This is a genomic window from Kitasatospora sp. NPDC057595, assembly GCF_042800875.1.
Lineage (GTDB): Bacteria > Actinomycetota > Actinomycetes > Streptomycetales > Streptomycetaceae > Kitasatospora.
Map to the genome: position 1 here is coordinate 608,400 of NZ_JBHVGL010000001.1, position 55,894 is coordinate 664,293.

At 75.0% G+C, this 55,894-nt stretch carries 52 protein-coding genes (1 of these 52 running past the window's edge); 29 read left to right on the forward strand and 23 right to left on the reverse strand.

Annotation, left to right across the window (positions count from 1 at the left end; genetic code table 11):
• The first annotated feature begins 184 nt into the window (after positions 1-184).
• The 4 genes from ACFU9E_RS02625 to ACFU9E_RS02640 all read left to right on the forward strand — a co-directional run bounded on the left by ACFU9E_RS02625 (position 185) and on the right by ACFU9E_RS02640 (position 3,351).
• Entirely contained in the window at positions 185-1,162 is a 978-nt protein-coding gene (locus ACFU9E_RS02625; protein WP_380685331.1) for an ABC transporter ATP-binding protein, read from the forward strand.
• The gene (locus tag ACFU9E_RS02630) at positions 1,159-1,881 is read left to right on the forward strand and encodes an ABC transporter permease (RefSeq protein ID WP_380685333.1); all 723 of its coding nucleotides are present in this window, start codon (positions 1,159-1,161) and stop codon (positions 1,879-1,881) included. Before ACFU9E_RS02625 ends, ACFU9E_RS02630 begins: the two co-directional genes overlap by 4 nt.
• Positions 1,882-1,889: 8 nt before the next feature.
• The gene (locus tag ACFU9E_RS02635) at positions 1,890-3,131 is read left to right on the forward strand and encodes a sensor histidine kinase (protein WP_380685335.1); all 1,242 of its coding nucleotides are present in this window, start codon (positions 1,890-1,892) and stop codon (positions 3,129-3,131) included.
• Positions 3,132-3,210: 79 nt separating this feature from the next.
• Positions 3,211-3,351: a hypothetical protein gene (locus tag ACFU9E_RS02640; protein WP_380685338.1), complete on the forward strand. Its 141-nt coding sequence runs from the start codon at positions 3,211-3,213 to the stop codon at positions 3,349-3,351.
• Here ACFU9E_RS02640 and ACFU9E_RS02645 read toward each other — a convergent pair.
• A complete protein-coding gene (locus ACFU9E_RS02645; protein ID WP_380685341.1) occupies positions 3,311-4,171 on the reverse strand; it encodes a GNAT family N-acetyltransferase in 861 nt (286 codons plus the stop codon). The genes ACFU9E_RS02640 and ACFU9E_RS02645 overlap by 41 nt on opposite strands.
• 106 nt (positions 4,172-4,277) lie before the next feature.
• Positions 4,278-5,225, reverse strand: a complete 948-nt coding sequence (locus ACFU9E_RS02650) for a MerR family transcriptional regulator (protein ID WP_380685343.1) — start codon at positions 5,223-5,225, stop codon at positions 4,278-4,280.
• A 66-nt stretch (positions 5,226-5,291) separates the two neighbouring features.
• Here ACFU9E_RS02650 and ACFU9E_RS02655 point away from each other — a divergent pair, with 66 nt between their 5' ends.
• Together ACFU9E_RS02655 and ACFU9E_RS02660 are read left to right on the forward strand one after the other, a co-directional pair.
• Positions 5,292-5,921 carry a hypothetical protein gene (locus tag ACFU9E_RS02655; protein WP_380685344.1) on the forward strand — a complete coding sequence of 210 codons (630 nt, stop codon included), beginning with the start codon at positions 5,292-5,294 and terminating at the stop codon, positions 5,919-5,921.
• 11 nt (positions 5,922-5,932) lie between these two features.
• Complete coding sequence (locus tag ACFU9E_RS02660; RefSeq protein WP_380685346.1) at positions 5,933-6,565, forward strand: response regulator; 633 nt, start codon at positions 5,933-5,935, stop codon at positions 6,563-6,565.
• Between the two features lie 13 nt (positions 6,566-6,578).
• Here ACFU9E_RS02660 and ACFU9E_RS02665 read toward each other — a convergent pair whose 3' ends face one another.
• A complete protein-coding gene (locus ACFU9E_RS02665) occupies positions 6,579-7,460 on the reverse strand; it encodes a transglutaminase family protein (RefSeq protein WP_380685348.1) in 882 nt (293 codons plus the stop codon).
• A gap of 92 nt (positions 7,461-7,552) precedes the next feature.
• The gene (locus ACFU9E_RS02670; RefSeq protein WP_380685350.1) at positions 7,553-8,464 is read right to left on the reverse strand and encodes a GNAT family N-acetyltransferase; all 912 of its coding nucleotides are present in this window, start codon (positions 8,462-8,464) and stop codon (positions 7,553-7,555) included.
• A gap of 265 nt (positions 8,465-8,729) precedes the next feature.
• On the opposite strand from ACFU9E_RS02670, the gene fdxA reads away from it, so the two are divergent.
• Positions 8,730-9,056, forward strand: a complete 327-nt coding sequence (fdxA, locus tag ACFU9E_RS02675) for a ferredoxin (RefSeq protein ID WP_030061559.1) — start codon at positions 8,730-8,732, stop codon at positions 9,054-9,056.
• Between the two features lie 20 nt (positions 9,057-9,076).
• Positions 9,077-10,240: a succinyldiaminopimelate transaminase gene (gene dapC, locus ACFU9E_RS02680; RefSeq protein ID WP_380685352.1), complete on the forward strand. Its 1,164-nt coding sequence runs from the start codon at positions 9,077-9,079 to the stop codon at positions 10,238-10,240.
• 108 nt (positions 10,241-10,348) lie between these two features.
• On the opposite strand, the gene ACFU9E_RS02685 is transcribed toward dapC, so the two are convergent.
• Entirely contained in the window at positions 10,349-11,137 is a 789-nt protein-coding gene (locus ACFU9E_RS02685) for a hypothetical protein (RefSeq protein WP_380690284.1), read from the reverse strand.
• A 313-nt stretch (positions 11,138-11,450) separates the two neighbouring features.
• Positions 11,451-12,482 carry a hypothetical protein gene (locus ACFU9E_RS02690; RefSeq protein WP_380714713.1) on the reverse strand — a complete coding sequence of 344 codons (1,032 nt, stop codon included), beginning with the start codon at positions 12,480-12,482 and terminating at the stop codon, positions 11,451-11,453.
• Between the two features lie 136 nt (positions 12,483-12,618).
• Between ACFU9E_RS02690 and dapE the strand changes: the two genes are divergently transcribed.
• Together dapE and ACFU9E_RS02700 are read left to right on the forward strand one after the other, a co-directional pair.
• Positions 12,619-13,692 (forward strand): succinyl-diaminopimelate desuccinylase, encoded by a 1,074-nt coding sequence (dapE, locus tag ACFU9E_RS02695; protein ID WP_380686357.1) that lies wholly within the window; start codon positions 12,619-12,621, stop codon positions 13,690-13,692.
• Positions 13,693-13,791: 99 nt separating this feature from the next.
• Positions 13,792-14,601, forward strand: coding sequence for a TIGR00730 family Rossman fold protein (locus ACFU9E_RS02700; RefSeq protein WP_380686359.1), 810 nt, complete (start codon positions 13,792-13,794; stop codon positions 14,599-14,601).
• A 13-nt stretch (positions 14,602-14,614) separates the two neighbouring features.
• On the opposite strand, the gene folP is transcribed toward ACFU9E_RS02700, so the two are convergent.
• Positions 14,615-15,427, reverse strand: a complete 813-nt coding sequence (gene folP / locus ACFU9E_RS02705) for a dihydropteroate synthase (RefSeq protein WP_355364020.1) — start codon at positions 15,425-15,427, stop codon at positions 14,615-14,617.
• A gap of 156 nt (positions 15,428-15,583) precedes the next feature.
• On the opposite strand from folP, the gene ACFU9E_RS02710 reads away from it, so the two are divergent.
• Positions 15,584-16,036: a DivIVA domain-containing protein gene (locus ACFU9E_RS02710; RefSeq protein ID WP_380686361.1), complete on the forward strand. Its 453-nt coding sequence runs from the start codon at positions 15,584-15,586 to the stop codon at positions 16,034-16,036.
• Positions 16,033-16,626, forward strand: a complete 594-nt coding sequence (locus ACFU9E_RS02715; protein ID WP_380686363.1) for a DNA-3-methyladenine glycosylase I — start codon at positions 16,033-16,035, stop codon at positions 16,624-16,626. Before ACFU9E_RS02710 ends, ACFU9E_RS02715 begins: the two co-directional genes overlap by 4 nt.
• 3 nt (positions 16,627-16,629) lie before the next feature.
• Here the strand turns inward: ACFU9E_RS02715 and ACFU9E_RS02720 are convergent, their stop codons facing one another.
• On the reverse strand, positions 16,630-17,430 hold the full coding sequence (locus ACFU9E_RS02720) for an enoyl-CoA hydratase-related protein (RefSeq protein ID WP_380686365.1): 801 nt from the start codon (positions 17,428-17,430) through the stop codon (positions 16,630-16,632).
• Positions 17,431-17,728: 298 nt separating this feature from the next.
• On the opposite strand from ACFU9E_RS02720, the gene ACFU9E_RS02725 reads away from it, so the two are divergent.
• Positions 17,729-17,896 carry a DUF3117 domain-containing protein gene (locus tag ACFU9E_RS02725; protein WP_014137929.1) on the forward strand — a complete coding sequence of 56 codons (168 nt, stop codon included), beginning with the start codon at positions 17,729-17,731 and terminating at the stop codon, positions 17,894-17,896.
• Between the two features lie 142 nt (positions 17,897-18,038).
• Here ACFU9E_RS02725 and ACFU9E_RS02730 read toward each other — a convergent pair whose 3' ends face one another.
• Positions 18,039-18,671, reverse strand: a complete 633-nt coding sequence (locus ACFU9E_RS02730; protein ID WP_380686369.1) for an O-methyltransferase — start codon at positions 18,669-18,671, stop codon at positions 18,039-18,041.
• Between the two features lie 332 nt (positions 18,672-19,003).
• Between ACFU9E_RS02730 and sigE the strand changes: the two genes are divergently transcribed.
• The 4 genes from sigE (at position 19,004) to ACFU9E_RS02750 (ending at position 22,374) form a co-directional block, all read left to right on the forward strand.
• Positions 19,004-19,747, forward strand: coding sequence for an RNA polymerase sigma factor SigE (gene sigE / locus ACFU9E_RS02735; protein WP_380686370.1), 744 nt, complete (start codon positions 19,004-19,006; stop codon positions 19,745-19,747).
• Positions 19,744-20,754, forward strand: a complete 1,011-nt coding sequence (locus tag ACFU9E_RS02740) for a zf-HC2 domain-containing protein (protein WP_380714714.1) — start codon at positions 19,744-19,746, stop codon at positions 20,752-20,754. The genes sigE and ACFU9E_RS02740 overlap by 4 nt, the downstream gene beginning before the upstream one ends.
• 141 nt (positions 20,755-20,895) lie before the next feature.
• On the forward strand, positions 20,896-21,357 hold the full coding sequence (locus ACFU9E_RS02745; protein WP_380690148.1) for a sec-independent translocase: 462 nt from the start codon (positions 20,896-20,898) through the stop codon (positions 21,355-21,357).
• A gap of 342 nt (positions 21,358-21,699) precedes the next feature.
• A complete protein-coding gene (locus ACFU9E_RS02750; protein WP_380690146.1) occupies positions 21,700-22,374 on the forward strand; it encodes a hypothetical protein in 675 nt (224 codons plus the stop codon).
• Between the two features lie 79 nt (positions 22,375-22,453).
• On the opposite strand, the gene ACFU9E_RS02755 is transcribed toward ACFU9E_RS02750, so the two are convergent.
• From ACFU9E_RS02755 to ACFU9E_RS02770, 4 genes are all read right to left on the reverse strand, one after another.
• Positions 22,454-23,614 (reverse strand): Mrp/NBP35 family ATP-binding protein, encoded by a 1,161-nt coding sequence (locus ACFU9E_RS02755; protein ID WP_380680515.1) that lies wholly within the window; start codon positions 23,612-23,614, stop codon positions 22,454-22,456.
• Between the two features lie 56 nt (positions 23,615-23,670).
• The gene (locus ACFU9E_RS02760; RefSeq protein WP_380680596.1) at positions 23,671-24,225 is read right to left on the reverse strand and encodes a DUF1003 domain-containing protein; all 555 of its coding nucleotides are present in this window, start codon (positions 24,223-24,225) and stop codon (positions 23,671-23,673) included.
• Between the two features lie 76 nt (positions 24,226-24,301).
• Entirely contained in the window at positions 24,302-25,621 is a 1,320-nt protein-coding gene (locus ACFU9E_RS02765; protein WP_380680518.1) for a magnesium transporter MgtE N-terminal domain-containing protein, read from the reverse strand.
• Positions 25,622-25,807: 186 nt separating this feature from the next.
• Positions 25,808-26,368 carry a hypothetical protein gene (locus tag ACFU9E_RS02770; RefSeq protein WP_380680521.1) on the reverse strand — a complete coding sequence of 187 codons (561 nt, stop codon included), beginning with the start codon at positions 26,366-26,368 and terminating at the stop codon, positions 25,808-25,810.
• Positions 26,369-26,519: 151 nt separating this feature from the next.
• Here ACFU9E_RS02770 and ACFU9E_RS02775 point away from each other — a divergent pair, with 151 nt between their 5' ends.
• Entirely contained in the window at positions 26,520-27,464 is a 945-nt protein-coding gene (locus tag ACFU9E_RS02775) for a DMT family transporter (protein WP_380680524.1), read from the forward strand.
• A 52-nt stretch (positions 27,465-27,516) separates the two neighbouring features.
• Here ACFU9E_RS02775 and corA read toward each other — a convergent pair whose 3' ends face one another.
• Entirely contained in the window at positions 27,517-28,641 is a 1,125-nt protein-coding gene (gene corA / locus ACFU9E_RS02780) for a magnesium/cobalt transporter CorA (RefSeq protein ID WP_380680527.1), read from the reverse strand.
• Positions 28,642-29,132: 491 nt separating this feature from the next.
• Between corA and ACFU9E_RS02785 the strand changes: the two genes are divergently transcribed.
• The gene (locus ACFU9E_RS02785) at positions 29,133-29,774 is read left to right on the forward strand and encodes a suppressor of fused domain protein (protein WP_380680530.1); all 642 of its coding nucleotides are present in this window, start codon (positions 29,133-29,135) and stop codon (positions 29,772-29,774) included.
• A 33-nt stretch (positions 29,775-29,807) separates the two neighbouring features.
• Here ACFU9E_RS02785 and ACFU9E_RS02790 read toward each other — a convergent pair whose 3' ends face one another.
• The 5 genes from ACFU9E_RS02790 to ACFU9E_RS02810 form a co-directional block, all read right to left on the reverse strand.
• Entirely contained in the window at positions 29,808-30,668 is an 861-nt protein-coding gene (locus tag ACFU9E_RS02790) for a PHP domain-containing protein (RefSeq protein ID WP_380680533.1), read from the reverse strand.
• Positions 30,669-30,768: 100 nt separating this feature from the next.
• Positions 30,769-31,407, reverse strand: a complete 639-nt coding sequence (locus tag ACFU9E_RS02795; RefSeq protein ID WP_355363707.1) for a DUF6758 family protein — start codon at positions 31,405-31,407, stop codon at positions 30,769-30,771.
• 388 nt (positions 31,408-31,795) lie between these two features.
• A complete protein-coding gene (locus ACFU9E_RS02800; protein ID WP_350563393.1) occupies positions 31,796-31,942 on the reverse strand; it encodes a hypothetical protein in 147 nt (48 codons plus the stop codon).
• Between the two features lie 371 nt (positions 31,943-32,313).
• Positions 32,314-33,204: an alpha/beta fold hydrolase gene (locus tag ACFU9E_RS02805; RefSeq protein WP_380680537.1), complete on the reverse strand. Its 891-nt coding sequence runs from the start codon at positions 33,202-33,204 to the stop codon at positions 32,314-32,316.
• 171 nt (positions 33,205-33,375) lie between these two features.
• Complete coding sequence (locus tag ACFU9E_RS02810; protein ID WP_380680540.1) at positions 33,376-35,145, reverse strand: DEAD/DEAH box helicase; 1,770 nt, start codon at positions 35,143-35,145, stop codon at positions 33,376-33,378.
• Positions 35,146-35,799: 654 nt separating this feature from the next.
• Between ACFU9E_RS02810 and ACFU9E_RS02815 the strand changes: the two genes are divergently transcribed.
• The gene (locus ACFU9E_RS02815; RefSeq protein ID WP_380680543.1) at positions 35,800-36,531 is read left to right on the forward strand and encodes a ferritin-like fold-containing protein; all 732 of its coding nucleotides are present in this window, start codon (positions 35,800-35,802) and stop codon (positions 36,529-36,531) included.
• A 69-nt stretch (positions 36,532-36,600) separates the two neighbouring features.
• Here ACFU9E_RS02815 and ACFU9E_RS02820 read toward each other — a convergent pair whose 3' ends face one another.
• The 3 genes from ACFU9E_RS02820 to ACFU9E_RS02830 all read right to left on the reverse strand — a co-directional run bounded on the left by ACFU9E_RS02820 (position 36,601) and on the right by ACFU9E_RS02830 (position 38,110).
• Positions 36,601-36,930 carry a hypothetical protein gene (locus tag ACFU9E_RS02820; RefSeq protein WP_380680545.1) on the reverse strand — a complete coding sequence of 110 codons (330 nt, stop codon included), beginning with the start codon at positions 36,928-36,930 and terminating at the stop codon, positions 36,601-36,603.
• A 158-nt stretch (positions 36,931-37,088) separates the two neighbouring features.
• Positions 37,089-37,316, reverse strand: a complete 228-nt coding sequence (locus tag ACFU9E_RS02825; RefSeq protein WP_380680548.1) for a DUF3107 domain-containing protein — start codon at positions 37,314-37,316, stop codon at positions 37,089-37,091.
• Positions 37,317-37,447: 131 nt separating this feature from the next.
• Positions 37,448-38,110 (reverse strand): TetR/AcrR family transcriptional regulator, encoded by a 663-nt coding sequence (locus ACFU9E_RS02830; protein ID WP_380680551.1) that lies wholly within the window; start codon positions 38,108-38,110, stop codon positions 37,448-37,450.
• A gap of 233 nt (positions 38,111-38,343) precedes the next feature.
• On the opposite strand from ACFU9E_RS02830, the gene ACFU9E_RS02835 reads away from it, so the two are divergent.
• The 5 genes from ACFU9E_RS02835 to moeZ all read left to right on the forward strand — a co-directional run bounded on the left by ACFU9E_RS02835 (position 38,344) and on the right by moeZ (position 45,333).
• On the forward strand, positions 38,344-39,273 hold the full coding sequence (locus tag ACFU9E_RS02835; protein WP_380680554.1) for an alpha/beta fold hydrolase: 930 nt from the start codon (positions 38,344-38,346) through the stop codon (positions 39,271-39,273).
• 426 nt (positions 39,274-39,699) lie between these two features.
• On the forward strand, positions 39,700-41,730 hold the full coding sequence (locus ACFU9E_RS02840) for a DUF3492 domain-containing protein (RefSeq protein WP_380680557.1): 2,031 nt from the start codon (positions 39,700-39,702) through the stop codon (positions 41,728-41,730).
• The gene (locus tag ACFU9E_RS02845; protein ID WP_380680560.1) at positions 41,730-42,734 is read left to right on the forward strand and encodes a hypothetical protein; all 1,005 of its coding nucleotides are present in this window, start codon (positions 41,730-41,732) and stop codon (positions 42,732-42,734) included. Before ACFU9E_RS02840 ends, ACFU9E_RS02845 begins: the two co-directional genes overlap by 1 nt.
• 157 nt (positions 42,735-42,891) lie before the next feature.
• Complete coding sequence (locus ACFU9E_RS02850) at positions 42,892-43,890, forward strand: NAD-dependent epimerase/dehydratase family protein (protein ID WP_380680563.1); 999 nt, start codon at positions 42,892-42,894, stop codon at positions 43,888-43,890.
• Positions 43,891-44,154: 264 nt separating this feature from the next.
• A complete protein-coding gene (gene moeZ / locus ACFU9E_RS02855; protein ID WP_380680566.1) occupies positions 44,155-45,333 on the forward strand; it encodes an adenylyltransferase/sulfurtransferase MoeZ in 1,179 nt (392 codons plus the stop codon).
• An 86-nt stretch (positions 45,334-45,419) separates the two neighbouring features.
• Here moeZ and ACFU9E_RS02860 read toward each other — a convergent pair whose 3' ends face one another.
• Entirely contained in the window at positions 45,420-48,239 is a 2,820-nt protein-coding gene (locus ACFU9E_RS02860; RefSeq protein ID WP_380680569.1) for a flippase-like domain-containing protein, read from the reverse strand.
• Between the two features lie 134 nt (positions 48,240-48,373).
• On the opposite strand from ACFU9E_RS02860, the gene ACFU9E_RS02865 reads away from it, so the two are divergent.
• From ACFU9E_RS02865 to ACFU9E_RS02880, 4 genes are all read left to right on the forward strand, one after another.
• The gene (locus ACFU9E_RS02865) at positions 48,374-48,730 is read left to right on the forward strand and encodes an MGMT family protein (protein WP_380680572.1); all 357 of its coding nucleotides are present in this window, start codon (positions 48,374-48,376) and stop codon (positions 48,728-48,730) included.
• A gap of 125 nt (positions 48,731-48,855) precedes the next feature.
• A complete protein-coding gene (locus ACFU9E_RS02870; protein ID WP_380714715.1) occupies positions 48,856-52,317 on the forward strand; it encodes an ATP-dependent helicase in 3,462 nt (1,153 codons plus the stop codon).
• Between the two features lie 95 nt (positions 52,318-52,412).
• Positions 52,413-55,625, forward strand: coding sequence for a UvrD-helicase domain-containing protein (locus ACFU9E_RS02875; RefSeq protein WP_380680578.1), 3,213 nt, complete (start codon positions 52,413-52,415; stop codon positions 55,623-55,625).
• Positions 55,626-55,816: 191 nt separating this feature from the next.
• On the forward strand, positions 55,817-55,894 hold the 5' end (the start) of the coding sequence (locus ACFU9E_RS02880; RefSeq protein ID WP_380680581.1) for a PP2C family protein-serine/threonine phosphatase. It continues 1,191 nt past the right edge of the window; the window shows 78 of its 1,269 coding nt (coding positions 1-78); the start codon lies at positions 55,817-55,819; its stop codon lies off the right edge, out of view.

Sequence of the window (55,894 nt, forward strand, 5' to 3'; positions counted from 1 at the left end):
GTCCTCCCCGCTCCTTGTGACCGGGGTCTTGGTGTTCTGGTTGGCGTGGGGTGGGGGCGGGGGCCGGTTCTTTCTCCTATCCCCCCCACCCCCCCCCCCCCACGACGGCGGCCACTGCCGCCGCACCCCGGCCCGGCGGGACCCTGATGGGGCAAGCACGGGACCAGCAGGGAGGACCAGGGCCATGGGTGCGGGAGAAGTCGCCGCCTTCCGGGGCGTCAGCAAGAGTTACGGGCGGGTGCGGGCCGTGGACGGCCTCGACCTCGTCCTGCGGCCGGGCGAGACCGTCGCCCTGCTGGGCCCGAACGGGGCCGGCAAGTCCAGCAGCCTCGACCTGCTGCTCGGCCTGCGCGAGCCCGACCGCGGCAGCGTCACGCTGTTCGGCGGCACCCCGCGGGCCGCGATCACGGCCGGCCGGGTCGGCGCGATGCTGCAGAGCGGCGGCCTGATGGCCGACGTCAAGGTCCGCGAACTGGTGCGGCTCGCCTGCGACGTCCACCCGCGCGGCCGGGCCGTCGCCGAGGTGCTCGCCGACGCGGGCATCACCGACCTCGCCGAGCGCCGCGTCGACCGGCTCTCCGGCGGCCAGGAGCAGCGGGTCCGCTTCGCCCTCGCCGTCGCCGGCGCCAACGACCTCATCGTCCTGGACGAGCCCACCACCGGTATGGACGTCTCGGTCCGGCAGGCCTTCTGGGCGAGCATGCGGGCGCAGGCCGACGCCGGGCGCACCGTCCTGTTCGCCACCCACTACCTGGAGGAGGCGGACTCGATCGCCGACCGGGTGCTCGTCCTGCACCGTGGCCGGCTGATCGCCGACGGCAGCTCCGCCGAGATCAAGGCCCGGGCCGGCGTCCGCCGGATCGCCTTCGAGCTGCACGAGGCGGACGGCGCGTTCGACGACGCCGCGCTGCGCCTGCTGCCCGGCGTCCAGGGGCTGGAGACCACGGCCCGGGTGCCCGGCGTGCGGACGGTGCGGATCCGGGCCGCCGACGCGGACGCCGCCGTCGCCGCCCTCTACCGGGCGGGCCTGTACCCGCGTGGCCTGGAGGTCACCGGGCTGGGCCTGGAGCAGGCCTTCCTGACCATCACCGGCGAGCAGGACGCCGCCTCGTCCACCGAGTCCGCCGAGTCCGCCGAGACCGCCCTGGAGAGTGCGCGATGACCACCCTGATCCGCCTGGAGATCCTGCGGACCTTCCGCAACCGCCGCTACCTGCTCTTCACCGTCGCCTACCCGGCGCTGATGTACTTCTTCTTCATCCACGCCTACGGCACCACCGACCTCGCCGGCGGCCTGCCGGTGAAGACCTACTTCATGGTCTCGATGGCCACCTTCGGCGCGGTCGGCGCGGTGCTGACCGGCAGCGCCCAGCGGATCTCGCTGGAGCGCAAGAGCGGCTGGGTGCGCCAGCTGCGGCTGACCGCGCTGCCCGGCCGCGCGTACACCCTCGGCAAGATCGCGGCCAGTGCGGTGACCACGCTGCCCGCGATCCTGGTGGTCTTCGCGGTCGGCGCGAGCCAGGGCGTCTCGCTGGGCGCGGGGCAGTGGATCGGCCTGGCGCTCGCGCTCTGGCTGGGCAGCTTCGTGTTCGCCGCGCTTGGGGTGGCGCTCGGCTACGCGGCCGCGCCGGACTCGGTGCAGACGATCGTGATGATCACCTACATGGTGATGGCGCTGTTCGGCGGCACCTGGTTCCCGGTGAGCGGCTCGCTGGAGCGCTTCGCCCGGTTCAACCCGGTGTACCTCTACAACGAGCTGGCGGGCTTCACCCGGCCCGGGCACACCCTGGACATGGCCGCCGTCGCCGGGCTGGCCGCCTTCCTCGCCGTGTTCGCCGCCGCCGCGGCGGCGCTGTACCGCCGCGACACCCGGCAGGCATGATGATCGACATGAGCGATCCGCGTCCGACCCGCCCCGCCGACGAACAGCCGGAGGCGGGGGTGGCGCGGGTGTCGTTCATGAACGTCCCCGGTGCCCCGGTGGAGACCGGGCGGCAGCTGCTGGTCAAGGTCTCCTGGATGCTGCTGTGGATGATCTACCTGGCCTACCCGGTGGGCGACCTGCTGAACGGCGGCCACGGCACGGGCGCCACCGTGCTCGGCTGGGTCTGCCTGGTGGCCTTCGTCGTCGGCTACGTCCTGCTGGTGGTCCTCCGCTCGATGCCCGGGATGCGGCCGCGGACCTGCCGGGCGGTCGTCGCGGGGATGGTCGGGCTCGCCGTGACGTCCACCTTCGTCCTCGGCACCGCCTTCCTGTCCCTGTTCATCTACGCCTCGGTCTGCGTCGCGATCATCACACCGGCGCGGTACGTGCTGCGCGCGCTGCTCGCCATGGCGGCTCTCACCGCCGGGGTCGGCCTGCTGGCCCACGCCGACATGGACAGCGTGTGGACCTTCACGCTCAGCGCCTTCCTCGCGGGCGCCGCGATGAGCGGGCTGCAGCGCCTGGTCGCCACCATGAAGGAGCTGCGCGAGGCCCGCGCCGCCGTCGCCCACCTGGCCGCCTCCGAGGAGCGGCTGCGGCTCGCCCGCGACCTGCACGACCTGCTGGGGCACTCGCTGTCGCTGATCACCCTGAAGAGCGAGCTGGCCGGGCGCCTCATGGACGCGGGCAAGGACGAGGCGGCGCGGGCGCAGGTCGCCGACATCGAGACGGTCGCCCGGCAGTCGCTGATCGACGTCCGGGAGGCCGTCACCGGCTTCCGCCGGCCCACCCTGCCGGTCGAACTCGCCGCCGCCCGCACCGCGCTGGCGGCCGCCCAGGTCAGGCTGGACGCCGCGCCGGACCTGCCGGACGCCTGGCCGGGCCTGGCCGCCGAGGAGGCGGGCGCGCTCGCCTGGGCGCTGCGCGAGGCGGTCACCAACGTCGTCCGGCACGGCGAGGGCGCCACCGTCTGCACCGTCCGGGCCGACGAGGCCTGGGAAGGCGACGGAGAGCGCTACGCCGTGCTGGAGATCACCGACGACGGCCCCGGTCCGGGCAAGTCCCACCCGGGCAACGGGCTCTCCGGCCTGGCGGAGCGGCTCGCGCTGGTCGGCGGCCGGCTGGAGACCGGGCCGGGGGAGCGGGGCAGGGGCTTCCGGCTGCGGGCCGCGGTGCCGCTGCGCACGGCCTCCGTCCCGACGCCCTAGTGGTCCGCGCGGAGGAACTCTCCGCCCTCCCCGCACCGGCGTGGTGCCGCCGGTCCCGGTCGCGGGCAGCATGACGGGCATGCCGAAGCCCGCCGCACTGGTGCTCGTCGTCCTGCTCCTCTCGCTGATCCCCTGCGCCGCCTTCACCGAGGCCGGCGGCCCCGGTGCCGGAACGGCTCCTACCGGCGGCCGAACCGGGCCCGCCGACCGGCCCCGGTGAAGCCCAGCCCCCGGAACAGGGCCGCGGACGCGGGGTTGTCCACGTTCACGTCCAGGAACACGTCCACCTCCCCGGCCGCCCGCAGGCGATCCAGCGCCGCCGAGGCGAGCGCCCGTCCGAGCCCCCGGCGCCGCCACCCGGGCGCGGTCCCGAGCTGGACCAGGAACCCCTCGGCGCAGACCGCGAACCCGACCGGTGTGCCCGCCCCGTCCCGCGCCACCAGCGAGGCGTCGGGCCGGAAGTCGTCCTCGACCAGCCAGCCCACCCACTGCTCCAGCGTCAGGCCGGGGAAGCCCGGCCGGTCCGCGAACGACGCGCAGTACGCCGCGTAGAACGCCCCCCTGCTCGCCTCCCCCCACTCCTCCACCCGCACCCCGTCCGGCCACGGCACCGCCGGCAGCGGCACCCGGGAGCCGAGCCGGAGGACGTCCTCGGCGAACACCTGCCGCAGCCCCCGCGAGCGGAACAGCTGCTCGGCGGCGGGCGTCAGCGCCTCCGTCTCCACCTGGCCGACAGCCGGCGCCGCCGTCATCAGCCGGTCCAGCAGCTCCCCGCCGAGCCCGCGGCCGCGGAAGTCCGGATCCACCGCCCCCACCAGCGACCAGCGGCCGGCGTGGGGCCGCGCCGCCCCGCAGGCCACCAGCCTCCCGTCCTCGTAGGCCCCGATCCGGACGGCCCCCGGGCCGCCGTACCGCCCTTCGACGAAGGACGGCTCGCCCGCCACCGGCAGCCCCCCGTCCACCGCCAGGCACCGCCGCACCACCGCCAGGACCGCCGCCGCCTCGCTGTCCGGGAGCATCTCCCGCCACTCCACGCCCATCCCCGACCGCCTTCCTCTCGGATCCTCCCCGCATGCCACTCCGAAAGCGCGGCGGGCGCAACCGAGTTACGCCGGCGTGGAGCAGGAAGTCGGCCGGTCCGACTTCCTACTCCAGCGAGGCCCGCAGGGCGGTGGTGAACCAGGCGGAGACGTCATGGAGGCTCTCCTGGGCCGGCCAGCCGTTGATGATGGCGAGGAGCTGCCAGTAGCGCTCGGCGCGGGGGTCGTCGGCGGTCTCGACGCGGTCGAGGATCCAGGCACGCAGGGCGGCGTCGTCGGGGCGGCCGAAGGTGGCGGCGTAGGCGGCGGTCAGGGAGTCGAGGGCGGGGGCGGCGGCGGGGGAGTCGGGGGCGACGCCGGCGGCGAGGGCGGCGGCCACGGTGGTGCGGACGGTCTCGGAGAGGGCGCCGTGCAGACCGGTGTCGTCGCCGGCCGCCCGCTCGGCCGCCTGGTGGGCGGCCATCCGGCGGACCGCGGCGCGGAAGTCCTCGTCCTGCACGAGTTCGCCCAACTCGACCCAGGCGTCGATCTGTTCGGCCGACGGCTCGTCCGGCAGCCCGGGCATCGCGGAGCGCATCATCGCGACGAACTCCGGATTGGCGTCCAGGCCGCCGAAGGCGGCGTCGATGAAGTCGTTGACCAGGCGCCGGCGTTCGGCGTCGGACAGCTTCGCGAGCTGGTGCATGCGTCTCATCTCCTCGGTGGTGGAACCGCGTTCGGCGATCGCCCGCAGCACCGTCCGGCGCAGCCGGAGCGTGCGGATCTGCACGTCCAGCGCGTCGGCGTGCGCGGCGGCCACCTCGCGCAGCGGGGCGGAACGGTCCAGCACCCGCCGGATCGTGGCCAGGTCGAGACCCAGTTCCCGCAGGGTGCGGACCAGGTCGAGCCGGGCCGGCGCCCGCACGTCGAAGAGGCGGTAGCCGGCCGCGGTGCGGGCGGTGGGCGGGACGAGCCCGGAGTCGGCGTAGAACCGGACGGCCTTCACCGTCAGTCCGGTGCGCCGGGCCAACTCGCCGATGGAGTACAGGGTGTTGTCGAGTTCGTCGTCCCGCATGGCCCCCAGCTTGGCGTCTCCCCCCGGGGGAGACTCAAGGGGCCTCGGTGAGTAGGCTGCGGCGGCATGGGGGTGGACGAACGGACCCGGCGCGCCGGGCTGTCGGGGGTTCTGCTGGTGGCGGTGCTGACGGGGGCGGCGGGCTGCGGCTGGACGGGGCCGAAGGCCGCGCCACCGCCGCCGACCCCGGCCGCGGCGAGCGTCAGGACCACGCCCACGCCGACCCCGCACTGGGACGGGGAGGCGCTGCCGGGCCCGATCGCCGGGGAGCTGGCGGGGCTGCTGCGCACGCGGTGGGGCTTCGAGGTCCATTCGAGCGTGCGGCCGTCGCCCCCGCCGGCGACCGGTGTGCCGCCGCACACCAAGTACGAGGGGATGACGACGCGCCCCGGCGGGTACCAGCTGCTGTTCCTGATCCAGGCCGACCCGGCCGGCCGGTCGCGGCACGTGCTGTTCACCGTGCGGGGCGGCATGTCGGCGGCGGCGGCGAACGACCTCGCGGAGGCCGCGGACCTCGCCCTGGACGGGAAACTGCCGGCGCCGCAGCGGGCGTGGCTGGTGGCGCGGTTCACGGAGGAGCCGAAGCAGCCCCCGGCCCGGCCGACCGTGGTGGACGGGACCGAGATCCGGCTGACCGTCGTCGGCCCGGAGCCGGGGGTGCTCCTGGTCCGGCCGCTCCCGGCCGGGACGCCGTAGGGTCGGGCGCCATGAGTGAGATTCGGAAGGACCGGCCCTCGGTGCGGGTGCTGCTGGCGGAGGACCAGGGGATGGTCCGGGAGGCGCTGGCCGCGCTGCTCGGGCTGGAGGGGGACATCGACGTCGTCGCCCAGGTGGGCCGCGGCGACGAGGTGCTGGACGCGGCGGTCGCGCACGACGTGCAGGTGGCGGTGCTGGACATCGAGATGCCGGGGATGACCGGGATCGAGGCGGCGGCGCTGCTGCGCGCGCACCGGCCGCAGACCAGGGTGGTGATCGCGACCACCTTCGGCCGGCCCGGCTATCTGCGGCGGGCGATGGAGTCGGGCGCGGACGCCTTCCTGGTGAAGGACGCCCCGGCCGCCGAGCTGGCCGAGGCGATCCGCCGGGTGCTGCGCGGCGAGCGGGTGATCGACCCGGTGCTGGCCGCGGCCGCGCTGGCCGAGGGGGCGAACCCGCTGACCGCCCGCGAGCGGGACGTGCTGGCCGCCGCGGCGGACGGCGCGGTGAACGCGGACATCGCCGCGCGGCTGCACCTGTCGGAGGGCACGGTGCGCAACTACCTCTCGATGGCGATCCAGAAGACCGAGGCCCGCAACCGCGCCGAGGCGGTCCGGATCGCCCGGGAGAAGGGCTGGCTCTAGGGTCCGGGGAGGCTCAGTTCAGCCGGTGGCGGGCGGCCCGGGCCTCCTGGCGGACCTTGGCGGCGGCGTCCGGGTCGAAGGCGTCCAGGATTCCGGCGTACTCGTCCATCTCCTTCGCCCCGCCCAGGAAGTCGCCGGTGCGCACCAGCAGCTCGGCGCGTTCGAGCCGGAGCTGGGCCGGGTGGCGGGGGAGCAGCAGGGCGAGTTCGGTGGCCCACAGCTGGGTGCGGGCGTGCTCGGGGCGGTCGGCGGCCCAGGTGCGGATGTTGCCGAGCACCCGCAGGACGACGTCCAGCGGCTGCGCGGGCGTGAGCAGCTCGGGCGTGAACTCCTGCCCGGCGGCGCGCACCAGCCGGGCCACGTCGTCGAGGTCGAGCAGCCGGCCGCCGTGGAAGGGGTCGGCCAGGACGTACTCCTCGCCGCCGGCGGGCCCGCCGACCGCGACGATGAAATGGCCGGGCAGGGCGATGCCGTGCACGGTGAGTCCGGCCCGGCGGGCGACGGCGGACCAGACCAGCGCGAGCATGATCGGCAGTCCGCGCCGGCGCCGCAGCACGTCGGGCAGCAGCGAGGACTCCAGCCGCCGGTAGTCGGACATGCGCCCGTGGAAGCGCTCCCGCCCGCCGAGGACGGCGGCCAGCAGGGCGGCGGTCTCCTCCGGACCGGCCGGGGCCCGCTCGGCGACGGCGTGCCGGACGGCGGCCGCGTGCCGCTCCAGGGCCGCCGCGCAGGCGGCGAGCAGGGCGTCGACGGAGGGCTGGCCCTGGGGGTCGTCGGGGTCCGCGGGGTCGGGGCCGGGGGTGTGCTCGGCGGCGGCGAGCAGGCAGAGCAGCACCGGATCGGGCTGCTCGGCCCGGGCCTCGGTCCGGAAGCGTGCTCTGCTCTGCTCGGTCACGGCGGTGGCGGCGGCTTTCGTAGGGCGGGCGGACAGGCGGTCGCGGGTTCCGGGTACCAGCTCCCGGGGCCCCGGGTTCCGGCGGCGGCGCCCTACCCCTGGGGCAGGAGCGCGTAGTGGTAAGTGTGACTGGTCGTGAAGCCCAATCGGTCGTAGAGCGCGATCGCCCCGGCGTTCTCCGCCTCCACCTGCAGGTACGCGCCGCTCGCGCCCTCCTCGGCGGCCCGGGCGGCGAGCACCGCCATCACCGCCGTGGCGAGTCCCCGGCGGCGGGCCGCCGGTGCCACCTCGATGGCGCCGAAGCAGGCCCACGGTCCGTCGATGACGCAGCGTCCGACGGCGAGGACCGGCGGGGTGCCGCCCTCCCCGCTCCCGGTGCCGCGGGTGTCGTGCACGGTCGCGAACCAGACCGAGGGGCCGCCGTGGATCACCGTGCGGGCGGCCCGCTCCACCGCCGGGTCGTCGGTCACCCGCCGGTACAGCGACATCCAGTCGCGCGAGGCGGTCCGGGCCAGCCGCACCCGGTCCCGGCCGGCCGGGTCGCCGAGCCGGGTCAGCGGCGCCAGCCCGGCCGTCCGGACCAGGGTCGGCGCGTACCCGGCGCCCAGCCGGTCCAGCTCGGCGCGCAGCGCGTCCGGCGAGCCGGGGGTGCTGACCTCCACCCAGGCCGGCAGGCCGCGCGCCGCGTACCACCGGCGCGCGGTGGTGAGCGCCTCGTCCAGGGGCATGCCGGGGTCGCCGAGCGCCTGCACGGAGTTGGCGCGCCGGGTGAACCCGGCCGAGGCACGCAGCGTCCAGGCGCCCAGCGGTTCCTGCTCGACGGCGGGCCAGCCGCGGGCGGCGATCCGCTGGAGCTCGGCCGGACCGGTCGGCGGCAGCGGTGCGCGCCGGGCCGGGAAGAGCGGCACGGCCTTGCCCGCGACCAGCAGCTTCTCGTCGAAGGAGACCGGATCGCCGGACCGCGGCACCACCGTGAGCCCGTCGGCGTCCCAGGATGCGAGCACACCGATCACATCGCGGAACACTGGCCGGTTGTCGTCGGCGAACCCGGCGAGCCGTCGAACACTGACCCGGCGGCCCACGTCAGAGCGATCTATCCGGACCTCCGGACGGTCCTGAACCGGCCCTTCGGCGGCCATCTGGGCACCTCCTGTGCATTTGCGGTCTCCGACCCGCGATACTAGGGGCGGGCATCGACGACGCCGCGCTCACCCGCGCACGCGAGAAAACAGAATGGGCCGCCGAGCCCTTCCGAGGAGGAACGACAGCGTGACCTACGTCATCGCGCAGCCTTGTGTCGACGTCAAGGACAAGGCGTGCATCGAAGAGTGCCCGGTTGACTGCATCTACGAGGGCGAGCGATCGCTCTACATCCACCCGGATGAGTGTGTCGACTGTGGCGCTTGTGAGCCGGTCTGCCCGGTCGAGGCGATCTTCTACGAGGACGACACGCCGGAGGAGTGGAAGGACTACTACAAGGCGAACGTCGAGTTCTTCGACGACCTCGGTTCGCCCGGTGGTGCCTCGAAGCTCGGCCTGATCGAGCGCGACCACCCGTTCATCGCCGCTCTGCCGCCGCAGAACGCCGACCACTGACGACTGGTGGCAACTGAGCTGTGACTACCAAGAACAGCACGCACGCGCCGTTCCCGGGCCACCCGGGAGCGGCGCGCCGCGTTTCCGACCTGCTGCCGGTGTTCCCCTGGGACAAGCTGGAGCCGTACAAGGCGACCGCGCTGACCCACCCCGGCGGGCTCTGCGACTTCTCCGTCGGCACCCCGGTCGACCCGGTGCCCGAGGTGATCCAGAAGGCCCTCGCGGCCGCCACCGACACACCCGGCTACCCGACGGTCTGGGGGCCGACCGAGCTGCGCGAGGCGATCGCCGGCTGGCTGCACCGCCGGCTCGGCGCCGAGATCGGTCCGCAGGCCGTCCTGCCGACCGTCGGCTCCAAGGAGCTGGTCGCCTGGCTGCCGACCCAGCTGGGCCTCGGCCCCGGCGACCAGGTCGCCTACCCGCGGCTGGCCTACCCGACCTACGAGGTGGGCGCGCGGCTGTGCGGCGCCGAGCCGGTCGAGTACGACTCGGTGGACGAGCTGGACGGCTCCCGGGTGCGCCTGCTGTGGGTCAACTCGCCGTCCAACCCGACCGGGCGGGTGCTCGGTGCGCGGGAGCTGCGCCGCGCGGTGGAGTGGGCGCGCGAGCACCGGGTGCTGCTGGTCAGCGACGAGTGCTACCTGGAGCTCGGCTGGGAGGCCGAGCCGGTGTCCGTGCTGCACCCCGAGGTGTGCGGCGAGGGCGGCCACGAGGGCCTGCTCGCGGTGCACTCGCTGTCCAAGCGCTCCAACCTGGCCGGTTACCGCGCGTCCTTCGTGGCGGGCGACCCGGTGGTGGTCAGGGAGCTGCTGGAGGTGCGCAAGCACGGCGGCATGATCGTGCCGGCCCCGGTGCAGGCGGCCACGGCCGCCGCGCTCGGGGACGACGCGCACGTGGCCGAGCAGCGGGAGCGCTACGCGGCCCGGCGCGCGGCGCTGCGGGCGGCGCTGGAGGCGTACGGCTTCCGGATCGAGCACTCGGAGGCCAGCCTCTACCTGTGGGCGACCCAGGACCGGCCGTGCTGGGAGACCGTGGCCGAGCTGGCCGGGCTGGGCATCCTGGTGGCGCCCGGGGACTTCTACGGTCCGGCCGGCGGGCGGTTCGTGCGGGTCGCGTTCACCGCGACCGACGAGCGGGTCGCGGCGGCCGTCGAGCGGCTGCGCGCGGCGGCCGGGGCACGGTAGCCGGAGGCGCGCGTGCGAGGGGCCGGCGTCCGGGTTTCCGGACGCCGGCCCCTCGCCGCTGTGCGGGCGGGTCCGGCCGGTGTGCGCTCGGCCGGTGCCGGTGCGGGCTCAGCCGATCGGCAGGCCGCCCAGCGAACCGCCGTTGAGGCCGCCCAGCAGGCCGCTGAGCGGGCCGAGCGCGCTGGTCAGGCCGCCCAGGCCGTTCAGCGGGCTGTTCGCGCCGAGGTCGGCACCGCCGAGGCGGTTGGCCGACCCGTGCTCGGCGAGGCCCAGCACGTCGGCGCCGGGCAGGTCGGCGGGCAGCGCCCGGGTGACCGTGCCGAGCGGCAGCGCGTCGGTGACGGTGGTGGTGCTGGGGATCGCCTGGGCGACCCCGCTGCCGCCCGGCACGGCGCCGGTGACGGTGCCGGCGGCCGGGGCGAGCTCGCCGACCGGGCCGAGACCGGCGTGCGAGCTGCGCTGCGGGGTGGCGCTCTTGCCGGTGACGGCCTCGCCGAGCTTGCCGGCCAGCGCCTGGGCGACCTTCGGGGCGACGCGGGAGAGCTCGCCGGTGGTGGCGGCGGTCTGGTCGACCGGGGCGGTCAGCGAGCCGGCCTTCTCGTTCGCCTCGGGCAGCTGCTGGGCGACGATGTTGCCGGTCGCGTCGGCCGCGGCGGGCACGCCCGAGGCGACGGTGGCGGCGCCGGTGTTCCCGGCCGCCTGGCCCAGCTGGTGGGTGGTGTGCTGGAGGGTGGACCCGGCGTCGGTGTTGGTGAGCTGGCCCAGCGGCGCGGCCAGGTCGCCCTTCGGCAGCAGGGCGTCGACGGCGGACGCGGAGCCGGCCGCGACCAGCGGGGTCGCGCCGGCCGCCACGAGCAGCGCGGCCTGGGCGATCCGGCGCGTGAGGGGGTGAGACATGGGGCTCCTCGGAGGGGTCTGGGTCCGTCCCGTCCGCCGGGCGGACGACGTTGTTACCGCTTGAGAAGCCAGAAGGTTTCGGCCCGTGCAAGGAAAACGCCGGGTCGACGATCGGATGGTAGGACCGCTGGGAGGGGTGCGCCGGGTCCCGGACCGAAGGTGCGCGCCCGCGACGGGCCAAGGGGAGTGACGGTTCTGCGCCCCGTCCGCCCCGGCCGGCCCGCCGTCCACCGCGATTGACGCGAATCACCCGGTCGGCGGCAACCCGGACACCAGTGCGTCAACGCCCCGGGCCCGCCGCCTCCGGCGGCCGTCAGCCCTTCGCGGGGGCGGCCAGCGAGACCAGCACCAGCTTGGTCGAGGTGCCGGTCGGCTGCGGCTTCCAGCCGTCCTCGGACTTCGCCTTCCGCCAGATCTTCCCGTCGTACGCGACGGTCTCGATGCCCAGCTTCTGCGCCTGCGTCACCGCCCAGTGCGCCACCGCCCAGCCGTTCTGCCGCTCGGCGTCCGGGCCGGAGTCGGTGGACGCGGTCGGGTCCGGGGTCAGCGAGACGGCGTTCTCCGCGCCCTTGACGGTGGAGGAGTAGCCGGTGGCCGGGGTCACCGTGCGGCCGAACTCGCGGCGCACCCGGTCGCTCAGCACCTGGGCCCGGTCCGGGCCGGCCGGCGTCGCGGCACCGGAGGCGGGCGCGGCCCCGGCCGGCGCGGCCGGGGCCGCGCTCTCCTCGTCGGTGTCCGGCTCGGCGAAGTCGTGCACCACGCAGTTCAGCGAGGCCGCCTCGCGGCCGGTCAGCGCGGAGGCCAGCAGGGTGGCCTTGGTCTCGTGCTTGGCGTAGGCCTGCGGGTAGCCGCTCTTCTGCACCTGCTGGGCCGCGTCGGTCAGCGGCAGCCGGGTGTAACCGGGCACCTTGACCAGGCCGTCCAGGAACTTGTTGGTCGCGTAGACCGGGTCCATGATCTGCTGCACGGTGCCCCAGCCCTGCGAGGGCCGCTGCTGGAACAGGCCCACCGAGTCCCGGTCGCCGCCGGCCAGGTTGCGGATCTTGGACTCCTGCATCGCGGTGGCCAGCGAGATGGTCACCGCCCGGTCCGGCAGGCCGCGGGCGTGCGCCACGGCGGCGATGGTCGCCGCGTTGGCCGCCTGCGGGACCTCCAGCGTGCCCTCGCCGGCCGGCGTCTTCACCGAGCAGCCCTCGGGGGTCAGCAGCTTGTTGTCGCGCAGCCAGAACAGCGCCCCCGCGACCACGGCCAGCACCAGCAGACCGATCAGCACCACCCGCAGCGGCCTGCGGCGCCGCCGGGGTGCCGCGTCCTCGCCCCCGCCGCCGCCCTCTCGCCTCGCCACCGCCGCCCCTCTCCGCCGAGCACTCCGAACCGACACCGTACCCAGTCGGACGGGTGTGCGGTGACGGACGGTTGCCTCCGGCCCTGTCACAGCACTGCCACAGGGGGTGCCGGCGACCCGACTAGGCTGGGCAACCATGAGCAGCCCGAAGACGCCCCTGGACCTCACCCTCGACGGCGGCGCGCTGACCGCCCAGCTGGTCGACTTCCCCTCCGTCAGCGGCGACGAGCAGGCGCTCGCCGACGCGATCGAGGCCGCCCTGCGCGCCTACCCGCACCTGACCGTCGACCGGTACGGCAACAACGTGGTCGCCCGCACCGGCCTCGGCCGCGCCGAGCGCGTCGTGCTGGCCGGCCACATCGACACCGTGCCGATCGCCGACAACGTGCCCTCCTGGGTCGAGGGCGACCTGCTCCACGGCTGCGGCACCTCGGACATGAAGTCCGGCGTCGCCGTCCAGCTCCGGCTCGCCGCCACCCTGCCCGAGCCCAACCGGGACCTCACCTTCGTCTTCTACGACTGCGAGGAGGTGGAGGCCCACCGCAACGGCCTCGGCCACCTCGCCCGGGTCCACCCCGACTGGCTCGCCGCCGACTTCGCGGTGCTCATGGAGCCCAGCGGGGCGGTCGTCGAGGGCGGCTGCCAGGGCACGCTGCGCGCGCAGATCCGGCTCGGCGGCGTCCGCGCGCACTCGGCCCGCAGCTGGCTCGGCGACAACGCCATCCACAAGGCCGGCGAGGTGCTGCGCCGGCTCTCCGAGTACCGGGCGCGCCTGGTCGAGATCGACGGTCTCGAGTACCACGAGGGCCTCAACGCGGTGCGCATCGACGGCGGCGTGGCCGGCAACGTCATCCCCGACGAGTGCGTGGTGACGGTCAACTTCCGCTTCGCGCCGGACCGTGACGAGGCCGACGCCGAGAAGCACGTGCGCGAGGTCTTCGACGGCTTCGAGGTCACCGTCACCGACTTCGCCCCGGGGGCGCTGCCCGGCCTCAACCAGCCGGCCGCGCAGGCGTTCCTCGCCGCGACCGGCGGCACCGCCCGCGCCAAGTTCGGCTGGACGGACGTGGCCCGGTTCAGCGCGCTCGGCGTCCCGGCGGTCAACTACGGCCCGGGCGACCCCAACATGGCGCACAAGCGGGACGAGCACTGCTCGCTGAGCGCCATCGCGCGGACCGAGGAGCGGCTGCGCGCCTGGCTGACGGCCTGAGCCGGCCGTCCGGCCATCGGCGGCAGGCCATCTTCCGGTCGTCCAACCGACCTTCCACCGTTGCCTGAAAAAGGGGAGAGGCGGGCGTAGGGTTTCGTCATGACAGGCACTGGAGACGAGAAGCGCTACGGGCACGGCCCCGAGCAGGTGGGCGAGCCGCGCGTGAAGAAGGCGTGGCCCGAGAAGCAGAAGGGCCCGGTGCTGGTGCGCCGGGACCAGGTCGGCGAGAGCACCACGGACCAGCGCCTGCTGGACACCACCGGTCCCACCGACTGGCTGCACACGGACCCGTGGCGGGTGCTGCGGATCACCTCCGAGTTCGTCGAGGGCTTCGGCGCGCTGGCCGAACTCCCGCCCGCGGTCAGCGTCTTCGGCTCCGCCCGGACCGCGGTCGACTCGCCCGAGTACGCGGCGGGGGTGGCGATCGGCCGGGCGCTGGTCGAGGCCGGGTATGCGGTGATCACCGGCGGCGGTCCGGGCGCGATGGAGGCGGCCAACCGCGGCGCCTCGGACGCCGGCGGGCTCAGCGTCGGGCTCGGCATCGAGCTGCCCTTCGAGCAGGGGCTCAACGAGTTCGTCGACCTCGGGCTGAACTTCCGTTACTTCTTCGTCCGCAAGACGATGTTCGTGAAGTACGCCCAGGGCTTCGTCGTCCTGCCGGGCGGACTCGGCACGCTGGACGAGCTGTTCGAGGCGCTCACCCTGGTGCAGACGAAGAAGGTCACCCGCTTCCCGGTGATCCTCTTCGGCAGCGCCTACTGGGGCGGGCTGGTCGACTGGCTGCGCAACACCCTGGTCGCGCAGGGCAAGGCGGCCCCGCACGACCTGGAGCTGTTCCACGTCACCGACGAGATCGACGAGGTCATGAAGATCCTCGCCGACGCCCGCCGCCCGGCGGAGGAGATCTAGCTCCTTCTGCCCCTCAGGCCAGTCCCCGGCGGGCGACCGCCGGGGGGCGGGTGCCGCGGATCGAGGCGACCATGTCCAGCACCTGCCGCGTCTCCGCCACCTGGTGCACCCGGTACACCCGGGCGCCCAGCCAGGCGGAGACCGCCGTGGTGGCCAGCGTGCCGAGCAGCCGCTCGTCCACCGGCTTGTCGAGGGTCTCGCCGACGAAGTCCTTGTTGGACAGCGACACCAGCACCGGGAAGCCGGTCGCGGTCATCTCCGGCAGCCGCCGGGTCGCCTCCAGCGAGTGCCGGGTGTTCTTCCCGAAGTCGTGCCCCGGGTCGATGATCACCGCGTCCCGCCGCACGCCCAGCTCCACCGCCCGCTCGGCCAGCCCGACGGTCACCCGCAGGATGTCCGCCATCACGTCCTGGTAGCCGACCCGGTGCGGCCGGGTGCGCGGTTCGGCGCCGCCCGCGTGGGTGCAGACCAGCCCGGCGTCGTGGCGGGCGGCCACCTCGGCCAGCCGCGGGTCCACCCCGCCCCAGGCGTCGTTCAGCAGGTCCGCGCCCACCTCGCAGACCGCCTCGCCGACCTCGTGCCGCCAGGTGTCGACGCTGATCACGGCCTCCGGGTGGCGCTTGCGCAGCTCCGCGACGAACGGCACGGTGCGCCGCAGCTCCTCCTCGACGGTCACCTCGTCGCCGGGGCCGGCCTTCACCCCGCCGATGTCCAGGATCGCGGCGCCCTCGGCCATCGCGCGGTCGGCCGCGGCGAACGCGGCCTCGTCGGCGAAGGTCGCGCCCCTGTCGAAGAAGGAGTCGGGCGTCCGGTTGACGATCGCCATGATCACCAGCTCGTCGTCGCCGAATTCCCGTGGTCCCAGGCGCAGTGCCACCGATGTCTCCTCCACAGCTGCTGCGGGTGCGATGATGTCCCCCGGCCCATCGGGACCATGATCCCACTCCTGTCGGGGCCGGCCGGAAAATCGGGAGGACCGCTCGTGTTCTGGGTGATCGTGGCGGCGATGGCCGTGGTGGTCGGCGGTGCCGCGCTGGTGGCGCTGGGCGGCGGCGGTTCGCTGCCGGAGGCCGTGCAGGACCGTATCTCCGCCCGTCTGCCGCAGGACCGTCCGCTCGGCCAGGGCGACGTCGAGGCGCTGCGCCTGCCGATGGCCGTGCGCGGCTACCGGATGGACGAGGTGGACGACGTCCTCGACCGGCTGGGTGCCGAACTCGCCCACCGCGACGAGCGGATCGCCGAACTGGAGGCGCTGGCCGCGGTGCGCGGCGCCGTCGTGGCCGACGACCGCCCGGAGCCCGGGGCCGAGCCGCTGCCCGGCCTGGAGGAGTTCGCCCGGGTCGTCGAGCCCGCCGTCGCCCTCACCAAGGCCGCCGCGGCACCGGGCCCCGAGGGCGCGAGGCCCGCGGACGCCGAGCCCGAGGGCCGGGAGTGAGTGCCGAGCCCGGCGGCGCCGTCCTCGGCGCGGACGGGCTGCGCCGCTGCGGCTGGGGAGACTCGGCGGACGACTACCGGGTCTACCACGACACCGAGTGGGGCCGCCCGGTGCACGGCGACGACGCGCTGTTCGAGCGGGTCTGCCTGGAGGCCTTCCAGTCCGGTCTGTCCTGGATCACCATCCTGCGCCGCCGGGAGGGCTTCCGGGCCGCCTTCGCCGGCTTCCGGATCGCCGAGGTGGCGGAGTTCGGCGCGGCCGACGTCGAGCGGCTGCTCGCCGACACCGGCATCATCCGCAACCGGGCCAAGATCGAGGCGTCGATCGCCAACGCCGGGGTCGCCCGCGACCTCGACGGCGGACTGGACGCGCTGATCTGGCAGTTCGCCGGCGACCCGGACCGGCCGGCGCCCCGCACGCTCGGCGAGGTGCCGGCCGTCACGCCCGAGTCGACGGCGCTGGCCAAGGCCCTGAAGAAGGCCGGCTTCCGGTTCGTCGGCCCGACCACCGCGTACGCGCTGATGCAGGCCTGCGGACTGGTCGACGACCACCTCGCCGACTGCCACGTCCGGACCGCCCTCCGGGGGTAGCGCCTACCGCCCGAGGTACTTCGGCTTCTCCTTGGCGATGAAGGCGCGCACCGCGATCCGGTGGTCCTCGCTCTCGCCGGCCAGCGTCTGCAGCTCGTCCTCCTTGTCGAGCAGCTCGCTCAGCGAGTGCGCGGCGCCGTACGCCAGCGACTCCTTGATCGCGCCGTACGCCACCGTCGGGCCCTCGGCCAGCTCCTTGGCGAACACCCGGGCGGTGGCGGCCAGTTCGGCGGCCGGTACGACCTTGGTGGCCAGGCCCAGCTCCATCGCCTCGGCCGCCTTCACGGTGCGCGGCAGCATCAGCAGCTCGGTCGCCCTGGCGTGCCCGACCAGCCGCGGCAGCGTCCAGGACGCACCGGAGTCGGCGGTCAGCGCGATCCCGGCGAACGCCGTGTTGAAACCGGCGGTGTCCGCGAGGATCCGGAAGTCGCAGGCGAAGGCCAGCGAGGCGCCCGCGCCGGCCGCCACCCCGCCGACCGCCGCCACCGTCGGCTTGCGCATCCCGGCCAGCGCCCGCAGCAGCGGGTTGTAGTGCTCGGCGACGGTCCTCAGCGCGCCCTCGCCGGTCTCCTCGGCCCGCTTCAGCAGGCCCAGGTGCTCCTTGAGGTCCTGCCCGACGCAGAACGCCCGGTCGCCCGCGCCGGTCAGCAGCACCGCCCGCACCGCCGGGTCCTCGGCGGCGGCGGTCACGGTGTCGCGCAGCGCCACCTTGGTCGCCACGTCCAGCGCGTTCATCGCCTCGGGGCGGTTGAGGGTGATGACGGCCAGGCCGCCGTCCAGCTCGTACAGCACGGAATCGGACATGGGTGAGGGCTCCCCTGCTCGTGATCGGCTCTGATCGTCGCTGCCAGGATGCCGGAGTCCCCGGGCGCCTGGGGAGTGTGAGGTATCGCACCTTTCGGCGCCCCGCGGACCGGCGCCGCGCCGGGGCTTATGCCGGAAAATGTGCGGGATTGCGGTGGTCCGGACGTGGTTGCGCCGAGAGTGATGTTGGTCATCAGGCCGTGGCATGCGGGATAATGGCTTCCGATCAATGCGTTCGATACCGGCGGTGGACGGACTGCCGGTGCGTAGCTGAGCGGTTGCAGGAAGGGGAACGAGCATGGCGGCCATGAAGCCGCGGACGGGTGACGGCCCGCTCGAAGTCACCAAAGAGGGGCGGGGCATCATCATGCGCGTTCCGCTCGAAGGCGGCGGACGCCTCGTGGTGGAGCTCACGCCTGACGAGGCCGACGCCCTCGGCGAGGCCCTGAAGAAGGCCTGCGGCTGACCGCAGCAGGTGCTCGCCATCTCCTGGAGATGTGCTGCCGGGCCCGGGTACGACCATCGTGTCGGCCCGGGCCCCGTACTTTTCCGGACGCCGCCGGAAAGCCCTTCCGGCGCTTCCGGCCCTTCCGGCCCTTCCGGCGCTCCTAGCGCTTCACGGCGCAGAGCAGCCCGTCCGAGACCGGCAGCAGCGCGGGCAGCAGCGCGTCGCTCTCCCGGACGGCCTGGACCAGGTCCCGCACCGACTGGGTCTGCGGGTCCTGAAACTCCGGCTCGGCCAGCCGGCCCTCCTGGAACACACCCTCGAAGCAGACCATCCCGCCCGGCCGCAGCAGCCGCAGCGACTCGGACAGGTACTCCCGGGACTCCGCCGGGTCCCCGTCGCAGAACACCAGGTCGTACTGGCCGTCCGCGAGCCGGGGCAGCACCTCCAGGGCCCGGCCCGGTATGAACCGCGAGCGGTTGGCCGCGAACCCGGCCGCCTGGTAGGCCTCCTTCGCCAGCTGCTGGCGCACCGGCTCGGAGTCGACGGTGGTGAGCACCCCGTCCGGCCGCATCCCGCGCAGCAGGTACACCCCGGAGACGCCCGTCCCGGTGCCGATCTCGGCCACCGCCTTGGCGTCCAACGCCGCGGCCAGCAGGCGCAGGCAGGCCCCGCCGCTCGGCCCGATCGCCCGTATCCCGGTCCGCGCGGACTGTGCCCGGGCGTAGGTCAGCACCGCGTCCTCGCCGACGTAGGTGTCGGCGAGGGCCGCGCGCGCGGGCCCGAACTCGCTGATGGCTGCCTCTTTCGGAGCCCCGGGTGACGGCCCGGCGCGGAGCGGATGTCGATATTTCCTGCCACAGATTACTGGCCGGACGGGAACCGCGTACGGCGGCGGGCCGTTGGTCGAGCAGGGACCGGGGGAACGTGACCTCCCGGACACCCTCCGGACCGGGTCATCCGGGTCGGCCGGTCCCGGACGCTTCTTATCCGGGCTTGACGGGCGAGGTGGATATGGTGGTGGCCCTGCTGGGCAGAAGAGCCGACCGAGGAGGTGTGGCCGAGGGCGACGTCCCTGTGCGGCGGCACTCCCGCGGCACCGCGTCGACCCGTACGCCGAAGCCCGTGATGAACCAGCCTGCGCACTCCACCCTGGACCAGCCGGCCCCCGCGCACCAGGCGCCGGCCGCCGGTACCGCCGAGGCTCCCGCCCTCGCGACCTTCGCCGAGGGACCCGACGCGCAGACCTGGACTCCCCCCACGTGGGAGGAGATCGTCGAGGCCCACAGCGCCCGCGTCTACCGCCTCGCCTACCGCCTGACGGGCAACCAGCACGACGCCGAGGACCTCACCCAGGAGGTCTTCGTGCGGGTGTTCCGCTCGCTGTCGACCTACACCCCCGGCACGTTCGAGGGCTGGCTGCACCGGATCACCACCAACCTGTTCCTGGACATGGTCCGCCGCCGCCAGCGCATCCGCTTCGACGCGCTCGGCGAGGACGCGGCCGAGCGCCTCGCCTCCCGCGAGCCGAGCCCGGCCCAGCACTTCAGCGACACCCACTTCGACGCCGACGTCCAGCACGCGCTGGACACCCTGGCGCCCGAGTTCCGCGCCGCCGTCGTGCTCTGCGACATCGAGGGCCTCTCCTACGAGGAGATCGCGGCCACGCTCGGCGTCAAGCTCGGCACCGTCCGCAGCCGCATCCACCGCGGCCGCTCGCACCTGCGCGCCGCGCTCAAGCACCGTGCCCCCGGCTCGGCCCCCGGCCGTGAGCGCCGCGGCGGCAGTGCCGAGGAGCTGCCGGTGCCGGTCGGCGCCGCCGCCGGCGGGGCCGCGGTCGCACCGGGCGGGCGCGGACGGAGGCGATCGTGAGCGGAACCGGCCGATCGGGACCGGGCCACCCGGAGACGCCCGGCCGCACCACCACCCGCCGCGCGGGCTGGCCCGCCCTGGGCCGCCGGGGCCAGGACGGCACCGCGGCCGACCCCGCGCCGCAGCCGGCACCCCCGGGCGAGCCGGCGCTGCGCGCCGTGGCCGTACGGGCCGTCGAGCCCGCCGCCGAGGAGCACCACCTCGGGGACCGGCTGTCCGCCTTCGTCGACGGTGAACTCGGCCACGACTCGCGCGAGCGCGTCCAGGCCCACCTGGCGACCTGTCCGCAGTGCCTCGCCGAGGCCGACGAGGGCCGCAACGTCAAGCACCTGCTCACCCGCACCGGCACGCCCGGCCCGTCCGCCGGGCTGATGGCCCGGCTGCTGGCCGTCGGAGCGCTCCCGGAGGACGACTCCCAGCCGCGCGCCGAGTCGCGGCGCCGGGACGACGACGACCTGCCCGGCGGCGGTGTCCCGTCCGCCGGCACGCTCGGCGGCAGCCGGCTGGACGGCGGCTCGTTCGGCCGCGGTGCCGGCGCCTCCTTCGGCGCGGGCGCGCTCGGCGCCGATACGCCGGTGCCCGGCGTCGACCCCCGGGCGTTCGGCCGGGGTTCGGTGCTGCGCCCGCTGATCGGGCGGCGCTCGGCCCGTCCGGTCGACCCGGTCCAGCCGCTGGCGGCCGCCGCGGCCGCGGCCGCCCCGGTGGCCCGGCAGGTCCCGGCCCGCGGGCGGCGCTTCGTCTTCGCCGCGGCCGGCGCCTTCTCGGTCGCCGCGGTGACGCTCGGCGGCGTCGGCAGCGTCGCCGGCCCGGGCGACGAGCAGCACGGCACCACGGTCAGCCCGGCGGGCGGCGGCCGGGGCGGGATGGTCCCGATGAACGCCCAGGTGCCGGCGGTGGACCTGCCGCTGCGCCCGGTGGCGGTCACCCGGGGCGCGGTCCCGCCGTACGACTTGCCGGAACGGTCGCCGAGTTCCGGCGTCGCCGGTCTGCACCACGAGAACAGATAGCCGCAGCACAGGCCCCTCGCGGCAGAGATCATCGGCGGGTCTTCACCACGGCTTCATCACACCGGGGGTCATGGACCCGTCGATGGCCACTACCCTGTGAGGAGCGTCCGTCCGATCCGATCGCGAGCTTAGGGAGCTTTGGTGTTCAGCGACGTGGGCACACTGGAGATCCTGACCCTGGCCATCATGGCCATCGTGATCTTCGGTCCGGACAAGCTGCCGAAGCTGATCCAGGACACCATGGGCTTCATCCGGAAGATCCGGTCCTTCGCGGACACCGCGAAGGAGGACATCCGCAGCGAGCTCGGTCCGGAGTTCAAGGACTTCGAGTTCGAGGACCTCAACCCGAAGACCTTCGTGCGCAAGCAGCTGATGGGTGGCGAGGAGGACCCGCTGGGCCTCAAGGAGATGCGGGACACCCTGGACATCCGCTCGGTGCTGGACGACAAGCCGGCCGCCGTGGTCAACGGCACCGGCCGCACGGGCAGCGTCTCCTTCGACAAGTCCGCCGCCCCGGCCCCCGCCTCCGCCGCCCCGGCCGGCGCCTCCGCGGCCCCGCTCGCCCCCGGCGAGCGCCCCCCGTTCGACCCCGACGCGACGTAACTCGCCCGCTCGCCTCCGGGGCGCTTCGAGCCGGCGCCGACGCTCCTCGCTCCGGCACCCCCTCCTTCGTCAGTCGCTTGTCGCTCCTCCCTTTCGGTACCGGCGCGCCCCTTCGGCTAGGGGCGGTGGCCTGCGGCCCGTACCGAGGCGGGAGGAATCGGGGCGCCGACCCCGGGGTTGAGCGGGGCGGTGGCGTGTGCGCCGCTATTGTGCTGATTGTTCCCGCTGTGCCGTCTGTCACTTTCCGGCCCTTTCCGGGCCGAAGACGGTCGGCGGGGAGGCCGCGGTACGCCACGATGGGAGCGCGCCACGGCAGGCACACGTCGTTGAGGAGGCCCGGGGATGGACGCGACGAGTCAGGCGGCGGGGACGGCCACGGCCGGCGGACCCGTGGTCGGAGGACAGGCCGGCCCGGCGGACCCGCTGGTGCCGTACCTGTCCGCGGACTTCCCCTGGTACGGCCTGGACGAGGGCTGGACCGGCCGCCGCTTCCTGCTGCCGAGCGGCTTCGGCGGCCCGCGGGCGGGCGCCCACGGCACCGTCGACTACGGCAGCCTCGGCCACGGCGAGGAGCCGGCCCGCCAGTTCGAGCCGCGGGACGTGCGGAAGTTCGCCGTCGTCGTCACCGTCGCCCGCCGGGACAGCCGCCGCAGCGCCGACAACACCGGCACCCTGGAGGCGACCTCCGCCTCCTCCGCGGCCTGGCTGGCGAGCTCCGGCCTGCTGGCCGCCACCTGGCCGGGCCAGCTGGACCGCGCGCGGCGCCAGGACTGGCTGGACCAGCAGTCCACGCTCGCCTGGGACCTCGCCGACGACCTGGAGGGCCCCTGCTGGTCCACCCTCAGCCTCCCGGTGAACGGTCTGCCGCAGCCGTTCCGCTACCGCGAGTCCGAGTACGGCTGGGTGCTCGCGGGCGAGGCCCGCGGCGTCCTGCTCGGCGCCTACGGCCGCGGCGTCAGCGCCTACGGCGCCGGCTTCACCGCCGTCCCCGACCTGACCGCCTACACCCGCCCCTAGGCCCTGGCACGGCGCCGGACGTGCGCAGGGGCCCGCCGGATCGTCCGGCGGGCCCCTGCGCGTGTCCGTTGGCGGCGCGTCAGAACTTGTTCTTGGGGGTGAGCCCGAGGGACAGGCCCGACAGGCCGCGCTGGCGGCCGCCGAGCTTGCCGGCGATGGCGCGCAGGGCGGCGCCGGCCGGGGAGTCGGGGGCGGCCAGGACGACCGGGCGGCCGTCGTCGCCGCCCTCGCGCAGCCGGACGTCGATCGGGATCGAGCCGAGCACCGGGACGGTGGCGCCGACGGTGCGGGTGAGCGCCTCCGCGACGGTCTGGCCGCCGCCGGTGCCGAAGACGTCGATCATCTCGTCGCAGTGCGGGCAGGGCATGCCGGACATGTTCTCGATCACGCCGACGATCTTCTGGTGGGTCTGCACCGCGATGGTGCCGGCCCGCTCGGCGACCTCGGCGGCGGCCATCTGCGGGGTGGTGACGATCAGGATCTCCGCGTTGGGGACCAGCTGGGCCACCGAGATGGCGATGTCGCCGGTGCCGGGCGGCAGGTCCAGCAGCAGGACGTCCAGGTCGCCCCAGTACACGTCGGCGAGGAACTGCTGCAGGGCGCGGTGCAGCATCGGGCCGCGCCAGACCACCGGAGTGTTGCCCGGGGTGAACATGCCGATCGAGATGACCTTCACGCCGTTCGCCTGCGGCGGCATGATCATGTCCTGGACCTGGGTGGGCAGGCCCTCGACGCCCAGCATGCGCGGCACGCTGTGGCCGTAGATGTCGGCGTCCACCACGGCGACCTTCAGGCCGTCGGCGGCCATCGCGGTGGCCAGGTTGACGGTCACCGAGGACTTGCCGACACCGCCCTTGCCGGAGGCGACCGCGTAGACGCGGGTCAGCGTGCCGGGCTTGGCGAACGGGATCTCCCGCTCGGGGGCGCCGCCGCGCAGCAGCTGGGAGAGTTCCTTGCGCTGCTCGTCGCTCATCACGTCGAGCTCGACCTCGACGCCGGTCACGCCGGGGACGCGACCGACGGCCTCACGGACCCGGGTGACGATGGTGTCGCGCATCGGGCAGCCCGAGACGGTCAGGTAGACCGCGACCCGCACGGCGCCGCCCTCGCCGATCTCGACCGATTTCACCATGCCGATCTCGGTGATCGGACGGTTGATCTCCGGGTCGTTGACGGTCGCCAGCGCCTGGCGCACGGACTCCTCCGTGGCGCCGGCCGCGACCTCTGTCTCGTTGGCCATGCCTTGATGGTACGGCGCCGCGCGGGGTGCATAACCGGTCGGTAGCGTGCTGCGGGTCACAGCACCCCGGAAGCCTCCCGGCGCTCGTCGATCTCCCTGAGCAGCGACTGGAGTTCGGAGCGGACGAAGTCCCGGGTGGCGACCTCGCCGAGGCCCTGGCGCAGCGCCGCGACCTCGCGGGTCAGGTACTCGGTGTCGGCGATGTTGCGGTCGCTGCGGGCCCGGTCCTGCTCCATGTTGACCCGGTCCCGGTTGTCCTGCCGGTTCTGCGCCAGCAGGATCAGCGGCGCCGCGTAGGAGGCCTGCAGGGAGAGCACCAGGGTCAGGAAGATGAAGGGGTAGTCGTCGAAGCGGGCGGCGTCGGGCAGCAGGGTGTTCCAGGCGACCCAGATGATGATCACCACGGTCATCCAGACGATGAACCGTCCGGTTCCCAGGAAGCGGGCGATCCGCTCGGAGAGCTTGCCGAAGGCCTCCGGGTCGTAGGCCGGCAGGGTGATCAGCCCTGGGCGGGCGGTGCGCGGCTGGTCGAGCCGGCTGCGGGCGACCGGGCTGCTGCCGGTGGCGGGCTCGGTGCGGCGGTCCCGGGCGCCGCCCTCGCGGGCCCGCAGTTCGCGCAGCTGGCGCAGCTCCCGCAGCTCGCCCTGGAGCCGCTGGCGCGGGGACTCGTCCCGCCGGCCCTTGCGGTCAGCGTCCACCGGTCACCTCCTTCTCGTCGCGGCCGTCGGCCGGCCCTTCGGCGGGGCTCGCGGCGGGTTCGCCGTGCAGCGAGGCCTCCCGCCAGTCCTCCGGCAGCAGGTGGTCGAGCACGTCGTCCACGGTGACCGCGCCGACCAGGTGGTCCGCGTCGTCGACGACCGGCGCGGCGACCATGTTGTACGTCGCCAGGTAGCTGGTGATCAGCGAGAGCGGGGTGTCCGGCGGCAGCGGGTCGAGGTCGTCGTCGACCAGCGAGCCGACCAGGGTGTACGGGGGCTCGCGCAGCAGCCGCTGGAAGTGCACGGTGCCCAGGTACTTGCCGGTCGGGGTCTCGTTCGGCGGGCGGCAGACGAAGACCTGCGCGGCCAGCGCCGGCTTGTGGTCGGAGACCCGCACCCGGGCCAGCGCCTCGGCCACGGTGGCGTCCGGCTCCAGCACGATCGGTTCGGTGGTCATCAGACCACCGGCGGTGTTCTCCTCGTAGGTCAGCAGCCGGCGCACCGGCTCGGCCTCGTCCGGCTCCATCAGCTGAAGCAGCCGTTCGGCCTCCTCGCCGGGCAGCTCGGAGAGCAGGTCGGCGGCGTCGTCCGGGTCCATCGCCTCCAGGATGTCGGCGGCCCGTTCGTCCTTCAGCTTGCCGATGATCTCGACCTGGTCGTCCTCGGGCAGCTCCTCCAGGACGTCGGCGAGCCGTTCGTCGTCGAGCGCGGCGGCGACCTCGGCGCGGCGCTTGGCGGACAGGTGGTGCATGACGTTGGCGAGGTCGGCGGCGCGCAGCTGGTCGAAGGTGGCGAGCAGGTTGGCGGCGCCCTGGTTCTCCTCGGGCAGCGTGAAGCCGGTGACGTCCTGCCAGTCCAGGGTGAGCGTCTCGCCGCGCGCCTTGCGCAGCCGGCCGACCCGGCCGACCTGGACGAAGACCTTGCCGATCTCCCACTCGCGCAGCCGGGTCTGGGTCATCGCGACGTCCAGGACGGTGACGTCCTGGCCGGTCTTGGTCCAGGTGACGGTGCGGTCCAGCAGCTCGGCGAGGACGAGCGTCTCGGCGGGGCGCTGCTCGAAGCGCCGCATGTTGATCACACCGGTGGTGATCACCTGGCCGGACTCCAGGCTGGTCACCCTGGTCATCGGCAGGAAGATCCGGCGCCGGCCGACCACCTCCACCAGCAGGCCGAGCACCCGGGGCGGGCGTCCGCCGATCCGCAGGGCGACCACGACGTCCCGGACCCGGCCGACCTGGTCGCCGTTGGGGTCGAAGACCGCGATGCCGGAGAGGTGCGAGATGAAGACCCGGTTGCCTGGCCCTGCCATGGACTCCTGGACTCCCCTCGCTTCGCTCGACGCCTGGTCGGGCGCGCGGGCACGCCCCGCGGCCAAGCGTACTCGGGCATCTCCGCCCGGGCTCGGCGAAAGCCGGGCGAATCGGTCGGCGGGGGAGGGGCGAGGGGAGGGACGAGGGGGACGGGCGAGGCGGAGGGCGGGACGGGTGGCGGGGCGTCAGCCCTTGCGGCGGCCCAGCAGCAGCTTCGGCAGGCCGGCCGGGATCGGACGGCGGGTGGTGGCCGGGGTGGGCAGCGGGGCCGCGACGTGCGAGTCCTCCGGCATCGCGCCGGGCCGTTCGGCGAGTTCGGCGCCCGCCGTGCCGGCCGGCTCCAGCCGCAGCACCCGGCACTCGCGGGCCCAGCGGTCGGCGATGGCGTCGGTGTCCGGCGCGTTCAGCCGCTTGCCCTTCAGCTCCTCGACGGCGCCCAGCCAGGCCTCGCCGCCCGGGGTCAGCTCGACCACCCGCGCCGGCCAGCCGGTCAGCCGGCCGCCCTTGTCCTTGCTGCGGACGGTCACCGTCGCGCCCGCGCCGCCGGCCAGCCCGTGCAGCGGCTGCTCGGCGCCGTCGCCGACCACCACCACCGCGCCGTCGTGCCAGGCGTGCCAGAGCGCCCGCGCGTGCTCCTGGCCGTCCGCCCGGACCCAGAGCAGGCCGGACTTCTTCGCGGCCTCCTCCAGCAGGGCCCGGTCGAGGAAGTCGTCGGCGGTCGCGGCTGCGGCAGGCGTACGGTCCATGGCGCACAGCGTACGGCCTGTGCGGTGCGGCGATCGTCCACGGTTCGGGCGACAGTTCCGTGGACGGCGCACGGGCCTTACCGTAGGAGCCGCCCAGCCCGCCCAGCTCAGCTCGCCCGCCCAGCCCAGCCCCGCCGAACCGAGGAGCGCCGTGCCCGCCGCCCGGTCCGAGACCGCCGCCCCCGTCGCGGTCCCCGCACCCGCACCCGCCGCAGCCGCCGGCCCGATACGCCCGCTCCCCAGGACGGACCTGCTGCTGCTCGCCGTCTCCGTCACCGGCATCTCGCTCTCCGCCCCGCTGATCAGCGCCACCGCCGCGCCCGCCCTGGCCATCGCCTTCTGGCGCAACCTCATGTCGGTCGGCGTGCTCGGCCCCTACGCCGTGCTGCGCCACCGCGCCGAACTGCGCGCCGTCCCCCGCCGGGCGCTGCTGCTGGCCATGGCGGCCGGCGTGCTGCTCGCCGTCCACTTCGCGCTCTGGATGCCCAGCCTGCGGATGACCTCGGTGGCCTCCGCGACCGCCCTGGTCACCACCACCCCGCTGTGGACCATCGTGCTGATGCGGCTGCTCGGGGTGCGGGCGCCCCGGATGGTCTGGCTCGGCACGGCGGTGGCCTTCGCCGGCGTCCTGGTGCTCACCGGCGTGGACCTCTCGCTCTCACCGCGCGCCCTGGCCGGCGACGCCCTCGCGCTCGGCGCGGGCCTCGCCGCGGCCGGCTACCTGCTGCTCGGCGCCGAGGTCCGGCGCACCGTCAGCACCACCGCGTACACGCTCGTCTGCTACGCCACCACGGCGGTCGTGCTGCTGGCGGTCTGCCTGGCGGCCGGGACGCCGCTGTCCGGCTGGCCCGCCGGGGCCTGGTGGCAGATCGTGCTGCTGATGGTCACCGCCCAGCTGCTCGGCCACTCGCTCAGCAACCGGGTGGTGCGCACCCTCGGTCCCTCGGTCACCTCGACCGCGATCCTGCTGGAGACCCCGGGCGCCGCGCTGATCGCCGCGCTCTGGCTCGGCCAGTGGCCCCCGGCCGCCGCCTACCCGGCGGTGCTGCTGATCCTGGCCGGCCTGGTCCTGGTGGCCCGCGCCGGCCGGCGCTAGCGGGCCCCGGGGCCCGTCTTCGAACCCCCGCCTGCCGGGCGGCGCCTGGGCACTAGAGCCAGCCGTTGCGGCGGAAGCCCCGGTACATCCCGACGCAGATCAGCACCACGCTGCCGAGCACCATCGGATAGCCGTACTTGTACTGGAGCTCGGGCATGTACTCGAAGTTCATCCCGTACACACCGGTGATCATGGTCGGCACGGCGAAGATCGCCGCCCACGCGGTGATCTTGCGCATGTCCTCGTTCTGCGCCACCGACACCTGCGCAAGGTTGGCCTGGAGCAGCGAGTTCAGCAGCTCGTCGAAGCCGTGCACCTGCTCGGTGACCCGGGCCAGGTGGTCGGCGACGTCGCGGAAGTACTTCTGGATCTCCGGGTCGACCAGCCGCTGCAGCGGCTCCGACAGCTGCTGCATCGGCCGCAGCAGCGGCGCCACCGCCCGCTTGAACTCCAGGACCTCGCGCTTGAGCTGGTACACCCGCCCGACGTCGGCACCCCGGCCGCCGCGGTTGGAGAACACCTCGAACTCGATCTCGTCCACATCGGTCTGCAACTGGTCCGCGACCAGCAGGTAGTTGTCCACCACGTGGTCGGCGATCGCGTGCAGCACCGCCGACGGGCCCTTGCTGAGCAGCCCGGCGCCGTCGGCGTCGGTCTCCAGCCGGTGCCGCAGCTCCTGCAGCGAGCCGTGCCCGCCGTGCCGCACGGTGATCACGAAGTCCCGCCCGGCGAACACCATCAGCTCGCCGGTCTCGACCACCTCGCTGGTCGGGGTGAGCTGGTCGTGGTCGACGTACCGGATCGTCCGGAAGACGGCGAACAGCACGTCGTCGTAGCGCTCGACCTTCGGCCGCTGGTGCGCGTGCACCGCGTCCTCGACCGCCAGCGGGTGCAGTCCGAACCGCTGCGCGATGCCCGCGAACTCCGCCTCGGTCGGCTCGTGCAGCCCGATCCAGCTGAACGAGCCCTCCCCGTCGGGCAGTTGCTTCGAGGCCTTGACCAGCCGGGCCGCCTCGCGCGGGCTGCAGGTCTCGCCGTGGCGCTTCCCGTGCTGGTAGACCGCGCAGTCGACGACCGCCGACGGCGTCTGGCCCGGGTGGATGGAGTCGAACAGGGCCGCGGCGGAACGGCGGCGGTTGGTGCGGACGGCTGCGCGCAGGCTGCTGATCATCGACATGGCAGGCTCCCTTGGGCAGGGACCGACGCACGGTGACGCGGCAACGGGTGGCCGCGGTGCGACGGCGGAGGAACACCGATGGACTCCGGCGCCTGCGGCCGTCCCTGAGTGCCTTGCCGGGGCACGGGGAACGGAACGACCGGACGTCGGTGGGGTGCTCTCCCGGCCGGACCGGAGTTCCGCCGCGCGTCGGCACGGGGAGGCTGGGGTCCGCGGTGCTGGGGGGAGGCCCGGCGGCTGCCGGGGCTCTCAGGCCCGCTGTTTCAGCCCGCGTTCCGAGGGGTACGGGGAAGGCGATCGGGCCGGGTAGAGCTGCCGGTACTGCATGGTCGGCTGGTATCCACCGCAACCACCTCCTTCGCGCCGCTGCCCCGAGGACGGAATCCCCGGTAGCCAGTCGCTCACACTAACATCCGATCCGCCTTTACCGCGCCCGCGTTCACGTAAAGGCCGTGCCAACACCCCGCGGTCCGCGGGTTACGCTCACCGGCATGGCCCACGACTTCCCGCTCTTCGGCGACCCCTCCGGCGGCAGCCCGCACGGCCCCTCCCGCACCGCGGTGCTGGCCGCCGTCGAGGCCCGGCTGCTCACCGTCTTCGGCGAGCCGAACGGCCGTGCCGCCGTCACCTTCCTCGGTGCCGACCGCATCGAGGTGCTGCGCTTCGGCCCGGACGCCGAGGGCCTGGTGCGCTACGCGACGCTCGGGATGTCCGCCGCGCCGATGGCCGACCCGACCGCGACGGTCGTCGACCAGGTCCGCGGCCCGCGCGCCGAGCTGGTCCTGACGATCCGCGGCGGACGCGACGGCGTGCTCCGCGCGCTCGCCACCTTCGCCGCGACGCCCCAGGTGGAGGGCCTGGTGGTGGCCCCCGGCGGCTCGCTGGACCTCGGCGCCCCGCTCTGGGACGGCGCGCCGTTCACCTCCGTCCTGGCGGCCGAACCCGGCGGCCTGGTGGAGGACCTGGAGCTGGACGGGCCGGCCGACCCGGTGCGCTTCCTGCCGGTGCTGCCGATGACGCCCAACGAGGCGGGCTGGAAGCGGGTGCACGGCGCGGCGGCGCTGCAGGAGCGCTGGCTCCAGCACGGCACCGACCTGCGCGACCCGGAACGCCGGGGCGTGCGGCTGGACTGACCCGGCCTCACGGCGCCGCGAGGGCCGGGGCGTTCAGCCGCCGATCGGCTTGGCGCCGGTCGCCTGCTCCACGATCGCCTCGTAGGCGGCCGGGTCGGTGGTGAACTCGCCGAGGCGGACGGTCTTGCGGCTGCCGTGGTAGTCGCTGGACCCGGTGACCAAAAGCCCCAACTCGGCTGCCAGGCCGCGCAGATGATCCCGGGTCGGCTCGTCGTGGTCGATGTGGTCGACCTCCAGCGCGGCCAGCCCGGCCGCCGCGAGGTCGGCGATGACCTCGTCGGAGACGGTCCGCCCGCGCTTGACCGCTCCCGGGTGGGCGAAGACCGGCACCCCGCCGGCCGCCCGGACCAGCCGGACCGCCGTCACCGGGTCGGTCTCGTGCTTGCGGACGTCCGCCCGGCCGCCGTTGGCCAGCCAGTCCGCGGTGAACGCGTCCGACACCGTGGCCACCACGCCCGCCTCCACCAGCGCGCTGGCGATGTGCGGACGGCCCACCGACCCTTCCCCGGCGATCCGTTGCACCTGCTCCCAGCTGATGTCCGCGCCCAGCCTTCGGCACTGCTCGACGATCGCCCGCCCGCGCCGGAACCGGTCGGTGCGCACCAGCTCGCGCTCCGCCGCGAAGCCGGGCTCGGCCGGGTCGAAGAGGTAGGCGAGCAGGTGCATCGAGATGCCGTCCACCACGCAGGACAGCTCCGCGCCGGGCACCAGCGTCAGCCGGGTGCCGGTGGGCAGCGCGTGCACCGCGTCGGCCGCCTCGGTATGGCCCGCCACGGTGTCGTGATCGGTGAGCGCCACCACGTCCAGCCCGGCCCCGACGGCCGCCGCGACCAGCTCGGCCGGGCTGTCCGTGCCGTCGGAGGCGTTGCTGTGGGCGTGGAGGTCGATGCGCACGGGTGGTGGCTCCCTCGGGGTCGGCGCGGGCGGCGCTGTCGCCGGCACGGCCTGCCGGCGGGGTGACGCCCAGGATAGTGCGACCGTGGCGGGGAACCGCTCAGCCGAGCAGCTGGGGCGACAGGGCCCCGCAGGGCAGCAGGTCCAGCTCCGCGCCGGCATCCCGCAGATCGGTCAGCACCAGCTCGTCGTACATCACCAGGGCCGACTGCTCCGGCCAGGCCACCGCCCAGAGCCAGAGGCCGCGGGCCTCGCCGACGAACACCGCCCGGTCCGCCGGGGCGTCCGGCACGTGGAACATCGGCGTCGGCCGGCCGGCCGCCATCAGCTTGGCGTCGGCGGGCTTGTAGAGGCCGACGGAGTCGCCCGGGTCGGGGCCGGACAGCCCCGCGTACCGGGCGCCGAGCCCCACCCCCAGCTCCTCGGCGACCAGCACCAGTTCGCCGAAACCGCCCAGCGGGGCCGGTCCGGAACAGGCGACGGCGGTGGCCCGGGCCCCCGAGACGTCGTCGCCGACGTGCGCGATCCCGGTGTACAGCCAGCCGACCGGCAGCGGCCAGGGCAGCCAGACGGGGACCTGGGAGCGGGCGACGGCGACGCCGAGCGCCTCCACGCTCGGGGGCAGCACCGGCTGCATCGGGTGCACGGCGCCGTGCCGGTCGCACTGCCACGTGTCTGAGAACAGACCGGGGGCGCGGACCCGACCGGCGCACCTCGGGCAGCTTGGCTCGCCCCTCATAGCCGTCAACGCTCCTCCCTCCGGACCGCCGCGTCAAGGACGATCACCCGTACGGAGGGCGGCTCGGCGGCACCTGTCGGCGGCGGGTGCCCGCGCGGCGCGGGGTGGGCGCGTGCGGGCGGCTCCTGTTGGGAAATGTCCAGTGCGGAGCGGCGGCAAACGTCGGCCGCGTGCGCCGGGGTGCGCCCTCCGGACGGCGTACGGCGCGTCGTACCGCGTTGACGTGCGCGGGGGTGCGCGGCGCCGCCGCCGCGGCCCGGAAAGCACTGACGCCCCGTTGTCGCTGCTGCGATGACGGGGCGTCAGTCGGGTATCGGAACGTCCGGATCGGACGGGCCGGGCTCGTCGGCGGCCGGGGAGCGTTCGGGCTCCCGGGGGCCGCGCCCGGTCAGACGGTCGGGCACGGACGGATGAGCAGGCGTTCGCCGGTGCGGGCGGCGGCCTGGACGAGCTCGCGGACGGTCTCGGCGTCGGCGATGAGGCGGTCGGTGGCGGTGCCGTGGGCGTCGTCCAGTCGGAGGATCTCGAAGCGCATGGGCCTGTCCTTTTCTGACCCCGCCGGGCGGGGCGGTCGTGGCTGAGTCGGTATCAGCCTGTTCGGGGTCCGTCGGGTCGGTTCGTCGGCCGACCGCTGTCGCGACAAAGAGGGCTCCCCCCTGCTCGCCAAAGGCGTGTGGTCCCTCGTGAACCACGCTGCGGTGGCGCTGCTACCGGGTCGTTGCCCGTCCGTGAAGTCCTGGTTTCGGATGGATCGCGTCGACGGAACGCCGACGGCACTGTCGACGATGTTTCCAGGACCGAATCAAATATTACCGCAACTAACGAATTTTGTCGCCCCCCTTGTACCAGGAACCTCAGGGAACCGTCGAGGTGGGGCCCCGCGGTCGGCCCGAACGGGCCTGGGTGTCAGCCCCAGAGGGCCAGCAGGGCCTCGGCGGTGGCGGCCGGCCGCTCGGCGTTCGGAGAGTGCCCGGCGTCCGCCACCACGACCCGGCGGGCGCCCAGCCGCCGCGCCATCGCGGTCTGCTCCGGCACCGGCCAGGCGTAGTCCCGGACACCGGAGAGCACCAGGGCGGGCAGGCCGGCGGCGACCACGGCGGCCAGCTCCTCCACCCGGTCCGGTGCGGTGACCAGGTGGCCGCCGGTGGTGATCAGCGCCTGGGGCACGTTCGCCAGCCAGCGGCGGTGCAGGAAGGCGGCCACCTCGGGGGACGGGCGGCGGGCGCGGTCCCCGCCGCCCTCCTCGATCTCCTGCATCAGCTGCCAGATCTCCTCCAGGCCCATCGTGGGCAGGACGCCGATCAGCAGCCGGGTCCGCTCCGCCTCGGCCGGGTCGATCGCCCCGGGACCGGTGGACACCAGCGTCAGCGAGGCCCACGGCAGTGCCGCGCCGCCTGCCGCGGCCTGCGCCAGAACGGCCTCGCGGACCACCTGGCCGCCGAAGGAGTGGCCCAGCAGGTGCAGCGGCCCGGCACCGTCCTCGGCCAGCAGCGCGGCGGTGAGCGCCCGTACGTCCGCGCCCAGCGCGGCGGGCTCGTAGGCGGCCGGGTCGTCCGACCCGCCCGTCTCGTACTGCCCGCGCTGGTCGACGGCGGTCACCCGGTAGCCGGCCGCGGCGAGCGGCTCCAGCAGCGCGATGAAGTCCTCCTTGCTGCCGGTGAACCCGGGCACCAGCAGCGCCGAGCCGCGCACGGCCCCGGCGGGCTCGGCCCGCAGCGCCGCGAACTCCCCGCGCGCCGTCACCACCCGCAGCGCGCGCGCACAGGGCGGGAGGGCGAGGAACGGCGGCGTGCTCATGAACGGACCTCCGGCGACCGGGGCGAACTGGCGGGTAACCCCGAGCCTAGATCCTCTCCTCCGGGTCATGCCGGGCGGATGCGATCCGAAGGACAGGACCGGGATGTTCCCGGGAACGCCGAAGGGGCGGCCCGGGGGTCCGGGCCGCCCCTTTCGCGCGGGGGATGCGGGTCAGCTCTCCGGGGTCGCCTCGGGGGCGGCCGCCGGGCGGCGGGTCCGGGTGCGGGTGCGCTTCGGCTTCTCGGCGGCCGGAGCCTCGACGGCGGCCTCGGCGGCCTCGGCGGCCTCGGCGGCCACGGTCTCGGCCGGAGCCTCGGCCTTCGCCCGCGAGCGGGTGCGGGTGCGCTTCGGCTTCTCGGCGGCCGGGGCCTCGGTCGCGGCCTCGGCGGGGGCGGCCTCCACGACGGCGGCCTCCGCGACGGTGGCGGTGGCCTCGGCCGCCGCACCCTCGCCCGACGCCGAACCGCGCGAGCGGCGGCGACGGCGGCGCGGCGCCGCCCCCTCGCCCTCGGCGCCCTCGACGGCGGCCGGAGCCTGCGGCGCGCCGGGCGCGACAGGTGCGTCGGGCGCCCCGTCGACGACGGCCGCGACCCCGTCCACCGCGCTGCCCCGGCGGGTGCGCCGGCGCTCACGGGGCTGACGGGCAGGCTTCTCCTCGGCTGCGGCGGCCGGCTCGGTGGCGGCCGCAGCCCGGCCGGAGCCGCTCCGCCCGCCGCGTCCGCGCCCGCCGGAGCGCGAACCGCGCCCGCCGGTCTCGCCGAGGTCCTCGACCTCCTCCGCGCCGAGCCCGGCCCGGGTCCGCTCCGAGCGCGGCAGGATGCCCTTCGTGCCCGGCGCGATCTTCAGCAGCTCGTACAGGTGCGGCGAGGTGGAGTAGGTCTCCTCCGGCTCGTTGAACGGCAGGTCCAGCGCCTTGTTGATCAGCTGCCAGCGCGGGATGTCGTCCCAGTCGACCAGGGTGACGGCGGTGCCCGAGGCGCCGGCCCGGCCGGTGCGGCCGATCCGGTGCAGGTAGGTCTTCTCGTCGTCCGTGCACTGGTAGTTGATCACGTGCGTGACGCCCTCGACGTCGATGCCGCGGGCCGCGACGTCGGTGCAGACCAGCACGTCGACCTTGCCGTTGCGGAACGCCCGCAGCGCCTGCTCGCGGGCGCCCTGCCCGAGGTCGCCGTGCACGGCGCCGGCCGCGAAGCCGCGCTGGGTCAGCTGGTCGGCGACGTCGGCGGCGGTCCGCTTGGTGCGGCAGAAGATCATCGCCAGCCCGCGGCCGTCGGCCTGCAGGATGCGCGAGACCATCTCCACCTTGTCCAGCGAGTGCGCGCGGAAGATGTGCTGCTCGATGTTGGCGACGGTGGTGCCGGTGTCGTCCGGCGCGGCGGCGCGGATGTGCGTCGGCTGGCTCATGTACCGGCGGGCGAGGCTGATGACCTGGCCCGGCATGGTCGCCGAGAACAGCAGGGTCTGCCGCTTGGCGGGCAGCATGGTGATGATCTTCTCGACGTCCGGCAGGAAGCCGAGGTCGAGCATCTCGTCGGCCTCGTCCAGGACCAGCGCGCGGACCTTGGAGAGGTTCAGCTTCTTCTGGCCGGCCAGGTCGAGCAGACGGCCGGGGGTGCCGACGACGATGTCGACGCCCTTCTTCAGCGCCTCGACCTGCGGCTCGTAGGCGCGGCCGCCGTAGACGGCGAGCACGCGCACGTCACGGACCTTGCCGGCGGTCTGCAGGTCGTTGGTGACCTGGGTGCACAGCTCGCGGGTCGGGACGACGATCAGCGCCTGCGGGCAGTCGGAGAGCTGCTCCTCCTGCGCCCGGCCGGCGTCGACGTCGGCCCGCACGACGACCCGCTCGATCAGCGGGAGGCCGAAGCCGAGGGTCTTGCCGGTGCCGGTCTTGGCCTGGCCGATGACGTCGTGGCCGGTCAGCGCGACCGGCAGGGTCATCTCCTGGATCGGAAAGGGGTGGACGATGCCGACGGACTCGAGGGCCTCGGCGGTCTCCGGGAGGATTCCCAGGTCCCGGAAGGTGGTCTTCGTGGGTTCAGCGGTGGTGGACAGGGTGCTGCCTCTTCCGTGTGGAGGGGCCGAGAGCGAGCGGCGGGCGGGCAGCCGCGCGGCTGCGTACGGGCCTGGACGGCCCCGAATACAGCTGCGCGGACGCACAACCGCGCCGGTCCCTGCGGCCGGCCGGTGCGCGCGGCCCGGTCAAGGGGGCGCGTCGCCGGCGGCGTCGGGGAGGATTCCCGTGAGGGACCTGCGCGGGACCTGCGCCGACTGGCGCGGTCTCGGCGGCCCTCGCTCGGCCACATGCGGTGCCAAGGCTTGAGGTCCAAACCCTGGTCGGAGCCGATCGGCTCTCCGACCGGGCATCCGCGTACGTTGAGAACCCGGCTTCCGTGCGGCGCGTCCGAGGGGACGGAGCCGCTGCGGAGCGGGCTTGCCCGGGGCACCGAGACGGCGGTGACACCGTGCGAGCACGACGGGCCTCCGTACCACCATACAGTCACCCGACGACTCGAACACGTGACGCGGGCGACATCGCAGGTCGGAGCGGTGGAAGCGGTGCCCGGGGACGGAGCGGCACTAAGGTGGCGGGTCATGGAGAACCGTGGTGAGACGCAGGACGACGTGGCGGCCGGCTCGATCGGCGACTGGGCGGCCTGCTCGGCCGACCCCGGGTACCGGGCCGCCGTACTGGACCTGCTCGGCGCCCTCGCGTACGGCGAGCTGAGCGCCTTCGAGCGGCTCGCCGAGGACGCCAAGCTCGCGCCCGACCTGTCGGACAAGGCGGCGCTGGCCCGGATGGCCTCCGCCGAGTTCCAGCACTACCAGCGGCTGCACGACCGGCTCGCCGAGATCGGTGCCGACCCGCAGGAGGCGATGCGGCCGTTCGTCGAGCCGCTGGAGCTCTTCCACCGGATGACCGCGCCCTCGGACTGGCTGGAGGGCCTGGTCAAGGCCTACGTCGGCGACGCCATCGCGACCGACTTCTACCGCGAGGTGGCCGTCCGGCTCGACGACGACACCCGCGACCTGGTCCTCGGCGTCATGTCCGACACCGGGCACGCGCAGTTCGCCGTCGACAAGGTCCGCCAGGCCATCGAGGCCGACCCGCGGGCCGGCGGCCGGCTCGCCCTGTGGGGCCGGCGGCTGATGGGCGAGGCGCTCAGCCAGGCGCAGCGGGTGGTCGCCGAGCGCGACGCCCTCTCCAACCTGCTGGTCGGCGGCGTCCGGGTGCAGGGCTTCGACCTGGTCGAGGTCGGCAAGATGTTCAACCGGATCACCGAGGCGCACACGCGCCGGATGGCGGCGCTCGGCCTGGCGTCCTGACCCGGCGGCCGGGGCGGACGGGCGGCGCGCAGCGGGCGCGGACGGCGCGTGCGGCGTGAGCAGGGCGACTCAGGCGTGCCGGTGGCGCCGGTGCGCGCCCGCCCGGTGCGGGCGGTGCTGCGGACGGTGCCGGTGGGCCGGTGCCCGTCCGTCGGCCAGGTCGGGCCGGGCCAGCACCGAGGTGAGCAGCGCCGAGGCGAGGGCCGAGACCGCGATGCTCGCCGCCGGGTAGCGGCCGTCCAGGGTGAAGTGCGCGATCACCCCGGTGAGCAGCGCCGAACCCAGGGCCGTGCCCAGCGTCAGTGGCCGCCCGGCGCGGAAGTACGCGGGCCACGACAGCAGCGCGGCGGCGCCGACGACCACGCCGACGAGGGCGAAGGCGAACGTCTCGACCAACAAGGATGCCTCCCCGGGGGACGGGCGTCCGGCGCGCGGCCGGGCGTACTGTCGCCGTACCCCGGCCGCCCCACCCGTACACCCGGCCCGGCCGGTGCGGAAACGACGGTGCCCCGCTCCCTCACGGCGGAGGGAACGGGGCACCGGCCGAGGCCCGTGGCTCAGAGCGTGCCGAAGCCGACCTTGCGCGCGGCCGACTCACCGATCTCCACGTACGCCAGGCGGTCGGCCGGGACGATGATGCGGCGGCCGTGCTCGTCACTCAGGGAGAACACCTTCTCGGTGCCCTCCAGCGCCTTCGCGACCGCGCTCTGGACCTCATCGGCAGTCTGCGAGCTCTCGATCACGATCTCGCGCGGCGCGTTCTGCACGCCGATCTTGACCTCCACGGCTTCCGTCCCTCCGGGGTTGCAGCCATCCACGCGCGGTACCGCACCGCCTGGGACAAGCGGTCGCGGCGACCGCGCCGTACGGCTTCACCATAGAGCACCGGATCGGCACCCCGAGGAAGGCCGGTGGATCACCGGTCCGCCGCGGAGCCCTCCGGGGCGTCGCCGTTCGGGTGCATCGGGAAGCCCTTCAGCCCGCGCCAGGCCAGGCTGGCGACCAGCCGCACGGCCTCGTCGCGCGGGATCTCCAGGCCCTGCGACAGCCAGTAGCGGGCGGTGATCTGGGCCAGTCCGCAGACACCCGCGGCCAGCAGCTTGGACTCCGCCTCCGGCAGGTCGGTGTCCTCCTGGATCACCTTGCTGACCAGCGTCGCGCTGGCCTCGGCGGCCCGCTCGACCCGCTCGCGCACGGCCGGCTCGTTGGTCAGGTCCGACTCGAAGACCAGCCGGAACGCGCCCGACTCGCTGGAGACGTAGTTGAAGTACGCCTCCATCGTCGCGGCCACCCGCAGCTTGTTGTCGGTGGTCGTCTCCAGGGCCTCCCGGGTCGAGTCGACCAGGGCGTCGCAGTGCTTGTCCAGCAGCGCCAGGTAGAGCTCCAGCTTCCCGGGGAAGTGCTGGTACAGGACCGGCTTGCTCACCCCGGCACGGTCGGCGATGTCGTCCATGGCGGCCGCGTGGTAACCCTGCGCGACGAACACCTCCTGGGCGGCACCGAGCAGTTGTTCACGGCGGGCGCTTCGCGGCAGGCGGGCACCGCGCGGGCGCTCCTGCGCCTCCTGGATGGCCGTCACGGCGCTCCTCACTTCACGGGTCGTACGGGGTCGGCAAGATGACCGATTCTACTTTCGGGTAACCGCGTTCGCGCTTGCCAGGCACGAGAAAAGCGGCGATCCCCCTTGTCAGGAGCCCACAATACGGCGCCCACCACGGCCGTCGGCAGTGCCGAGGAGCCCTGAATGGGGACCCCGGGGCCCCGGGCGGCCCGGGGGGCCGCGGCGGGACCGGCTCATTACCATCGTCCCCCATGGACAGCGCTGAGCAGCAGATACTCCCGGCCCCGGCCGCCCTGGCGCCACTGCGCACCGTCGAGGTGCCCGGCGCCACCCTGGCCGTGCACCGGCCCGCCGGGGACCTTGCCCCGGACGGCGGGCGGGCGCCGGCGCTGTTCGTGCACGGGCTCGGCGGCTCGGCCGCCAACTGGACGGAGCTGATGGCCCGGCTCGCCGGACAGCTCGACGCCGAGGCCGTCGACCTCCCGGGCTTCGGGGACTCCGCCCCGCCCGCCGACGGCAACCTCGGCCTCTCCGGGCACGTGCGCGCCGTCATCGGCTACCTGGAGGCCGCCGGCCGCGGCCCCGTCCACCTCTTCGGCAACTCGCTCGGCGGCGCCGTCGCCGTCCGGCTCGCCGCCCTGCGCCCCGACCTCGTCCGCAGCCTCACCCTGGTCTCGCCGGCCCTGCCCGAACTGCCCCCGCAGCGCACCGCCTGGTCCACCGGGCTGCTCGCCGTCCCCGGCCTGCCCGCGCTGCTGCGCCGGCTGCCCGCCGGCCGGCGCGGCCCCGAGCAGGCCACCGACGATCTGCTCCGGCTCGTCTACGGCGACCCCGACGGGCTCTCGGCGGCCTCCCGCGCCGAGGCCGTCGCCCAGTACCGGCGGCGCATCGAGCTGCCCCACGCGCTGCCGGCGCTGGTCGGCTCGGTGCGCGGGATCGTCTCCGCCTACACCGAGCGCGGTGACCAGGCGCTGTGGCGGCAGGCCACCCGGGTCGAGGCCCCGGTCCTGCTGGTCTACGGGCTGCGCGACAAGCTCGTCTCCTACCGCTCCGCCCGCCGGGCCTGCGCGGCCTTCGCGGACTCCCGGCTGCTGGTGCTCCCGGAGTCCGGGCACGTCGCCATGATCGAGCACCCCGACGCGGTCGCCCGCGCCGTGCGCGAACTGCTCCGGCGGGTCTGACGCCCGCGCCCGGCAGAACCGCCCCGCCCGACGGTGGGGCCCGACGGCGGGGTCCGACGGACACCCCGTGATCGGCCGGCGTTAACGCCGTGATCGGGACGAGGTCACTCCGGTTCACTCGTTCAGGTGGCAGCCAGGCATGTGACCGATGGATTGCCCCGGGCCGGACCTACCTTTCTGCTGTCGGACCGAACAGGTGTGGGGGAGCCGCGGCCGCCGGAGAACCCGGAGGGCGGCCGCGCGGGGGACTCCGGCAGCCGGTGGCGGTCGCCGGCCCGGTCGCGGTGCCCTGCGACGGACCGCCCTCCCCCGGACCGCCCCCGCGGAGCACGCGCCCGACGCGTCGCCCGCTCGGCCCGCTCAGCCCTCCACATCCGCCAGGTCCGCCCAGCCACCCGTCGATCCGCTCTGCTCTGGAGGTCCCCCGTGCGCGTTGCACTGCTCACCGAGGGTGTGCGCCCGCACGCCCCGCGTGGCACCGGCGGCTGGTGCGACCGGCTGGTGGACGGTCTGCGCGAGCACGACTTCGAGCGGTACGACGTCGCCGTCGGGGTGCCGCGTCCGGCCGGCCGGACCCCCGGCGCGCTGCGCGGCCGTCGTTGCGCCGCCGCCTACGAGCAGCTCGTCCGCGCCCTGCTGCACCCCGCCGACCGCGCCGCCTTCGGCCCCGGCCTGTACCGGCTCGCCGACCTCGCCCGCGCCGACCGCGCCCTGCCCGCCTTCCTGGTCTCCGCCCACGCCCGCCGCGTCCTGGAGCGGGTCTGGCGCGCGCCCGGTGCCGACACCTCCGCCGGCCGGCCCTTGGTCCGCGACGTCCTGGTCGCCGCCGACCTCCTCGAACAGTGCCTGCGCCCGCTGTCCGCCCCCTGGTACGGCGCCGCCCCCGGCGGCCTGGGCGCCGCCGACCTCTGCCACGTCGTCGGCGGCGGCCCGGCCGCGCTGCCCGCGCTGGTCGCCAAGCAGCTGCACGGCGTCCCGTTCGTGGTCACCGAGCACGGGCAGCACCTGCGCGAGCGGTACCTCGACCACCACGAGGCCCGCCACGGGTGGCCGGTGCGGGCGCTGCTGCTCGCCTTCTTCCGGGCGCTCACCGAGGAGACCTACCGGCAGGCCGCGATACTCACCCCCGGGAGCGTCCACGACCAGCAGTGGCAGGTGCGCTGCGGGGCCGATCCGGCGCGCACCCGGGTGGTGTACGAGGGCACCCCGGCGGTCGACCGCCCCGCCGCCGGCCCCGAACCGGCGGCACCCACCCTGGTCTGGGCGGGCGCCCTGGAACCGGGCCGCGACCCCGGACTCGCGCTGCACGCCCTCGCCGGGGTCCGCGCCGAGCTGCCCGCCGCGCGCCTGGTCGTCCACGGCGAGGAGACCGCCCCCGGCTACCGGGCGCACTGCGCGGCCGTCGCCGAACGGCTCGGGGTGGCCGGGGCGGTCGAGTTCGCCGGCCGGCCGCGCTCGGTGGCCGACGTCTGGGCCGACGGCACCGTCGTCGTCTTCTCCGCGCTCTCCCAGCGCCGGCCCGGGCCGCTCGCCGACGCGATGCTGAGCGGCCGCGCGGTGGTCGCCACCGACGTCGGGGTGGCCCGCGAGGTGCTCGGCCCCGCCGGGCTGCTCGTCCCGCCCCGCGACCCGCAGGCCCTGGCCGGGGCCTGCCTCGCCCTGCTGCGCGACGAGGAGCGTCGGGCCCGCCTGGGGCTGGCCGGCCGCCTCCGGGCGCAGGAACGCTTCGCCGTCGAGCCGGTGACCGGGGCCTTCCGGGAGATCTACCTGGAACTCGTCTCCCACTGGCCGGCCTTCCCGACCCCGGCCCCTGCCCCGCGCCCCTTCACCCGCCCCGCCGAGTACTGGCTCACCGACCGCGGCCCTGCCCCTGTCCCGGGTGGCCGTTCCCCGGTGGCAGCCGCGACCGCCCGCTCCGCGCCGGTGCCGCCGGCCCCGGCTGCGGGCCCCGTCGGCGCGGCGCGGCCCGGCCTTGCCGGGAGGGTCGCGGGCTCCGTGGTCGGCGCCGGGGGAGTGGGACCGGCGAGTGGTTCCGGTGGTCGGCCGCGGCCCGCGCTCGGCGAGGTGGCGGTCGGTTCGTCGCACGCGGCCGGGACTCCGGCTCCGGCTGCCGGCCCCGCCGGCGCGGCGCAGGCCGGTGCCGCGCCGGCCTCGGCGGGTTCGTCGAGTGGGAGCCGTGGGGTGGGGGGTGTTGCCGCCGGTGGGCGGGTTGGTGTTGCCGGGGCGGTGGGGTGCGTGGTGGGCGGTGTGCGGCAGCCCGGCGTTGTGGGTGCCGTCGTGGGTTCGGGGGTGGGGGGTGCTTCCGCCGGGGTGGTGGGGTGCGCGGTGGGCATTGCTGCTGCTGTGGACCGCTCCGGGGGAGTGGGGGCGGCGGGGCGTCCGTGCGGTGGGGGGTCCGATCCGGATGTGGTGGGTGGGGCGGCCGGGTGGGCCGGGGCGTTTGCGGAGGCGGTCTGATGACGGGGGGCGGGGGTGCCGGGGTGGGGGAGGCGGTGCGGTTCGGGGAGGTCTCGGGGGACCCGGTCCGGGAGGTGATGGCCGAGCACCGGCTGCTCTGCGAGCGGGCCGTCGACCCGTTGGAGATCGCCGCCGGGCTGGAGGAGGCCGGTCTGGGCCCGGCGGTCGCGGCCCGGTGCCGGCACGCCGATCTGTTCTCGCTCGCCGAGGAGCTGTACGCCCGGGTGCCGCGCCGCCCGCCCGCCGAGGCGGCGGCCGGGCCGGAGGAGAGCTGGCAGCGGCGGTGCGGTGCCGCGGTGCGGACGGCGGTGGCGGCCGTGCTGCCCTGTGCGGCGGCGGTTTCCCTCGGCGGGGGCCGGCCCGCTCTGGCGGCGGCGGCCGTTCCGCTCGCGTTCGTGCCGGTGGCCGCGGGGCCGTCCGGCCCGGCCGGGCGCCTGCGCGGGGCGGGGGTGGCGGCGCTGCTGCTGGTGCCGCCGGCGGTGGCGGCGGGCGGGCCGGGGGAACGGCGGGTGACGGTGGCGCTGGTGCTGGCGGCGGCGCTGTCGGCCGGGTCGGCGCAGTGGGCGGCCCGGTGGTTCCGGCAGGTCGGCCGGGGACATCTGGGGGCGGCGGCGACGCTGGCCGAGTTCCGCTCCCGGATGCGGCCGGTGCTCCCGGTGGCGCTGGCGCTGCACCTGGCGGTGCTGGCCGTGCTGACCTTCGCGGCGCTCGCCGTGCTGACCGCCCTCGCGCCGCGCCCGGGGCCGGGGCACGGCGGCGGTCTGCTGCACCTGGCGGTCGAGCGTGCCGGGCCCGCGCAGTGGGCGGGGCAGGGGGTGCTCGGCCTGCTGCTGGTGCTGACCGTGCTGCTGGCGTGCTGCGGCCGGACGGGGGCGGCCGCGCTGGGCGCGCTGGCGGGGGCGGCGGGCGCGGCGGTGTCCGCACCGTTCGCGGGTGGCGCGGTGGCGCTGGCCCTGCTGGTGTACGCGTGGCCGGTGCTGGGCCGTCCCGAGGCGCACCGGTGACCCGTCCCGCGCACACCCGTGCGCGCCGACCGGTCGACCCGCCCGTTCCGCCCGCTCCGCTCGTCCCGCTCTGTCCGTTCGTTCCGCTCGATCTCCCGTTGTTCACTCGGACCCGCCAGGCCGCACCAGGTCTGGCTTCGTGGAAGGACACCCCCCGATGAGGGTGCTGCTGCTGGGCGCCAACGGCTTCATCGGCCGTCGGGTCACCGACCGCCTGCTCGTGGATCCGGAGTTGCAGGTGACGGTGCTCGGCCGGCGTGATTCCGCCGACATCCGTTTCGACCTGACCACCGGCAGTCCGGGGGCCCTGGCCCGGTTCCTGGACGCGGTCGCGCCGCAGGTGGTGATCAACTGCGCGGGCGCCACCTACGGCAGCTCGCGCACGCTGATCCGGGCCAACACGCTCGCCGTGGCGACGGTCTGCGAGGGCATCCGGCGCAGCCGGGAGCCCGCCCGGCTGGTGCACGTCGGCTCGGCGGCCGAGTACGGGCCGGTGCCGGGCGGGGTCCCGGTGTCGGAGAGCGCCGAGCCGCGCCCGGTGGGCCCGTACGGGGTGTCGAAGCTGGCCGGGACGGAGCTGGTGCTGGCCTCGGGGCTGGACGCGGCGGTGCTGCGGGTGTTCGACGTGGTGGGGCCGGGGGCGCCGACCGCCTCGCTGTTCGGGCGCCTGGCGGAGGGCCTGCGGCGGGCGCTGGAGCGCGAGGAGTCGCAGGTGCGGATGCCGGACCTGTCCGGATACCGGGATTTCGTGGACGTCCGGGACGTCGCGCGGGCGATCCAGGCGGCGGCGGTGTCGGCGGCTACGGGGGTGATCAACATCGGCAGCGGGCACGCCGTCCGGGCGCGCGAGGCGGCCCAGCTGCTGGTCCGGGCGTCCGGGTTCGAGGGGGCGATCGTGGAGGAGAACCGGCAGGTCGTGCTGCCCGCGCAGGCCGGCGGGCCGGTCGAGCACGTGCCGGGGCACGTGCTCGCGCACCACCTGCCGGGCCACCGTCCGGAGCCGCGGCCGGGCGAGGGACGGGCGGCCCCGGGCGAGCCGGTGCCGTGGCGGCAGGCGGACGTGCGCACCGCCCGGGACCGTCTCGGCTGGCGGACGCAGGTGCCGCTGGAGGAGTCGCTGGGGGACGTCTGGCTGGAGACGGCCTGCCGGGTCTGATCCTCCGGCACCGTGGGTCCCGGCCGGACCCGCGGGCCCGCGCGCAGGGCCCCGACAGGCCCCGGACGCCCCCACGGGGGCCGCTCCGGGGCCTGTTCCGTGGTCCCACCATCCGGCTCGGCCCGTCTCGCCCATCGGACGAGCTGTCTCGGAATACCGGAGCGGCGTGACACTGTTGGCGTAGCAGAGCCACCTCGGTGGCGGAGCAACAAGCCCCTAGAGGTTGGCCCTGGCCACCTGAACTTGACGACCATCGGAGTCCCCGTGTCGCTGCCACCCCTGGTCGAGCCGGCCGACGAGCTCACCGTTGACGAGGTCCGCAGGTACTCCCGCCACCTGATCATCCCCGATGTGGGCATGGCCGGGCAGAAGCGGCTGAAGAACGCCAAGGTGCTGTGCGTCGGCGCCGGCGGCCTGGGCTCGCCCGCGCTGATGTACCTGGCGGCGGCGGGTGTGGGCACGCTCGGCATCGTCGAGTTCGACGTGGTCGACGAGTCGAACCTGCAGCGCCAGATCATCCACGGCCAGTCGGACATCGGCCGCTCGAAGGGCGAGTCGGCACGGGACTCGGTCAAGGAGATCAACCCCTACGTCGACGTGATCCTGCACGAGGAGCGCCTCGACAACTCCAACGTCATGGAGATCTTCTCCGGCTACGACCTGATCGTGGACGGCACCGACAACTTCGCCACCCGCTACCTGGTGAACGACGCCGCGGTGCTGCTCGGCAAGCCGTACGTGTGGGGCTCGATCTACCGCTTCGACGGCCAGGCGAGCGTGTTCTGGGCCGAGCACGGCCCCTGCTACCGCTGCCTCTACCCGGAGGCGCCGCCGCCGGGCATGGTCCCGTCCTGCGCCGAGGGCGGCGTGCTGGGCGTGCTCTGCGCGTCGATCGGTTCGATCCAGGTCACCGAGGCGATCAAGCTGCTGGCCGGGGTCGGCGACCCGCTGGTCGGCCGGCTGATGATCTACGACGCCCTGGAGATGAACTACCGCCAGGTGAAGGTCCGCAAGGACCCGAACTGCGCGCTCTGCGGCGAGAACCCGACCGTCACCGAGCTGATCGACTACGAGGCCTTCTGCGGCGTCGTGTCCGAGGAGGCGCAGGCCGCGGCCGCCGGTTCGACGATCACCTCGAAGCAGCTCAAGCAGTGGCAGGACGACGAGGAGGACATCTACCTCATCGACGTCCGCGAGCCCGGTGAGTACGAGATCGTCAGCATCCCCGGCGCGGTGCTGATCCCGAAGAACGAGTTCCTGATGGGCAACGCGCTGGAGCAGCTGCCGCAGGACAAGAAGATCGTGCTGCACTGCAAGTCGGGCGTCCGCTCGGCGGAGGTGCTGGCCGTGGTGAAGTCGGCCGGCTTCGCCAACGCCGTCCACCTGGGCGGCGGCGTGCTCGGCTGGGTCAACCAGATCGAGCCGCACAAGCCGGTGTACTGATCATCCGGAAACCGCGTGAAACGGCGTGAGAACGCGTGAAAGGGCCCGCTTCGGCGGGCCCTTTCACATGTGCGGGAACCGGCCGCCTACAGCGCGCCCTTGCGCTGGAGCACGTTGTAGGAGATCCAGCCGGGCAGCACCGGCAGCCAGAAGGTCAGCGCCCGGTAGAGGAAGACCGCCGGGGTGGCGACGGCCGGCGGCACGTCGGCGACGGTGAGCGCACCGATCAGCGCGACCTCGACCGGGCCGATGCCGCCGGGGGTGGGGATGGCGGAGCCGGCCGCGTTGGCGGTCAGGAAGACCACGGCGACCGCCGAGAAGGAGATCGAGCCGCCGAAGGCCTGCACCGAGGCGTCCAGGCAGGCGGTGAAGGACAGCGTCAGCAGCAGGATGCCGCCGAAGCCGGTGATCAGCTTGCTGGGCGTCTGCATCAGGTCGAGCATCCGGGGCACCACGCCGAAGAACAGCGAGCGCAGCCGGTTGAGCACGAACCGCCGCAGCGGGGCGACCGCCGCGACCACCAGGGCCAGCACGGCGGCGCTCAGCACCCCGATGATCACCGCACGGGAGGCGGAGAGGTCGCCGTTGGTCTGGCTGCCGGTGATGAGGCCGAAGCTGAACAGCAGCAGCAGGTGCCCGGCCAGGCCCGCCAGCTGGGAGGCGCCGACCGAGGCGACCGCCTGGCCGGAGCGGATGCCCGCCTTCTGCAGGTAGCGGGTGTTCAGCGCGATGCCGCCGATCGCGGCCGGGGCGACCAGCTTCACGAAGGACCCGGCGAGCTGGGCGGCCACGGTGCGGCGGAACGGCAGCTTCTCCGGGACGAAGCCGGTCAGGCTCATCGACGCGGCGACGTAGGAGAACGCGGCCGCGGCGAGTGCCACCGCCGCCCAGGCCCAGTTCATCTGGGAGAGCTTCAGCTGCGCCGGCTTGACGGTGGTGAGCGTCAGGTAGGCGGCGAAGGTGAGCGCGACCACCATGATCAGGCTCTTCGGCTTGAGCCGCTCCAGCTTGGCCGGCTCCATCGGAGCCTCGGGGGCGATCTGCAGGATCTGGGCGCGGATCCGGCTGAGCAGGTCCTCGCCGGCGACCGCGATGTCCTCCTCGGCCTGCTGCTGGGTGCGTTCCCCGGCGGCGACCTGCTCCAGCGCCCTGGCCCGGGCGGCGGTCTTGCGCTCCTTGCTGAGCTTCTTCAGGTCGATGCGGGTCGAGCGGCTCATGCCGACCGGCTGCAGCAGCGGCAGCGACTGGGCGACCCGATCGGCGCCGAGCACCGCGTTGGCGGTGGCGACCGTCCGCTCGGGGCCGATCCGCAGCGCGAAGGTGGTGAGCAGCTGGGCGACGTCGATGCGCAGGGTCAGGTCGGTGGCGGCGATGTCGCCGCCGGAGAGGTTGACCAGGCAGGCCGTCTTCCCGTCGACGACCAGCAGCGACTCGCCGGTGAGCCGCCGGTGGGCGATCCGGCGCTCGTGCAGGGCGGCGACCGACTCCCACAGCGAGGCCATCACCGGGTCGGTGATCTCCTCGTCGGTCAGGTCGTCCAGGGTGCGGCCCTCGACGTTCTCGTAGACCAGGATCGCGGCGTCCGGGCCCAGCTCGGAGGTGGCGACCAGTTGCGGGGCGCGGGCCCCGGAGGCGGCGGCCGCGTAGGCGATCAGCGCCTCCTGCTCCAGTGCCTGGCGCAGCGACTGCGGGCTGCGCCGCACGGCCACCGAGCGCAGCCGCAGCCGGCGCCAGGCCCGGTAGAAGAAGCCGGAGGCCTGCTGCTCGCGGTCGACGATGTGGACGTCCAGCGGCGGGCCGCTCTGCTGGGCGACCAGGTAGCGGCGGGTGCCGCCGGGGGCGTCGGGGGCGCGGTGGGCGCTGGCCGGGGTGAAGCCGACCTTGCGCAGGCCGATCATCAGGTGCTGGCCGGTGGGCCGGATGTTCGGCGAGCCGATCGCGTAGAGGGTGCCGTAGGCGACGGACCAGCCGATCAGCACGGTGAGCAGCAGGGACAGCGGGGTGGTGTAGCCGCCGAGCAGTTCGGTGATGCCGCTGAAGACGACGACCACCCACAGGGCGACCCGCCACCGGGGTCTGCTCGACATGCCGACGGCCGTCATGTAGGCGATCACCGGGGCGAGGTAGCCGTGCACCGGGTCGGTGAGGGTGCCGACGGAGTCCAGCGGGAAGCGGGTCAGGGCGTCCCGGATGTGGTCGGAGGCGCCCTCGGCTACCCACCAGTCGATGCCCAGTGAGACACCGTAGGCCAGCACCGAGGCGAGCACGCCGTCGGCGACCCGCAGGCCGTCGCGCTTGATCAGCCGTTCCACGGCGAAGGCGAGCGGGACGGCCAGCACCGCGACGTTGGAGATCAGGCCGGTGATGGTGGAGAGCACCGGGGAGAAGCGGGGCGCGTTCTCGGCGATGTCGATCTCGATGCCGGTGGTGGTCGAGGTCGCCACCCCGGCGAGCACGAAGACCGCGACGATGCCGAAGACGCCGGCCAGGAAGCGGATGAGATCGGAGGGCCGGTGCGCGCGGGCGGCGAGCAGCGGCTCGTCGACGTCCAGGTGCGGGGTGTCGTCCAGGGGGTCGTGCCCGGGGCGCGGGCCGCTCCCGTCGGGCGGGCCGGCCGCGTTCGCGGTGGGCTCCGGTGCGGACGGCTCGGGCGCGGACGGCTCCGGCACCGACGGCTCGGGCGTGGCGGGCGCGGACGCCGCCTCGGGCGCGGTGGGCTGGGTCGGTACGGCGGCGGGGGCCCCGGTCGCGGGGCCGGCCGGCTTCGGGCTCTTGATCATCCGGTCCTTGATCAGGGAGACTTCCGGTGGGGTCGTGGCGTCGGCGTCACCGCCGCCGCCTGCGGGCATGCCGTCGGAGGACTCGTCGGAGCCCTCGTCCACACCCACGTCAGCCGTCCCGGTCATCTGGTCTTGTCCTCGTATCACCACTCACCGCCCCGAAGATGGTGGCATGCCTCGGCTCCCCGCGCTGGACAGGGGCCGGATCGGGCGCGGCGGATCCTGCCCAGCGTGCCCGCGGAGCGGCCGGATGCGGAAGAATGCCGCAGGTGACGGACGACACCCACGACGCCGGCCCCGGCGAGCTGCCGCCCTTCGCCGAACTGGTGCTCGACCTGACCGAGCGGATTCCACCCGGCCGGGTGATGACCTACGGAGACGTCGCCGAGTACCTCGGCCAGGGCGGCCCCCGGCAGGTCGGCCGGGTGATGGCCCTGTACGGCGGCGCCGTGCCCTGGTGGCGGGTGATCCGCGCCGACGGCCGGCTGCTGCCCGGCCACGAGCACCGCGCCCTCGCCCACTACGGCGAGGAGGGCACCCCGCTGCGCGAGCTCGCCGACCCGCCCCGGGTCGACCTGCGGCGCGCCCGCTGGGACGGCGGGCCGGCCGACGGGTGACCCGGGCCGGGATCGGCGGAACCCCGTGCGCGGACGGGAATGACGGAGCAGGATCGTAGGCTCGATACGGCGGGCCCCTCGGCGGGCCCGCCCGCAGTTGCCCGAGCACGACCCCCAGGACGTCCGTGACCTCCCCCTACCGTCTGGTGCGCAGCCCCCTCGTGCCGCCCGCCCCGCCCGAGCTCGACGCCTACCAGCGCGCCGTGGTCGAGCACGCGGGCGGCCCGCTGCTGGTGCTCGCCGGACCGGGGACCGGCAAGACCACCACCCTCGTCGAGGCCGTCGCCCGGCGGATCGAGAACGGCGCGGACCCCGAGCGGATCCTCGTCCTCACCTTCAGCCGCAAGGCCGCCATGGAGCTGCGCGACCGGATGGCCGGGCGGCTCTCCGCCACCGCCGCCGACGCCCGCGCCGCCGCCCCGCAGGCCACCACCTTCCACTCCTTCTGCTACGCCCTGCTCCGCGCCCACCAGGACCCGGCCGACTACGCCGAGCCGCTGCGCCTGCTCTCCGGCCCCGAGCAGGACGTCATGGTCCGCGAGCTGCTCGCCGGCGGCGCCGAGGACGCCCGGCGCGGCCGCTCCCGGATCGCCTGGCCGCTCGACCTGCGCGCCTGCCTCACCACCCGCGGCTTCGCCGACGAGGTCCGCGCCGTGCTCGCCCGCAGCCGCGAGCTCGGCCTCGGCGAGGCCGAGCTGGCCCGCTTCGCCGAGGGCGTGCGGCGCCCCGACTGGGCCGCCGCCGCCCACTTCCTCGCCGACTACCTCGACGTGCTGGACCTGCGCGGCGTCCTCGACTACGCGGAGCTGGTGCACCGGGCTGTGCTGCTCGCCGAACGCCCCGAGGTCGAGCGGGACCTGCGCGAGCGCTACGACGCGGTCTTCGTCGACGAGTACCAGGACACCGACCCCGCCCAGGTCCGGCTGCTGAGCCGGCTCGCCGGCGGCGGGCGCGAACTGGTCGCCGTCGGCGACCCCGACCAGTCGATCTACGCGTTCCGCGGCGCCGACATCAACGGCATCCTGGAGTTCCCGCAGACCTTCCGGCACGCCGACGGCCGCCCCGCCGACGTCAAGGTGCTGCGGGTCTCGCGCCGCTCCGGCGCCGTGCTGCTCGCCGCCGCCCGCGAACTCACCCGCCGGATGCCGATGGGCCGGCTGCCCGCCGACAAGCTCGCCCAGCACCGCGCCCCGCTGCCCGCCCGCGAGGGCGGCCGGGTCGAGGTCTACACCTACCCGACCCCCGGCGCCGAACTGGACTCCATCGCCGACCTGCTGCGCCGCGCCCATCTGGAGGACGGCGTGCCGTGGGGCGAGATGGCCGTCCTGGTCCGGGCCGGCGCCCGGTCCATCCCCGGGGTGCGGCGGGCGCTCGGCGCGGCCGGCGTCCCGCTGGAGATCGACGGCGACGACCTGCCGCTGCGCGAGGAGCCGGCCGTCGCCCAGCTGCTGCTCGCGCTGCGGGTCTGCGCCGAGCAGGCCGTCCGGGACCGGCAGGACGACGGCGAGGACGGCGACGGCGGCGACGGCGGCGACGGCGGCGGGGCCGCGGACGGCGGTGGCCCGGGCACGTCCGACCCGCTCACCACCGACCTCGCCCACGCCCTGCTCACCAGCCCGCTCGGCGGCCTCGACGGCGCCGACCTGCGCCGCCTCGGCCGCACCCTGCGCGAGGAGGAGCGCGCCGCCCTGCGCGCCGGGTCCGCCGCCGGATCCGCGGACGGGTCCGCCGACGGCGCCGGAAGCGCGCCCGCCGCCGTGCCCCGCCCGGCCGGCGAACTCCTGCGCGAGGCCCTCGCCGAACCCGAGCGCCTCGCCGTCCTCGACACCCCGTACGCCCGCCGCGCCCACGACCTCGGCACCCTGCTGCGCAAGGTGCGCGAGTCCCTGGCCGGCGGCTGCACCGCCGAGGACGCCCTCTGGCAGCTGTGGGACGGTTCCCGCCGCTGGCGCGAGCGCCTGGAACGGGCCGCCCTGCGCGGCGGCGCCGCCGGCCGCAACGCCGACCGCGACCTCGACGCGGTCTGCGCCCTGTTCGAGACCGCCGCCCGCGCCGAGGAACAGGTCACCGGCCACCGCGGCGCCCTGGACCTGCTCGCCGAACTGGAGGCCCAGGACATCGCCGCCGACACCCTCACCGTGCGCGCCGTGCGCCCCGAGGCCGTCCGGCTGATGACCGCCCACCGCGCCAAGGGCCTGGAATGGCGCCTGGTCGTCGTCGCCGGCGTCCAGGACGGCCTCTGGCCCGACCTGCGCCGCCGCGGCTCCCTGCTGGAGGCCGACCGGATCGGCCGCGACGGCCTCGCCGAACCGCTCACCCCCGCCGCGCTGCTCGCCGAGGAGCGCCGCCTCTTCTACGTCGCCGCCACCCGCGCCAAGGACCGGCTCGTCGTCACCGCCGTCAAGGCCCCCGCCGACGACGGCGACCAGCCGTCCCGCTTCCTGCGCGAGCTCTACCGCGAGGACGTCGACCCGCCCCCAGCCTCCGGCCGGGGGTACCCCCAGCACGGCAAGAAGCTGAGGCGCACCCCGCCGGTCACCGTCGAGGACGTCACCCACCGCCCGCGCCGCCCGCTCGCCGTGCCCGCGCTGGTCGCCGAGCTGCGCGCGGTCACCGTCGACCCCGCCCGCTCGCCCGAACTGCGCCGCGCCGCCGCCGAACGGCTCGCCGTCCTCGCCCTCGCCACCGACGACGAGGACCGCCCGCTGGTGCCCGCCGCCCGCCCCGAGAGCTGGTGGGGCCTGGAGGACCCGACCGCCGCCCCCGACCCGCTGCGCTCCGCCGACCTGCCGGTGCGGCTGTCCGGCAGCGGCCTGGAACAGCTGGAGAACTGCTCGCTGCAGTGGTTCCTCGACAAGGAGGTCAAGGCCCGCGGCACCTCCTCCGCCGCGCAGGGCTTCGGCAACGTCGTGCACGCCCTCGCCGACGAGGTGGGCTCCGGCCGCACCCCCGCCGACCTCGCCGTGCTGATGGAACGCCTGGACACCGTCTGGGACGCGCTGGCCTTCGACGCCCCGTGGAAGTCCCAGCAGGAGAAGACCGAGGCCCGCGCCGCCCTGGAGCGCTTCCTCACCTGGCACGTGATGGCCCGCGGCCGCGACGTCGTCGCCACCGAGCACGGCTTCGACGTCACCCTCGACGCCGGCGGCGTCCAGGTGCGCATCCGCGGCTCGATGGACCGCGTCGAGAAGGACGAGGCCGGCCGCGCCTACGTCGTCGACTTCAAGACCGGCAAGCAGACGCCCACCGACAAGTCCCTGCCCGAGCACAAGCAGCTCGCCGTCTACCAGCTCGCCGTGCGCTCCGGCGCCCTGAACGGGCTGCCCGGCTTCGACGCGGCCTCCCCCGAGTCCGGCGGCGCCGAACTCGTCCAGCTGCGCAAGCCCGACAAGGGCGCCGCCGACGCGCCCAAGGTGCAGCGCCAGGACCCGCCCGACGGCGAGCCGTGGATCGAGAACCTGCTCGCCGACGCCGCCGGGCGGATCCTCGCCGAGCGGTTCGTCCCGCAGACCGGTGGCGGCTGCGACCGCTGCGCCTTCCGCCGCAGCTGCTCCGCCCAGCGCGACGGCGCCCAACTCGTCGAGTAGCGCAACGGCCGGTGGACACCGGATGTGGCGGACGCGGCACGTGGCCGTCGCCACAGCGGCCCCCGGCTGTCGGCGGCCCCGGCTACCGTTGCGTGGTGACCGCCGTGCTCAGCCATCCCGACCAGCTCAAGGAGCTGCTGGGCATCCCCTTCAACCGGGAACAGATGGCGGCCATCGGCGCCCCGCTGCGGCCGGCCGTCATCGTCGCCGGCGCCGGCTCCGGCAAGACCACCGTGATGGCCGCCCGGGTCGTCTGGCTGGTCGGCTCCGGCGCGGTGCGCCCCGAACAGGTCCTCGGCCTCACCTTCACCAACAAGGCCGCCGGCGAACTCGCCGAACGCGTGCGCGCCGCCCTGCGTCTCGCCGGGGTGGCCGACCCCGAGGACGGCGAGGCGCTCGGCGAACCCGAGATCTCCACCTACCACGCGTTCGCCGGCCGCCTGCTCAAGGAACACGGCCTGCGCATCGGCATCGAACCCGACGTTCGGCTGCTCGCCGACGCCACCCGCTTCCAGCTCGCCGCCAAGGTGCTGCGCACCGCCCGCGGCCCGTTCCCCGCGCTCACCGGCACCTTCACCAACCTGGTCGCCGACCTCACCGCCCTCGACGGCGAACTCGCCGAGCACCTCGTCGAGCCCGCCGCCCTGCGCGCCTTCGACGAGGACCTGCTCGACACCCTCGCCGGCGTCAGGCTCGGCAACGAGGACCTGCGGGCCGTGCCGGCCACCGCCCGCGCCCGGCTGGAACTGCTGCGCCTGGTCGAGGACTACCGGCGCCGCAAGAGCGCCGCCGGCCTGATGGACTTCGGCGACCAGATCGCCGCCGCCGCCCGCCTCGCCCAGCAGCGCCCCGAGGTCGGCGCCCTGCTGCGCGACCAGTACCGGGTCGTGCTGCTCGACGAGTACCAGGACACCTCCGTCGCCCAGCGCCTGATGCTCGCCGGACTGTTCGGCGCCGGCCCCGACGGCACCGCCCCCGGCCACCCCGTCACCGCCGTCGGCGACCCCTGCCAGGCCATCTACGGCTGGCGCGGCGCCTCCGTCGCCAACCTCGACGACTTCCCCCGCCACTTCCCGAACGCCGACGGGACCCCCGCCGACCGGTACGCGCTCAGCGAGAACCGCCGCAGTGGCGGACGGCTGCTCGCCTTCGCCAACGAACTCGCGGCGCCGCTGCGCGCCATGCACGAGGGCGTCGAGGCGCTGCGCCCCGCCCCCGGCGCCGAGACCGACGGCCGGGTGCGGGCCGCGCTGCTGCCCACCCACGCCGAGGAGGTCGACTGGCTGGCCGACGAGATCGACCACCTGGTGCGCACCGGCACCGCCCCCGGCCGGATCGCCGTGCTGTGCCGGGGCGGCGCGGCCTTCCCCGACGTGCACGCCGCACTGGTCGCCCGGGACGTGCCGGTCGAGGTGGTCGGTCTCGGCGGGCTGCTCCACCTGCCCGAGGTCGCCGACCTGGTCGCGGTCTGCGAGGTGCTCCAGGACCCGACCGCCAACGCCGCGCTGGTGCGGCTGCTGATCGGCCCGCGCTGGCGGATCGGCCCGCGCGACCTCGCCCTGCTCGGCCGGCGCGCCGCCGAACTCGTGCGCACCGAGCGCCCCGAGGGCGTCGAGGCGCTCGCCGCCGCCGTCGCCGAGACCGACCCCACCGAGGTCGTCTCGCTCGCCGACGCCCTGGAGACCTTCCTGGACGCGCAGGAGGCCGACGAGCTGCCCTTCTCCGCCGAGGCCCGGGTCCGCTTCGCCCGGCTCGCCCGCGAACTGCGCGAGCTGCGCCGCTCGCTCGCCGAGCCGCTGATGGACGTGCTGCACCGGGTCCTCGCCGTCACCGGCCTGGAGGTCGAACTCGCCGCCTCCCCGCAGGCGCTGGCCGCCCGCCGCCGGGAGACCCTGCACGCCTTCCTGGATGTCGCCGCCTCCTTCGCCGACCTCGACGGCGACCCCGGCCTGGCAGCCTTCCTGGGCTTCCTGCGCGCCGCCCAGGAGCACGACCGCGGCCTGGACGCCGGGCTGCCCGGCGGCGAGGACACCGTCAAGGTCCTCACCGCGCACAAGTCCAAGGGCCTGGAGTGGGACGTCGTCGCCGTCCCCGGCCTGGTCAAGGGCGCCTTCCCGTCCTCGTCCCCGCGCGAGCGCTGGACCAGTACCAAGCGCGTCCTGCCGCACGCCCTGCGCGGCGACGCCGCCACCCTGCCCGACGTGCGCGGCGGCTGGAACGCCAAGTCCGTGAAGGAGTTCAGGACCGCCCTCGCCGAGCACTCCGCCGTCGAGGAACTGCGGCTGGGCTACGTGGCCTTCACCCGCCCGCGCGCCCTGCTGCTCGCCTCCGGCCACTGGTGGGGGCCCAGCCAGAAGTCCCCGCGCGGCCCGTCCGCCTTCCTGGAGCAGCTGCGCGAGCACGCCGAGCGACCCGGCAACGGCGAGATCACGGCCTGGGCCGAGCCGCCCGCCGACGGCGAGGAGAACCCGGCGCTCGCCGCGCCCGTCGAACGCCCCTGGCCGCTGCCGCTGGACCCGGCCGCCCAGCACGCCCGCCGCCGGGTCGCCGGGGTGGTGCACCGCCGGCTGGCCGGGGAGCCCGCCCCGGAGCCCGAGCCGATGGCCCCCGAGGACCGCCGGCTGGTGGAGTCCTGGGACCGCGACCTGACCGCGCTGCTCGGCGAGTTGGAGCGCTCCCGCACCCGGGTGCGGGAGGTGCCGCTGCCCGCCTCGCTCTCCGCCACCCAGCTGATGCGGCTGGCCGCCGACCCGGACGGCTTCGCGCACGACCTCGCCCGCCCGATGCCCCGCCCGCCGCAGCCCGCAGCCCGGCGCGGCACCCGCTTCCACGCCTGGGTGCAGTCCCGGATCGAGCCGCTGATGCTGGTCGGCCCGGGCGCGCTGCCCGGCGCCGACGACGACGGCATCGAGGACGAGCAGGACCTGGAGCGTCTCAAGGAGGCGTTCCTGCGCACCCCGTACGCGCACCGCGAGCCGCTGCGGGTCGAGGCGCCCTTCCACCTGGTACTGGCGGGCCGGGTGGTGCGCGGCCGGATCGACGCGGTCTATCGTGACGGTGACGACGGGTCAGAAATGGGCGGCGCGTCACGCTACGAAGTGGTGGACTGGAAGACGCACCGGGAGGAGACCGCCGACCCGCTCCAACTCGCCGTCTACCGGCTGGCCTGGGCCCAACAGGCGGGCGTCCCCCTGGAGCAGGTCACGGCCTCGTTCCTGTACGTCCGCAGCGGCCGGATCGAACAACCCGCAGGACTTCCCGGCCGAAAAGAGTTGGAACGGCTCCTGATCGGGAACAGTGAAGAATGAGTCACGGAGAGCATTCAAGTCATCACGGCATCGGGCGAAACCTGTGCGTAGTGCACGTTTCGCGCATATTGTGGGGTCGGTAACCGGTCACCCCCCGAACTCCGGCCGCCAGCGACGCCCGCATTCCCTAACCCTCAGTCATCACCGCAGGTGCCCCAGGGCATCGGCGTCTTCTGCTGGAGAAACCGAAGTTGAGCGCGACCGGATGGATCAGAGAACGGTTCGCCGGGCCGACCCCGGGATCCGTACCCGGCGCGACCGGCACCTGG

What these genes read in the sequence shown, in the direction of transcription:
- ACFU9E_RS02625 (WP_380685331.1), top strand. Translation starts at nt 185, where the DNA reads ATGGGTGCGGGAGAAGTCGCCGCCTTCCGGGGCGTCAGCAAGAGTTAC.
- ACFU9E_RS02630 (WP_380685333.1), top strand. Translation starts at nt 1,159, where the DNA reads ATGACCACCCTGATCCGCCTGGAGATCCTGCGGACCTTCCGCAACCGC.
- ACFU9E_RS02635 (WP_380685335.1), top strand. Translation starts at nt 1,890, where the DNA reads ATGAGCGATCCGCGTCCGACCCGCCCCGCCGACGAACAGCCGGAGGCG.
- ACFU9E_RS02640 (WP_380685338.1), top strand. Translation starts at nt 3,211, where the DNA reads ATGCCGAAGCCCGCCGCACTGGTGCTCGTCGTCCTGCTCCTCTCGCTG.
- ACFU9E_RS02645 (WP_380685341.1), bottom strand. Translation starts at nt 4,171, where the DNA reads ATGGGCGTGGAGTGGCGGGAGATGCTCCCGGACAGCGAGGCGGCGGCG.
- ACFU9E_RS02650 (WP_380685343.1), bottom strand. Translation starts at nt 5,225, where the DNA reads ATGCGGGACGACGAACTCGACAACACCCTGTACTCCATCGGCGAGTTG.
- ACFU9E_RS02655 (WP_380685344.1), top strand. Translation starts at nt 5,292, where the DNA reads ATGGGGGTGGACGAACGGACCCGGCGCGCCGGGCTGTCGGGGGTTCTG.
- ACFU9E_RS02660 (WP_380685346.1), top strand. Translation starts at nt 5,933, where the DNA reads ATGAGTGAGATTCGGAAGGACCGGCCCTCGGTGCGGGTGCTGCTGGCG.
- ACFU9E_RS02685 (WP_380690284.1), bottom strand. Translation starts at nt 11,137, where the DNA reads ATGTCTCACCCCCTCACGCGCCGGATCGCCCAGGCCGCGCTGCTCGTG.
- dapE (WP_380686357.1), top strand. Translation starts at nt 12,619, where the DNA reads ATGAGCAGCCCGAAGACGCCCCTGGACCTCACCCTCGACGGCGGCGCG.
- ACFU9E_RS02700 (WP_380686359.1), top strand. Translation starts at nt 13,792, where the DNA reads ATGACAGGCACTGGAGACGAGAAGCGCTACGGGCACGGCCCCGAGCAG.
- folP (WP_355364020.1), bottom strand. Translation starts at nt 15,427, where the DNA reads ATGGCGATCGTCAACCGGACGCCCGACTCCTTCTTCGACAGGGGCGCG.
- ACFU9E_RS02720 (WP_380686365.1), bottom strand. Translation starts at nt 17,430, where the DNA reads ATGTCCGATTCCGTGCTGTACGAGCTGGACGGCGGCCTGGCCGTCATC.
- ACFU9E_RS02725 (WP_014137929.1), top strand. Translation starts at nt 17,729, where the DNA reads ATGGCGGCCATGAAGCCGCGGACGGGTGACGGCCCGCTCGAAGTCACC.
- sigE (WP_380686370.1), top strand. Translation starts at nt 19,004, where the DNA reads ATGAACCAGCCTGCGCACTCCACCCTGGACCAGCCGGCCCCCGCGCAC.
- ACFU9E_RS02750 (WP_380690146.1), top strand. Translation starts at nt 21,700, where the DNA reads ATGGACGCGACGAGTCAGGCGGCGGGGACGGCCACGGCCGGCGGACCC.
- ACFU9E_RS02755 (WP_380680515.1), bottom strand. Translation starts at nt 23,614, where the DNA reads ATGGCCAACGAGACAGAGGTCGCGGCCGGCGCCACGGAGGAGTCCGTG.
- ACFU9E_RS02765 (WP_380680518.1), bottom strand. Translation starts at nt 25,621, where the DNA reads ATGGCAGGGCCAGGCAACCGGGTCTTCATCTCGCACCTCTCCGGCATC.
- ACFU9E_RS02770 (WP_380680521.1), bottom strand. Translation starts at nt 26,368, where the DNA reads ATGGACCGTACGCCTGCCGCAGCCGCGACCGCCGACGACTTCCTCGAC.
- corA (WP_380680527.1), bottom strand. Translation starts at nt 28,641, where the DNA reads ATGTCGATGATCAGCAGCCTGCGCGCAGCCGTCCGCACCAACCGCCGC.
- ACFU9E_RS02785 (WP_380680530.1), top strand. Translation starts at nt 29,133, where the DNA reads ATGGCCCACGACTTCCCGCTCTTCGGCGACCCCTCCGGCGGCAGCCCG.
- ACFU9E_RS02795 (WP_355363707.1), bottom strand. Translation starts at nt 31,407, where the DNA reads ATGAGGGGCGAGCCAAGCTGCCCGAGGTGCGCCGGTCGGGTCCGCGCC.
- ACFU9E_RS02800 (WP_350563393.1), bottom strand. Translation starts at nt 31,942, where the DNA reads ATGCGCTTCGAGATCCTCCGACTGGACGACGCCCACGGCACCGCCACC.
- ACFU9E_RS02805 (WP_380680537.1), bottom strand. Translation starts at nt 33,204, where the DNA reads ATGAGCACGCCGCCGTTCCTCGCCCTCCCGCCCTGTGCGCGCGCGCTG.
- ACFU9E_RS02810 (WP_380680540.1), bottom strand. Translation starts at nt 35,145, where the DNA reads ATGACCCTGCCGGTCGCGCTGACCGGCCACGACGTCATCGGCCAGGCC.
- ACFU9E_RS02815 (WP_380680543.1), top strand. Translation starts at nt 35,800, where the DNA reads ATGGAGAACCGTGGTGAGACGCAGGACGACGTGGCGGCCGGCTCGATC.
- ACFU9E_RS02835 (WP_380680554.1), top strand. Translation starts at nt 38,344, where the DNA reads ATGGACAGCGCTGAGCAGCAGATACTCCCGGCCCCGGCCGCCCTGGCG.
- ACFU9E_RS02845 (WP_380680560.1), top strand. Translation starts at nt 41,730, where the DNA reads ATGACGGGGGGCGGGGGTGCCGGGGTGGGGGAGGCGGTGCGGTTCGGG.
- ACFU9E_RS02850 (WP_380680563.1), top strand. Translation starts at nt 42,892, where the DNA reads ATGAGGGTGCTGCTGCTGGGCGCCAACGGCTTCATCGGCCGTCGGGTC.
- ACFU9E_RS02860 (WP_380680569.1), bottom strand. Translation starts at nt 48,239, where the DNA reads ATGACCGGGACGGCTGACGTGGGTGTGGACGAGGGCTCCGACGAGTCC.
- ACFU9E_RS02865 (WP_380680572.1), top strand. Translation starts at nt 48,374, where the DNA reads ATGCCGCAGGTGACGGACGACACCCACGACGCCGGCCCCGGCGAGCTG.